Annotated in this window: 45 protein-coding genes and 1 pseudogene; 40 read left to right on the top strand and 6 right to left on the bottom strand. The window is 46.2% G+C overall.

Annotated elements, in window-relative coordinates:
* The first annotated feature begins 204 nt into the window (after window positions 1-204).
* The 4 genes from H7T88_RS26240 (at window position 205) to H7T88_RS26225 (ending at window position 3,671) form a co-directional block, all read left to right on the top strand.
* Window positions 205-1,338: an NADH-dependent flavin oxidoreductase gene (locus H7T88_RS26240; RefSeq protein WP_154985831.1), complete on the top strand. Its 1,134-nt coding sequence runs from the start codon at window positions 205-207 to the stop codon at window positions 1,336-1,338.
* A gap of 169 nt (window positions 1,339-1,507) precedes the next feature.
* Complete coding sequence (gene rhaR, locus H7T88_RS26235) at window positions 1,508-2,275, top strand: rhamnose catabolism operon transcriptional regulator RhaR (protein ID WP_221791254.1); 768 nt, start codon at window positions 1,508-1,510, stop codon at window positions 2,273-2,275.
* Between the two features lie 282 nt (window positions 2,276-2,557).
* Complete coding sequence (locus H7T88_RS26230) at window positions 2,558-3,016, top strand: OsmC family protein (protein WP_154958833.1); 459 nt, start codon at window positions 2,558-2,560, stop codon at window positions 3,014-3,016.
* Between the two features lie 58 nt (window positions 3,017-3,074).
* A complete protein-coding gene (locus tag H7T88_RS26225) occupies window positions 3,075-3,671 on the top strand; it encodes a DUF2062 domain-containing protein (RefSeq protein ID WP_090920818.1) in 597 nt (198 codons plus the stop codon).
* Here the strand turns inward: H7T88_RS26225 and H7T88_RS26220 are convergent.
* Entirely contained in the window at window positions 3,649-4,578 is a 930-nt protein-coding gene (locus H7T88_RS26220; RefSeq protein ID WP_154886230.1) for an AEC family transporter, read from the bottom strand. The two genes, H7T88_RS26225 and H7T88_RS26220, sit on opposite strands and share 23 nt — an antisense overlap.
* A gap of 222 nt (window positions 4,579-4,800) precedes the next feature.
* Between H7T88_RS26220 and H7T88_RS26215 the strand changes: the two genes are divergently transcribed.
* The 12 genes from H7T88_RS26215 to H7T88_RS26160 all read left to right on the top strand — a co-directional run bounded on the left by H7T88_RS26215 (window position 4,801) and on the right by H7T88_RS26160 (window position 19,977).
* Entirely contained in the window at window positions 4,801-5,883 is a 1,083-nt protein-coding gene (locus H7T88_RS26215; protein ID WP_154886229.1) for a lactonase family protein, read from the top strand.
* 633 nt (window positions 5,884-6,516) lie between these two features.
* Window positions 6,517-7,149 carry a 3-hexulose-6-phosphate synthase gene (hxlA, locus tag H7T88_RS26210; protein ID WP_090920812.1) on the top strand — a complete coding sequence of 211 codons (633 nt, stop codon included), beginning with the start codon at window positions 6,517-6,519 and terminating at the stop codon, window positions 7,147-7,149.
* Window positions 7,150-7,153: 4 nt separating this feature from the next.
* Window positions 7,154-7,717: a 6-phospho-3-hexuloisomerase gene (gene hxlB, locus H7T88_RS26205; protein WP_221791245.1), complete on the top strand. Its 564-nt coding sequence runs from the start codon at window positions 7,154-7,156 to the stop codon at window positions 7,715-7,717.
* Between the two features lie 182 nt (window positions 7,718-7,899).
* Entirely contained in the window at window positions 7,900-8,274 is a 375-nt protein-coding gene (locus tag H7T88_RS26200; RefSeq protein WP_123066688.1) for a winged helix-turn-helix transcriptional regulator, read from the top strand.
* 220 nt (window positions 8,275-8,494) lie between these two features.
* The gene (pepF, locus tag H7T88_RS26195; protein ID WP_221791243.1) at window positions 8,495-10,297 is read left to right on the top strand and encodes an oligoendopeptidase F; all 1,803 of its coding nucleotides are present in this window, start codon (window positions 8,495-8,497) and stop codon (window positions 10,295-10,297) included.
* A 123-nt stretch (window positions 10,298-10,420) separates the two neighbouring features.
* A complete protein-coding gene (locus tag H7T88_RS26190) occupies window positions 10,421-10,912 on the top strand; it encodes a DUF2500 domain-containing protein (RefSeq protein ID WP_260511157.1) in 492 nt (163 codons plus the stop codon).
* Between the two features lie 254 nt (window positions 10,913-11,166).
* Complete coding sequence (locus H7T88_RS26185) at window positions 11,167-12,663, top strand: rhamnulokinase (protein WP_221791241.1); 1,497 nt, start codon at window positions 11,167-11,169, stop codon at window positions 12,661-12,663.
* Between the two features lie 2 nt (window positions 12,664-12,665).
* A complete protein-coding gene (gene rhaR, locus H7T88_RS26180) occupies window positions 12,666-13,427 on the top strand; it encodes a rhamnose catabolism operon transcriptional regulator RhaR (protein WP_221791250.1) in 762 nt (253 codons plus the stop codon).
* A 50-nt stretch (window positions 13,428-13,477) separates the two neighbouring features.
* The gene (locus H7T88_RS26175) at window positions 13,478-14,206 is read left to right on the top strand and encodes a (Fe-S)-binding protein (RefSeq protein WP_090920801.1); all 729 of its coding nucleotides are present in this window, start codon (window positions 13,478-13,480) and stop codon (window positions 14,204-14,206) included.
* Window positions 14,203-15,723, top strand: coding sequence for a LutB/LldF family L-lactate oxidation iron-sulfur protein (locus H7T88_RS26170; RefSeq protein ID WP_154958825.1), 1,521 nt, complete (start codon window positions 14,203-14,205; stop codon window positions 15,721-15,723). Before H7T88_RS26175 ends, H7T88_RS26170 begins: the two co-directional genes overlap by 4 nt.
* On the top strand, window positions 15,713-16,438 hold the full coding sequence (locus H7T88_RS26165; RefSeq protein WP_221791240.1) for a LutC/YkgG family protein: 726 nt from the start codon (window positions 15,713-15,715) through the stop codon (window positions 16,436-16,438). The genes H7T88_RS26170 and H7T88_RS26165 overlap by 11 nt, the downstream gene beginning before the upstream one ends.
* A 365-nt stretch (window positions 16,439-16,803) precedes the next feature.
* A complete protein-coding gene (locus H7T88_RS26160; protein WP_221791239.1) occupies window positions 16,804-19,977 on the top strand; it encodes a bifunctional cytochrome P450/NADPH--P450 reductase in 3,174 nt (1,057 codons plus the stop codon).
* A 171-nt stretch (window positions 19,978-20,148) separates the two neighbouring features.
* Here the strand turns inward: H7T88_RS26160 and H7T88_RS26155 are convergent, their stop codons facing one another.
* Together H7T88_RS26155 and H7T88_RS26150 are read right to left on the bottom strand one after the other, a co-directional pair.
* Window positions 20,149-20,574 (bottom strand): hypothetical protein, encoded by a 426-nt coding sequence (locus tag H7T88_RS26155; RefSeq protein ID WP_221791238.1) that lies wholly within the window; start codon window positions 20,572-20,574, stop codon window positions 20,149-20,151.
* A 209-nt stretch (window positions 20,575-20,783) separates the two neighbouring features.
* A complete protein-coding gene (locus tag H7T88_RS26150) occupies window positions 20,784-22,073 on the bottom strand; it encodes a Gfo/Idh/MocA family oxidoreductase (RefSeq protein WP_090920758.1) in 1,290 nt (429 codons plus the stop codon).
* 125 nt (window positions 22,074-22,198) lie between these two features.
* Between H7T88_RS26150 and H7T88_RS26145 the strand changes: the two genes are divergently transcribed.
* The 18 genes and pseudogenes from H7T88_RS26145 (at window position 22,199) to infC (ending at window position 41,131) form a co-directional block, all read left to right on the top strand.
* Complete coding sequence (locus H7T88_RS26145; RefSeq protein WP_221791236.1) at window positions 22,199-23,095, top strand: AraC family transcriptional regulator; 897 nt, start codon at window positions 22,199-22,201, stop codon at window positions 23,093-23,095.
* A 67-nt stretch (window positions 23,096-23,162) separates the two neighbouring features.
* A complete protein-coding gene (locus H7T88_RS26140; RefSeq protein ID WP_221791233.1) occupies window positions 23,163-23,621 on the top strand; it encodes a RidA family protein in 459 nt (152 codons plus the stop codon).
* Window positions 23,622-24,122 (top strand): annotated as a pseudogene (locus H7T88_RS26135) (GNAT family N-acetyltransferase); the annotation flags it as partial. It abuts the gene before it with no gap.
* 33 nt (window positions 24,123-24,155) lie between these two features.
* Window positions 24,156-24,989 carry a phosphotransferase family protein gene (locus H7T88_RS26130; RefSeq protein WP_221791231.1) on the top strand — a complete coding sequence of 278 codons (834 nt, stop codon included), beginning with the start codon at window positions 24,156-24,158 and terminating at the stop codon, window positions 24,987-24,989.
* Window positions 24,990-25,011: 22 nt separating this feature from the next.
* A complete protein-coding gene (locus H7T88_RS26125) occupies window positions 25,012-27,171 on the top strand; it encodes a class I SAM-dependent methyltransferase (RefSeq protein ID WP_221791247.1) in 2,160 nt (719 codons plus the stop codon).
* The gene (locus tag H7T88_RS26120) at window positions 27,168-27,746 is read left to right on the top strand and encodes a histidine phosphatase family protein (protein WP_221791229.1); all 579 of its coding nucleotides are present in this window, start codon (window positions 27,168-27,170) and stop codon (window positions 27,744-27,746) included. Before H7T88_RS26125 ends, H7T88_RS26120 begins: the two co-directional genes overlap by 4 nt.
* Window positions 27,747-27,751: 5 nt before the next feature.
* A complete protein-coding gene (locus H7T88_RS26115) occupies window positions 27,752-28,441 on the top strand; it encodes a 3'-5' exonuclease (RefSeq protein ID WP_221791227.1) in 690 nt (229 codons plus the stop codon).
* On the top strand, window positions 28,438-28,797 hold the full coding sequence (locus H7T88_RS26110; protein WP_221791225.1) for an immunity protein PIM1 family protein: 360 nt from the start codon (window positions 28,438-28,440) through the stop codon (window positions 28,795-28,797). Before H7T88_RS26115 ends, H7T88_RS26110 begins: the two co-directional genes overlap by 4 nt.
* Window positions 28,798-28,827: 30 nt before the next feature.
* Entirely contained in the window at window positions 28,828-29,265 is a 438-nt protein-coding gene (locus tag H7T88_RS26105) for an Imm8 family immunity protein (protein ID WP_221791223.1), read from the top strand.
* Window positions 29,266-29,487: 222 nt separating this feature from the next.
* Window positions 29,488-30,474 carry an ABC transporter substrate-binding protein gene (locus H7T88_RS26100; protein WP_090920731.1) on the top strand — a complete coding sequence of 329 codons (987 nt, stop codon included), beginning with the start codon at window positions 29,488-29,490 and terminating at the stop codon, window positions 30,472-30,474.
* Window positions 30,475-30,868: 394 nt separating this feature from the next.
* Entirely contained in the window at window positions 30,869-32,254 is a 1,386-nt protein-coding gene (locus H7T88_RS26095) for an AraC family transcriptional regulator (RefSeq protein ID WP_221791221.1), read from the top strand.
* Window positions 32,255-32,486: 232 nt separating this feature from the next.
* Complete coding sequence (locus H7T88_RS26090) at window positions 32,487-34,646, top strand: putative PEP-binding protein (protein ID WP_221791219.1); 2,160 nt, start codon at window positions 32,487-32,489, stop codon at window positions 34,644-34,646.
* 102 nt (window positions 34,647-34,748) lie between these two features.
* Complete coding sequence (locus tag H7T88_RS26085; RefSeq protein ID WP_154886202.1) at window positions 34,749-36,692, top strand: LTA synthase family protein; 1,944 nt, start codon at window positions 34,749-34,751, stop codon at window positions 36,690-36,692.
* A 279-nt stretch (window positions 36,693-36,971) separates the two neighbouring features.
* Window positions 36,972-37,979, top strand: coding sequence for an LLM class flavin-dependent oxidoreductase (locus tag H7T88_RS26080; RefSeq protein ID WP_221791217.1), 1,008 nt, complete (start codon window positions 36,972-36,974; stop codon window positions 37,977-37,979).
* A 141-nt stretch (window positions 37,980-38,120) separates the two neighbouring features.
* Window positions 38,121-38,867 carry a metallophosphoesterase family protein gene (locus H7T88_RS26075; RefSeq protein WP_221791215.1) on the top strand — a complete coding sequence of 249 codons (747 nt, stop codon included), beginning with the start codon at window positions 38,121-38,123 and terminating at the stop codon, window positions 38,865-38,867.
* Between the two features lie 117 nt (window positions 38,868-38,984).
* Complete coding sequence (locus tag H7T88_RS26070) at window positions 38,985-39,308, top strand: (2Fe-2S) ferredoxin domain-containing protein (RefSeq protein WP_154886199.1); 324 nt, start codon at window positions 38,985-38,987, stop codon at window positions 39,306-39,308.
* Window positions 39,309-39,517: 209 nt separating this feature from the next.
* The gene (locus tag H7T88_RS26065; protein ID WP_154886198.1) at window positions 39,518-40,450 is read left to right on the top strand and encodes a manganese-dependent inorganic pyrophosphatase; all 933 of its coding nucleotides are present in this window, start codon (window positions 39,518-39,520) and stop codon (window positions 40,448-40,450) included.
* Window positions 40,451-40,639: 189 nt separating this feature from the next.
* Window positions 40,640-41,131 carry a translation initiation factor IF-3 gene (gene infC / locus H7T88_RS26060; protein WP_154959012.1) on the top strand — a complete coding sequence of 164 codons (492 nt, stop codon included), beginning with the start codon at window positions 40,640-40,642 and terminating at the stop codon, window positions 41,129-41,131.
* Window positions 41,132-41,247: 116 nt separating this feature from the next.
* Here the strand turns inward: infC and tgl are convergent, their stop codons facing one another.
* Window positions 41,248-42,072 carry a spore coat transglutaminase TGL gene (gene tgl / locus H7T88_RS26055; RefSeq protein ID WP_221791213.1) on the bottom strand — a complete coding sequence of 275 codons (825 nt, stop codon included), beginning with the start codon at window positions 42,070-42,072 and terminating at the stop codon, window positions 41,248-41,250.
* A gap of 202 nt (window positions 42,073-42,274) precedes the next feature.
* Between tgl and H7T88_RS26050 the strand changes: the two genes are divergently transcribed.
* Window positions 42,275-45,034, top strand: a complete 2,760-nt coding sequence (locus tag H7T88_RS26050) for a PAS domain-containing hybrid sensor histidine kinase/response regulator (protein WP_221791211.1) — start codon at window positions 42,275-42,277, stop codon at window positions 45,032-45,034.
* A 109-nt stretch (window positions 45,035-45,143) separates the two neighbouring features.
* Here the strand turns inward: H7T88_RS26050 and H7T88_RS26045 are convergent, their stop codons facing one another.
* Window positions 45,144-45,356, bottom strand: a complete 213-nt coding sequence (locus tag H7T88_RS26045) for a cation:proton antiporter regulatory subunit (protein WP_090920691.1) — start codon at window positions 45,354-45,356, stop codon at window positions 45,144-45,146.
* 120 nt (window positions 45,357-45,476) lie between these two features.
* On the bottom strand, window positions 45,477-46,232 hold the full coding sequence (locus H7T88_RS26040; protein WP_221791209.1) for a hypothetical protein: 756 nt from the start codon (window positions 46,230-46,232) through the stop codon (window positions 45,477-45,479).
* 592 nt (window positions 46,233-46,824) lie between these two features.
* On the opposite strand from H7T88_RS26040, the gene H7T88_RS26035 reads away from it, so the two are divergent.
* From H7T88_RS26035 to H7T88_RS26015, 5 genes are all read left to right on the top strand, one after another.
* Window positions 46,825-48,519, top strand: a complete 1,695-nt coding sequence (locus H7T88_RS26035) for a M3 family oligoendopeptidase (RefSeq protein ID WP_221791207.1) — start codon at window positions 46,825-46,827, stop codon at window positions 48,517-48,519.
* A gap of 206 nt (window positions 48,520-48,725) precedes the next feature.
* A complete protein-coding gene (locus tag H7T88_RS26030) occupies window positions 48,726-49,877 on the top strand; it encodes an iron-containing alcohol dehydrogenase (protein WP_090920686.1) in 1,152 nt (383 codons plus the stop codon).
* 123 nt (window positions 49,878-50,000) lie between these two features.
* Entirely contained in the window at window positions 50,001-51,335 is a 1,335-nt protein-coding gene (locus H7T88_RS26025; RefSeq protein WP_221791205.1) for a glycoside hydrolase family 32 protein, read from the top strand.
* An 8-nt stretch (window positions 51,336-51,343) separates the two neighbouring features.
* The gene (locus H7T88_RS29220) at window positions 51,344-51,457 is read left to right on the top strand and encodes a hypothetical protein (RefSeq protein WP_221791203.1); all 114 of its coding nucleotides are present in this window, start codon (window positions 51,344-51,346) and stop codon (window positions 51,455-51,457) included.
* Between the two features lie 135 nt (window positions 51,458-51,592).
* Window positions 51,593-52,531 (top strand): tyrosine-type recombinase/integrase, encoded by a 939-nt coding sequence (locus H7T88_RS26015; protein ID WP_090920680.1) that lies wholly within the window; start codon window positions 51,593-51,595, stop codon window positions 52,529-52,531.
* Window positions 52,532-52,566: the final 35 nt, after the last annotated feature.

The raw sequence follows: 52,566 nt of genomic DNA, 5'->3' as shown, positions 1-52,566 counted from the left end.
TTTAAGTGTCCATCTTATAGGGTACATTTTACTGAGGACACTCTGTCCTTTTTTAGTTGTGTCATCGTTTCCGTTGTAGGCTGACAAGGAATGGAAAAAGAAAAGTTGCAATTGAATTGAAACGTAACTATAATAATTACAGTAGTTGAATGTATATATCCATATATCTATTTAAAGAGATATAATATCAGGAGGGAACCACGAATGAATCCAAAGTATTCGAAAATGTTTGAACAAGTTTCACTGCCAAGCAGCGGCATTACACTGAAAAACCGGATCGTGCTTGCTCCTATGACTCATATGTCCTCTAATTCAGATGGTACGGTATCTGATGCTGAGCTTGCATATTATGCACGTCGCACAGGTGGGGCTGGCATGTCGGTTACAGCGGTAACACATGTTACGCCTAACGGTATCGGCTTCCCTGCACAATTTGGTTCTTATGATGACAGCTTTGTGCCTGGACTGAAACGTCTGGCTGAAACGATTAAACAACAAGGTTCTGTTGCTGTACTGCAAATGTTCCATGCAGGTCGTCTGACTCCGGAACAAGCCGTTCCTGCGGGCCAAGTGGTTGCACCTAGTGCAGTCGCAAGTGAACGCCCAGGTTCACCGGAACCAAGAGAAATGACGGATGAAGAGATTACTTCTGTCATTCGTGATTTCGGTGAAGCGACTCGCCGTGCTATTGAAGCCGGTTTTGACGGTATTGAGATTCATGGTGCGAATGGTTATCTGATTCAGCAGTTTTTCTCTCCACATTCCAACCGGCGCGAAGATCGCTGGGGCGGCAGTGTAGAGAAACGTTTGGCGTTCCCATTAGCCGTTGTCGATGAGGTACAGCGTGTCGTTGCTGAGCATACTAAACTTCCGTTTATTGTAGGTTACCGTTTCTCGCCGGAAGAGCCAGAAACGCCAGGACTAACAATGGAGGATACGTATGCACTGGTTGATGCTTTGAAAGATAAAAATCTCGACTATTTGCATGTTTCCTTGAATGAGTTCTGGTCGAAGCCAAGACGTGGTGAAGAGGATACACGTGCCAGAATTGAATTTATCCTGGATCGTGTTGGCGGTAAAGTACCTGTAATTGGTGTTGGATCGATTCATACCGCCGATGAAGCAGCAGAAGCGCTGGAAACCGGCGTACCGTTGCTTGCGATTGGACGTGAGCTGATCATCGAGCCAGACTGGGTCGAGAAGATTGAAAGCGGACGTGAAGAGGATATTGAGACCATTCTGACGAAATCCGATCAAGAGCGTTTGGTGATTCCTGATGGATTGTGGAATGCAATTATCCACACACCGGGTTGGTTCCCTATGGCAGAGGATAAATAATTTATCGGAATGACTGGATGGAGGAGGCGAAAGCCTCCTCTTTTTGCATATGCATGAATGTTTATGGACGTCAATTCTTGTAGATGTGTGAAATTCTCCTTCCAACCGCTCTATGGTATGATGGGGTAACAGGATTAACTGGTATATTAACGGTTTGGAGTGAATGAAGATGCTCGTTGCGGAACGTTATGAAAAAATTGTGGAATGGGTGGATGCGCATGGAAGCATGCGTGTCACTGAGCTTAGTGAGCGCTGTGGAGTGACCGAAGAAACGATTCGCCGTGATCTGGACAAGCTGGAACAGGCGGGCAGGCTCAGACGCTCGCATGGTGGAGCGGTTAGTGTGAAATACAAGGATGAATCGCAAACCGAGATTCCGTATCCCGAGCGTGCTGTTGCCCATGCCGATGAGAAGCGCCGCATTGCAAGTGAAGCGGTGAAACTGGTGGAACCCGGTGACCGGATTGCTTTGGATGCAAGTACTACCGCGTGGTATATGGCAGCTGGACTGCCCAATATTCCGCTGACGGTATTAACCAATTCAATTAAAGTTGCCGCGGAGCTAAGCGCGAAAGAACAGATTCGTGTCATTGCTACAGGCGGACAGCTTGCTTCCAAATCTTTGTCCTTTGTCGGGCCGCTCGCAGAGCGCTCGCTGGATGCGTATCATGTGGATAAAGTGTTTTTGTCTTGCAAAGGCGTACATCTGACCAAGGGCATCAGCGAGTCGAATGAACTACAGGCTTTGGTGAAGCAGAAAATGATTCATATTGCTGACGAGGTTATTTTGCTAGCCGATTCGAGCAAATTTAACATTCAAGCTTTTACAAGGGTAGCTGGCATGGAGAGTGTTGGGAAGGTCATCACCGACCAGGGTGTGCAGGAGGAGCATGTGAACGCGCTGAATGAGCTTCAAATCCCGTGTATACGTGTGTGAGCGTAATGAACGTCAGAATATTAAAATGAATATTTATAAGTTAGACTCTTTATTTACACTTTAACGGTGAGGACAGAAAAAAACTGAAAAAGCGGAGCTAAAAGCTTTCTGAAAAGAAAGCTAACATCGGAAGCATACGCTTCGCCGTTATCACCGGATTTTTCCCTTTGGAAAAGTGAATCCAAAAAATCCGGGGATAACAGCGATTGGAGGTTTATTCTGTCATTGGAGTGTCGGCGTAAAAGTATTTAGTTCGACTTATCATAGAAAGGATCGATGACAATGAAACATCCGTTTCACTTAAAGGCGGTATGGAATGGCGGACGTAACAGTGAGGGCACGATTGATGCAGGAGGTTTGAAAACCGTCATTTCGATCCCGCAGGAGATGGGCGGCCCTGGTACAGGAACGAACCCGGACGAGATGCTACTGGGGGCAGCGGCAACCTGTTACCTGATTACCCTTGCTGCGATGCTGGAGCGTTCAGATATTACACCTGACGAGCTGACGCTGGAATCGGAGGCAACGGTGGATGTGACCAATAACGTCTTTACGTATGAACGTATCGTACATCGACCGCGAATCGTGCTGCCACAAGATGCATCCGAATCGGATCTGAGTAAGGCCGAGAAGCTGGCGCATAAGGCCGAAGCATCCTGTATGATCTCTCGCGCAGTAGCTGGCAATGTGAGGATGGAAACCTGTCCGGTGATTGTAACCACTGGAGCTGACGCAGTGTGATATAATTGGTGGGTAGACGACATGATTCGTCATTTGTGCAAATAAGGAGAAATTCAGGATGAAAAACCAGAAGCGCAAACCTAATCGAATGGCACGTTTGACTCGTGCAATGAAACTGAATTTTCTCAAACTTTTACGTGCTCCTGGTGGTGCTCATAAGGTATCTACCGGATTTGCTATAGGATTCGGTCTCGAACTGATCGTAATCTCGACTGCATCCCTGATTTATCTTGTGTTTTATCCGATCGTTCGTTTGTCTGGCGGCTCCATGCCAGCGGCCATTGTAGGCAACGTTGTGGGCAAGCTGACATTTCTGCCGATTATTCTTATGCCACTTGCGAAACAGATAGGTTCATGGATTTTGCCAGCGCACAGTATGGGACAGGGGCCTATGCATGAGAGCGCTTGGAGGGAACTGTTTCATGGAAACTGGTCAGCGGTAAGTGAACTGCTGCTCGGTGGACTTGATATCCTGGCAGGTATGAGTGTGCTCGGGTTAATTTTGGGATTCATTTCGTACTTTGTCGTCAAATACTTCTATGTTAGAGCTCTTCATCGGCGGCATGAACGCCGGCTGGAGAAGCGCCGCCAAGCGGCAAACGCTTCAGGTCTTAGCACAGCGTCTGTACTGATCAGGAAGACATCACAATCATAATTGGCAGGAAGACCATGGAAACAGCGGTAGTCCACAGAATACAGCGGGATACAAATTGCGGAGATGCACCGAACTGTTCAGCCAAAATAACAGCGTTCACTGCGGTTGGCATCGAGGCGAGGATAAGCAACACAGGGAATAATGTTCCTTCGACTTGCAGTGCTTTCAGTATAAGCCAGGCTAAAATCGGTGCTGCAACCAGCCTGACAACAAGTCCGGCCCAAAAAGCCTTACGAACATTTGATTGCCAAGGTGCTGTATCTCCTTTGGGTCGTAACATCTGTGCGCCCAGAATCGCCAAGACAATAGGAGAATAACCGGTAGCCATCATCGAAACGCCCCCATCCAGAGCATCAGGAAGGGAAATGCCCGAGCTCCGCATGATGACTGCGATCACAGCTGCGTAGATGGTAGGCATGCGGAATACGGACAGCATCGCGTTTTTTACCGTGAATTCGGATCTTGCGGCAAAGAAGATACCTACCGTATTGACAATGATCATCTGTCCAATGACGTAGACCGAAGCCTTGTCCAGTCCAAGTTGACCAAAGGCAAGCAACACAAGCGGGAGTCCGTAGTTCACACAGTTGGTAAATGTGGAGACGAGGGTCAGTCCTGCTTTTTCAGGTGCACCCAGACCAAAGATTCTGCTTATGATCTCAGCCAGAGCCCAGAGAGCGATCAAGTTGAGGATAGAAAACCAGAAAGTGCTTGTGACATCCGTCCAGGTAATCTCTGCGTGTAGCAGGGTATGGAAGATAAGCGCAGGACTTAAAATATAGAGTGAAAATGCCGAAAGCGGCCGTGTATCCCAATCCTTGAAATGTTTTAACAATATTCCGCCAATGACGGGCAAGGATATGGGTAGGAACACATGATAGAGCGTAATGAAAAACGAGGTAAACAATCTGTTCAGTCCTTTCTAGATGAAAAACCTATCTTATCATAGCAGGAAATGCTCGACAGTTGAATGTATAGGGACATAATCCTTGTACAGATACGCATTTCATTGCGTTAAACATGGCAGGCTCCGGTAGAGTGAGCAGGGGTCCGATTGCTATTTTGATATGGCAGATTTATTATAGAAGAGGTGCAACAAGATTACATACACATAGAGGAGGAAACTGTAATGAGTGAATCAAAACGCTTGCTCGTACTAGTCGGCTCTTATGCCGAAGCGGAAAATGAGGGCATTTACGCATATGAATTAAATGAGGATACAGGCAGTCTGGCGAAGCTGGACGGCATTGCGGGCGTGAAAAACCCGACGTTTGTTAACGTGGATGCGCAAGCAAACAAGCTATATGCGATTGGTGAAACGGCGTCTGCTGAGGGCAATAAAATGTCTGAAGCGGTAGCACTGAGCGTAGATCCTGCGACGGGTAAATTGACTTTGCTCAATCGCAAAGACTCCATCTCTGCTCCGCCATGCCACATTCAGCGTGACCCTTCCGGTAAATATTTGATCCTGTCCAGCTATCACGGTGGATTGGTAGGACTTCAAGCCCTTACAGACAATGGTGAAGTTGGAGCACTTCTGGACGAGAAGAAACATGAAGGACACGGGGCACATCCTGAGCGTCAGGACAAGCCACATGTGCACTCGGCATTCTTCAGCCCGGATGGTAAATATATGATGGTACAGGATTTGGGCGCAGATAAAATTGCGATCTACTCCATTAACGCAGACACCAATGAACTGGTGCTTCACAGTGAAACGAAAACTCATCCGGGCGCAGGACCACGCCACTTGGCCTTCCATCCGAATGGTCAGTTTGCATATGTGATCAACGAAGTGGATTCGTCTGTCACATCTTACAAGTATGATGCAGCTGCGGGTACGCTCACTGAAATCTCCAATATTTCAACGCTTCCTGACGGCTATGACGGCGCTGAGAATACTACTGCTGAGATTACGGTTTCGAACGATGGCCGTTTTGTATATGGTTCCAACCGTGGACATGACAGCATCGTCGTATTTGCAGTAGATGCAGACAAAGGTCATCTGACCCTGGTAGAGCATGTCTCCGCAGAAGGACAGCACCCGCGTCATTTCGCATTGACACCGAATGGTAAACTGCTGATTGCGGCTAACCGTGATACAAACAACATGGTTACCTTTACAGTAGATCAGGAGAGCGGTCGCCTGAAATACACAGGTCACAGTACAGGTGTGTCCAAGCCGGTATGTGTGAAACCCGTATATCTGTAAGAGGTAGATGGATAAATAGATAGGAACATACAGCGCTTATGCTGCTATGAAAAATCAAGAAGAATCCTGCCTGAAAAGACAGGGTTCTTCTTTTTCTTTTTGATAAAAGACTTTATGAAAAGTGAATAACATCCATTGTAAGAAACATACATCATTGATGTTGTACAAACAAAACGCTGTTCGTAAATAGCACTGACTGTAGAATAGATAAAGATAGATGTATATCAAAAGATGATTCGTATAACAACGTCAAATATTCATTAGTTTCGTCCAAGTAACTACCTCACTTGAAAGTGCGTACTTCCTGAATGGATAGTCAGGCTCTACAATGAACTAGCAACCACCATTACGAGATGCTGGCCTCAGCAACGGATCATTGGCGGTAAAAATAAACATTTGGATCTATATAAGTTGAACTATTTTTTACACGTTAACGGAGAGGACAGAAAAAACCTGGTAAAGCGAAGCGTTCGCCTTTATCACCGGATTTTTCCCTTTGGAAAAGGGAATCAAAAAAATCTGGGGATAACAGCGATTGGAAGGTTCTTCTGTCATCGGAGTGGACTGTGTAAATCTTTATTTCAACTTATACAGCATCATTAATCAACCTCAAATACAAAGGAGACATAAAACATGAAATTACAACTCGCACTTGATTTGGTTAACATCCCGGAAGGTATCGCATTGGTTAAAGAAGTAGAACAATATATTGATATCGTTGAGATCGGCACACCGATTATTATCAATGAAGGATTGCATGCTGTAAAAGCAATGAAGGAAGCTTATCCTAACCTGCAAGTTCTTGCGGACCTGAAAATTATGGACGCTGGCGGATATGAAATCATGAAAGCAGCTGAAGCGGGTGCAGACTTGATTACCGTTCTGGGTGCAAGTAACGATATGACGATCAAAGGCGCTGTAGAAGAAGCGAAAAAGCAAAACAAAGAAGTTCTCGTGGATATGATCAACGTGCCTAACCTGGAACAACGTGCACGTGAAGTGGATGCTCTGGGCGTAGACTACATCTGTGTTCACACTGGTTATGACCTGCAAGCGGTCGGACAGAGCCCATTCGAAGACCTGCAAACGATCAAAGGTGCAGTGAAAAATGCAAAAACTGCGGTTGCTGGTGGTATCAAATTGGACACATTGCCAGAAGTTGTGAAAGCACAACCTGACTTGGTCATCGTTGGTGGCGGTATTACAGGGCAAGCAGATAAAGCAGCTGTAGCATCCGAAATGCAGCGCCTTGTTCAGCAAGGGTAAGCTGATGAGCAGCAAACAATACACCGCAGATATCCTGAAGGAACTGGAACGCACGTTAAGCCAGCTTGATGATACCGAGATGCAGGCAATGGCCGAGCAGGTGTTAGCAGCGGAACGCATTTTTGTAGCTGGCGCGGGTCGTTCAGGTCTCATGGGAAAAGCATTCGCGATGCGATTGATGCAGATGGGACTTACCGTTTATGTTTTAGGCGAGACGGTGACGCCAGGGATCAGCTCAGCAGATTTCCTGCTGTTATGCTCTGGTTCTGGAGAGACAGGCGGTCTGGTGGCTATGGCAAGAAAAGCGAATCAAGCGGGTGCACCTGTAGGCTTAATCACAATTAAGCCGGATTCCACAATTGCACAGCTGGCACAAGTGGTCGTTCGGCTGCCTGCCTCTGCAAAAGAGGATGCGGCGGGAGCCGGAGCGGATGTTACCATTCAGCCTATGGGTTCCTTGTTTGAACAATCCTTGTTGCTCAGCATGGATGCGTTGATCCTCACCATGATGGAGATGAAGGGCATGACCGGTGCAGATATGTTCAGCCGGCACGCGAATCTGGAGTAGTTCGATTGAAGTGCTCACGCGTTTAATATAGCTAAAAATGAAGTAGACCGGAGTCCTGTGCTATTGCAAGGATTGCGGTCTTTTCTGTGAAAAAGATGAGCGAACTTTGCATTCGATCCGTACTGTAGTAAAATGAAGTATTAGAGTTTGATATCGTACGAGATAAAGGGGGGCTTGGAGCCATGGCGTCCGAAGTCAAAGAACGCATTAATTTAAAAGAAATCAACTGTGAAAAGGAATTAACGCTGGCGGTGATTGGCGGCAAGTGGAAGCTGATTATATTGTGGCATTTGGGTCTGGAGGGCACCAAACGTTTCAGTGAGTTGAAACGTCTGATCCCCCATATCACGCAAAAGATGCTGACCAACCAGCTACGGGAGCTGGAGGAGGACAAACTGGTGGAACGCAAAGTGTACGCCGAAGTTCCGCCCCGAGTCGAATATTCACTAACGGATCATGGGCAGAGTCTAATGCCGGTGTTACATGCGATGTATAACTGGGGTAAAAACTACGGTGAGAATGTCATCTGGAAAGCGGATGAATTGAATATCTTATAGTACACCATTGAATATCTATAAGAATCAGAAATGAATGATCGATTAATCAAACGTCAAGTACACTGGACACTTCCGGTGCTTGACGTTTTTTTACTTTTCCAGCCGGATTGATTTCTGCAGATTTAAACCAAAAGTCTCATAATCAGGAGATGTCATGTATCGATTGGCAGAGTATGGTACGATGAGAGATATTGGAAATGCAAGGAGGATGACAATCAAAATGGATAAGATACATATACGTTCCGAGGTTTTGGAAGAAACAACCTGGGATTTGCGTGATTTATTTGCGACCGATGCGCAGTGGGAACAGGAACTTCTATCTCTACCGGATGCTGCTTCTAATATTGAAACATTCAAAGGTACCCTGGGTCAAAGTGCGGGGCAATTGCTCGCTTGTCTTGATGCTCGTGAAGCTTTGCAGGAACGAATCGGTAAAACGGCAGCGTATGCGCGCTTAAAACAATCCGAGGACAGCACGAATCCGGTGAATATCGAGAACGCGGCAAAAGCTGGTGATATTCTGTCTAACTTGTCGTCCAGTCTGTCATTTGTCAACTCCGAGATTGTTTCGCTGCCAGAAGGCACGATTGAGAAGTATTTGAGTGAACTACCGGGTCTCGAACCGTACAAGCGTAGCCTGGAGAGACTTATTGAAGAAAAAGCTCATCGACTCTCGCCTGAAACCGAGAAAGTGCTTGCTTCACTTGGTGAAGTGCTGGATTCCCCCTATCGAATCTATCAACGTGGCAAGTTGGCGGATATGACCTTTGATGAGGTATTTGATGGTGAGGATCAAGCACGTCCATTATCGTGGTCTTTTTACGAAAATAATTACGAGATGTCACCGGATACCAAGCTGCGTCGTTCCGCTTATGCCTCTTTTAGTGAAACGTTGAATCAATACAAAAATACCTTTGCTGAAGGATATGCTGCTGAGGTCAAAAAACAAGTGGTGTTATCCCGTCTACGTGGATATGAAGACGTGACGGACATGTTATTAGCTCCACAGCAAGTGAGCAAGGAAATGTACAATAATGTTCTTGATATTATTCAAAAAGAGCTAGCGCCGCATATGCGCAGATTGGCTGCGCTAAAAAAACGTGAGCTCGGACTCGACAAGCTGATGTTCTGTGATCTCAAGGCTCCGCTGGATGCCGAATTCAGTCCGGCGATTACCTATGATGAAGCGTGCACGTTGATCCGTGAGGCACTGGATGTACTGGGACCGGAATATGGGGAGATTGTTGAACGAGCCTTTAATGATCGCTGGGTAGATTACGCGGACAATGCAGGTAAATCGACTGGAGCGTTCTGTTCCTCCATCTATGGCGCGCACTCCTACATCTTAATCTCTTGGGCGAATAACATGCGCGGAGCGTTTACACTGGCACATGAAGTGGGGCATGCGGGCCATTTTATGCTAGCTGGCAAATATCAGAGGCTTACGAATACGCGGCCGTCTCTTTATTTTATAGAAGCACCTTCGACAATGAACGAAATGTTGCTGGCGGATCATCTGTTGAATCGTTCTGAAAATCCGAGAATGCGACGTTGGGTGATTTTGCAATTGCTGAATACGTACTATCATAACTTTGTTACACATCTGCTGGAAGGCGAACTACAGCGTAGGGTGTATGCACTCGCGTCGAACGATAAGCCAATTACTGCAAAGACGTTAAGTGAGCTAAAAGGTGTGATCCTTTCCGAATTCTGGGGGCCGGAACTGGTAGTGGACGAAGGTGCCAAGCTGACGTGGATGAGACAGCCGCATTATTATATGGGCTTGTATCCGTACACGTATGCAGCAGGTTTAACGGCGTCAACAGCAGCTGCACAGAAGATTAGAGAGGAAGGGCAACCCGCCGTGGAACGCTGGCTTGAAGCGCTCAAATCCGGGGGCAGTCTCGCACCGCAGGAATTGATGAAGCTTGCAGGTGTTGATATGTCCGGTCCTGAACCAATCCGCACTGCAGTGGCTTATGTCGGCAGTCTTGTGGACGAACTTGAACGTCTGTATTCCTGATTCGGCTCATATAGTATAGGGACAAGGCAGAGCGGGTTGTCTGCCAATGTATCACGATGTGAACGGGAGAAAGAAGGAAAAAAGAAAAGGTGTTATTTTGCGTGGGGAAAGGATCGATGCGTTATGGCGGTTACGGGCATATTTTCGTCAGTAGGCCATTTAAGTGTAGATGGCTTTGGTGGATTCGATGATATGAGTGGCGTGCCGGGGTTTGAAGGCAATCAGAGTGGTTTTTTTTCTGGGTTCAGCGAGCTTGGAGCAATGGGCACGATCGTTCCTATTTTGATCGGCATCGTGTTTCTGGTTGTGGCAGGCTGCATCGTATATGCCATCTTCTCAGGTGTGCGAACCTGGTCTTCCAACAATGCTGCAGCTGTACTTACCTTACATTCCAGAGTCGTTACAAAACGAACGGAGGTCAGTGGTGGAAGTGGGGATAGTAGTGCGACTACGAGTTATTACACAACCTTTGAGTTCGACAATGGGGAGCGCCTGGAATTCAATGTGGGTGGTCAAATGTACGGCATGCTGGTGGAGCAGGATCGGGGCATGTTAACCTATCAGGGGACACGTTTTAAACATTTTGAACGAGATATCCAGCCTCAATTCGGGTAATCCGTATCCGGGGTGGAGAGTGGACAGTCTTATGTGTAAAAAAATAAAGCTACGGCTCCTCCCTAAAGGGAGTGAGTCGTTTTTTGTTTGTAATGAGGAAAGCGAATTCATGGGTATTCAAACGTTTACAATGATGGTATACTCGTAAAATAAAACAAAACAGTATAAAACAAAGATAAACAAACAGTGTTTTGGCCGTTAAATAAAGATAATAGCGAATATGAAGACAATAATAACAGAAAGGCGGGAGAGCAGTGAGTGTGCTGGCTTATGATTTGGGTGCAGGAAGCGGCAGAGCGATACTCGGTCATCTGAATGATCGAGGGATCGAAACCCGTGAAATTCACCGGTTCAAAAACGAACCCGTGAAGATTGGTGACCGGATGCACTGGGATATTTTGCGGCTACATCATGAAATACTGCAGGGCTTGACGCTTATAAAACAGCAAGGTGAAGTGCCGGAGAGTTTGGGCATCGATTCTTGGGGCGTAGATTTTGGTTTGCTTGGTAGCAACGGCGAACTACTTGGTAATCCCTATCATTATCGTGACACACAGTTCAACGGTGTGATGGATACGGTTTGTCAGGAGTTAACGGCTAAGCGAGTTTTCGAGCGGACAGGGATACAGTTTCTACCATTTAATACATTGTATCAACTCACGGCACTTAAGCGGAGTGCTTCTCCATTGCTGCGCGAAGCGGAGCGTTTTCTAATGATCCCTGATTTACTAAGGTATTTTCTTACTGGAGAAGCGGTAAATGAGTTCACCAACGCTACAACAACACAGTTATACAATCCTGTACTTGGACAGTGGGATCGTGAACTTCTCGCTCATATTGGTGTTTCTGACCAATGGTTCGGGGATGTAGTCCTACCGGGGAGTACTGTTGGACAATTACGCAGCAGTATATGTAATGATATCGGACTTGCGTCGATTCCCATCCTGGCTGTAGCAGAGCATGATACCGGTTCGGCTGTGGTAGCGGTTCCAGCCACGGAAACAAGCTTTGCTTATCTAAGCTGTGGAACGTGGTCCCTTATGGGCACTGAACTGGATCAGCCCGTCATCAGTGCAGAGAGTATGGAACTGAACTTTACGAATGAAGGCGGTGCAGGTGGCACATATCGCCTGCTCAAAAACATTATGGGTCTTTGGATCTTACAGGAATGCATGCGGCAATGGGAACGGGAAGGGCAAGGGATCAGCTATGGCTCATTACTCGCGAAGGCTGAGATAGCTCCCGCGTTTGCAAGCCTTTTTGACCCGGATGATGTGTTGTTTCTGCCTGCAGGCAATATGACGGAACGCATTCGTCAATATTGCCAGAAGACAGGACAGCGTGTTCCAGAGGATCAGGGCAGTATAGCCAGGGCCATTCTGGAGAGTCTTGCTTTGAAGTATAGAAGGGTTCTGGAATGGACAGAGCAGCTGTCAGAGAAAACATTCGGCGGACTGCATATGGTGGGCGGCGGCATTCAGAATGAGTTATTATGCCAGTGGACAGCGAACTCCATCGGCAAGCCTGTATGGGCAGGGCCAGCGGAGGGAAGTGCAATCGGCAATATGGCTGTGCAATGGATCGCGAGGGGAACGTTTAAGGATATTTGGGAAGCGCGCCGGGCTATTCGCGATTCATTCCCGGTAAGCGAATATGAGCCGCAAGACAGGTCGGCTTGGGCAGAAGCCTACGAACGATTTTTGCGAATAACGGCCTTATCGCCGGGTACAGAAACCGGGAGCGAGGTGTAGGCATGCTCGCGGCAGAACGATATGACCGGATTGTAGAGCTAGTCAATATTAAGGGCAGCATGCGAGTATCTGAGCTTAGTGAACGTTGCCGGGTAACCGAGGAGACGATTCGCCGTGATCTGGATCGGTTAGAAGAGGCTGGTCGGCTGCGCCGATCACACGGCGGAGCGGTGAGTGTCAAAGAGGATCAGCCAGAGATTCCTTACCGAATACGTGAAACGACACATGCAATGGAGAAGAAACGGATTGCTGATGCGGCATTGGCGCTAATCGTGGCGGGAGATCGCATTTTGCTGGATGCCAGTACAACAGCAGGTTATATGGCGGCGAACATGCCGGATATGCCGTTAACGGTGCTGACCAACTCGATTCAAGTCGCCACCGAACTCAGCAGTCGGGACAACATCGAGGTGATTTCTACTGGAGGGCAGCTGGCTGCCCGCTCCTTATCCTTTGTTGGACCACTCGCGGAGCGTTCTCTCGAAACGTATCATGTGGACAAACTTTTTTTGTCCTGCAAGGGCGTGTATCTTGAAAGCGGTAGCATCAGTGAATCCAATGAGCTTCAAGCCAGATTAAAACAGAAGATGGTAGGTATTGCAGATCAGGTGATCCTGCTGGCTGATGCGAGCAAGTTTGGCCTGAGGGCTTTCGCTCGTGTGACCGGACTGGATGAGGTGCACACGATTATTACGGATCAACCCTTGACCGAAGAGCAGATTTCCTTGTGCAGTAACTACCAATTGCTGATTCGCACAGTGTAACGATAATCAGGCGTTGACATGAAATAATTTGTTTATTGGAGTGTGTAATGATGAAAGTCTCCTTGTTTATAACCTGTCTCAGTGATGCCATATACCCCCGAGTGGGAGAGGCAATGGTTCGATTGCTGGCCGCACATGGCATTCGGCTGGAATTTCCGCAGGTTCAGACCTGTTGTGGTCAGCCCTCGTATAACAGTGGATATTGGGATGAGACCCGGGTAGCTGCCAAGACGATATTAGAAGCGTTTGATGACAGTGATTTTGTGGTCTGTCCGTCAGGTTCATGCACATATATGATTCATCATTATCCGGAGCTGTTTGCAGATGATCCAGAATGGCTGGATAAAGCGAAACGGCTTGAGGCCAAGGCTTACGAGTTCACACAATTTCTAGTACAGGTGTTAGGAATAACAGATCTCGGTGCACATTTTCCGCATAAAGTAACCTACCACCCGTCTTGCCATGGCAGTCGTCTGCTTGGGGTGAAGGACGAACCGCTGGCCTTGCTGTCCAACGTGAAAGGGCTTGAACTCGTTCCATTACCTCATGCAGAGGATTGCTGCGGATTCGGAGGTACGTTTGCGATTAAAATGTCGGATATTTCCGGGGCGATGGTGACCGAGAAGGTGGATCATGTGAAAGAAACACAAGCCGAAGTTCTCGTTGGGCTAGACATGGCTTGTCTGATGAATATTGCGGGCAATCTGCGGCACCGAAATGAACCTGTGCGAGTGATGCATCTGGCTGAACTTTTATATGAGGGGGTGCAGACACGATGAGCCAACCTGGTGTTATGGATGAAACGGTCAAATCCCGTGCGGGTTTGGCACTGAATGATGATTTTCTCCGTAAAGCGGTCAAGTTCACAACAGAACGTTTGCGGAATGGCAAGAAAGCTGCGTCGGAAGAGCACGGCAACTGGGAAGAATGGCGGGAGCGTGGACGCCAGATTCGGTTGCATACCATCGCACATCTCGATTATTACTTGAATGAGTTCGTGAACAACGCCCGTGCGAACGGAGTGCATATTCATTTTGCAGATACTTCAGCGGAAGCGGCTTCCATTGCCCTTGATATTGCCGCCCACAAGCAAGCTACAAGTGTGGTGAAATCCAAATCCATGGTGTCCGAGGAAGTACATCTGAACCATGTGTTGGAATCGGCAGGCATAGAAGCCATTGAAACCGATCTTGGCGAATACATTATACAGCTGGCGGGTGAAGCGCCGTCCCACATCGTTATACCGGCCATTCATAAAAACAGATACCAAATTGCGGAGTTATTATCCAAGGAAGCCGGAGAGGTACTGGAACCAGATACGACGGTCCTTGCCGGATTCGTCCGCAAAAAGCTGCGCGAGAAATTTTTGGAGGCTGATATTGGTCTGACAGGTTGCAATTTTGCGATTGCGGAGACCGGTTCGATGGTTTTATTTGAAAATGAAGGCAATGCCCGTATGGTATCTACCGTGCCAAAAACACAGATTACACTTATGGGCATGGAGCGCATCATTCCGTCATGGGCAGATCTTGAAGTCATGGCAACCTTGCTGCCACGCTCTGCCACTGGACAAAAGCTCACGATGTACATGTCAGGCATTACAGGTCCTCGTCGCTCGGCAGATGCAGATGGTCCGGATGAGATGCATATCATTATCGTAGATAATGGACGATCTTTACAACTCGGAGATCCCGAGTTCCAGGAACTACTTAACTGTATTCGCTGCGGGGCATGCCTTAACGCTTGTCCGGTATATCGGCACATTGGCGGTCATGCTTACGGTGGAACCTACAGTGGACCGATTGGGGCGGTGCTGACTCCTGCATTAAACGGTAACATTGAGGAGTGGAACGATATTGCGAGCGCCTCAAGTCTGTGCGGTGCTTGTTATGAAGCTTGTCCCGTCAAGATTCCACTGCATGACATGCTTGTATATTTACGGAGACGTAAGGTGGAAGACGGACATGGAAATAAGCTGGAAACGATGGGCATGAAGGGCTTTGCGGCGGTTGCGGCAAACTCCAAACGTTTCGCTCTTGCTATTCGGCTCGGACAGATCGGACAAAAAGCAGTTGTGCGCAATAATGGTATTTCACTGAAGCTTGGCCCGCTTAAAGGCTGGAATACGTATAGAGTAGCCCCCAGTCTCGCGAAAAAGTCCTTCCGACAACAGTGGAACAGTCTGGATCAAGAGTTGAATCAGCAGCAACATACTGCTATGGATACATCTGTACGAGAGCGTATGCAACAGATTGTGCGTGATCGCGGAGAGGGAGGTTCGAAGCATGGGAAGTGAACATCAGCAATGGCTTGCATCCATGGAGGAAAAGTCAAGGCGTAGACAGGAGAAGTTCATGGACGATATCGCCACCAAGTTGAAAAGACCTAGACAGCTTCATGCACCGATCCATGCTTTTCGAGGTTCCCCGGACTTCTGGAATGAACTGGAATGGGATGAGGAACAGCGAATACAGGCGTTTACGGATAACTTTGTTAGCGTCGGTGCTCATATTGCTCGAATGTCAAATATGGAAGAAGTAGCAGGGTTTATAGGCAATAAAGCACATGAATTAAACGCTAAATATCTAATTCGCCAGAATGAGCAAGCTCTTACGGATCTGGGACTGGAAGAACAGCTTCCCAATGTACAAGTATCTGTTTGGAACAGTGCTCCGGACGTAGACTGGCGAGCCCGAGCAGCCGAAGCGGATATCGGTGTAGTCATGGCGGATTATGCCACAGCGTACACTGGCTCAGTCACTGTCCTCTCTTCCCCGGAGAAAGGACGTTCAGTCAGCCTACTGCCGACCGTGCTGATTCTGATTATTCCGCTTGAACGGCTGCATACAAGGCTTGGAGAGACACTGAACCGTTTTGACGAAGCAGGAAGAGCGCAGCTACCAGCAGGCATTCATTTTATTTCGGGTCCCAGCCGATCTTCCGATATCGAAAATGATTTAACCATCGGAGTTCATGGCCCAGGGATTGTGTATGGTTTAATTGTCGGTTAGCCAGCTGATCTCTAGCCCGCCTGAAACGTGAAGCAACTGTTAATATAGAACTGTCCTTAAGGTGGAATGTCTGCTGAGGACAGTTTTTGTTTTTAGAGAAGCGGGAATGCCGGGGTGAGAAACTGAGACTTTAGGGCAGTTGAAGATTGTAACTGGAAATGATATGGTAAAGATAGACATAGAGAAATGCCCATTTTTTTTACTCGGAATTGACCGAATTACGATTCTGGTCAGTTGGTTTTGGGTATGACATATTACACACTACACACACGTGAATAAAAGATGGATTCAACTGAAATCTGATTCAACGCACTATGCTTCAGGACTCATTATTTACATTTGGAGAGAAAGAAGGAGTGAGAGCTATGTCATCCATTTCAGTGCCTCAGCCCAAAACGTACGGTCCACTGGGCAATCTGCCCCAGTTGAATTTTGATGAGCCGACCCAGTCCTTGGTTAAGCTGGCAGGCGAGTATGGGCCTATTTTTCGCATGGATTACCCTGGACGAAGTGAGCTTTATATTTCAAGTGAGAAATATGTAGCCGAAGTGACGGATGAGTCCAAATTTGATAAAAGAGTATGGGCCCCGCTTGCGAAGGTACGTGCTTTTGCCGGAGATGGACTCTTTACCAGCTGGACGGACGAGCCGAACTGGAAAAAGGCACATAATGTGTTGCTTCCAAGTTTTAGTCAACGTGCTATGCAGGGTTATCATAACAAAATGGTGGATCTTGCCGTGCAACTTGTGCAGAAGTGGTCCAGACTTAATCCCGATGAAACGGTGAATGTGCCGGATGATATGACTCGTTTGACGTTAGACACCATTGGTTTATGTGGGTTTAACTATCGCTTTAACAGCTTCTACCGCGAAGAGCCACATCCATTCATTACAAGCATGGTACGTGCATTGGATGAATCCATGAGTTCGTTGCAACGTCTGCGTTTGCAGGACAAATTGATGATCAGTAAAAAGAAACAATTCGAACAGGATATCCGTTCCATGTTCTCGCTAGTGGATCACATCATTGCAGAGCGTAAAGCGCAGCCTCAGGAAGGGGCAGATGATCTGCTCTCTCATATGCTTAGCGGCAAGGACCCGGAGACAGGCGAAACGCTGGATGATGAAAATATCCGGTATCAGATTATTACATTTCTAATTGCAGGGCATGAAACGACGAGTGGTTTATTATCGTTTGCCGTGTACTACCTGATGAAAAACCCGGATAAGCTCGCAAAAGCTCAGGCGGAAGCAGATGCGATTCTGAAAGACCCGGTGCCAACGTACAATCAAGTTCGTCAATTGAAATATATACGTATGGTACTGAGTGAAGCACTTCGATTGTGGCCAACCGCGCCAGCATTTTCGTTATATGCAAAAGAAGATACAATGCTCGGCGGACAATACCCGCTTCAAAAAGGGGACAGTGTCAGTGTGCTCATTCCCAAGTTGCACCGTGACCGTGAGGCATGGGGGGATGATGTAGAGGAGTTTCGCCCTGAACGTTTCGAAGACCCAAGCAAAGTACCGCATAACGCGTATAAGCCGTTTGGCAACGGTCAACGCGCATGTATTGGTCAGCAGTTTGCGCTTCAGGAAGCGACGCTTGTGCTGGGCATGGTCCTGAAACATTTTGACTTCATCGATCATATGAATTATCAGTTAAAAGTCAAAGAGACATTGACACTTAAACCCGATCAATTCATCATTCGTGTACGTTCGCGTGGAGGTCAGCCTGTGATGGCTGTACCTGGTGTGGCTATACAAGAGCCTGCTAACACAGTGAAAAAGGATGAACAAGGTGCTGTAGAAGCACACGATACTCCCTTGCTTGTACTCTACGGTTCGAATCTCGGGACGGCTGAAGGGATCGCTCGCGAAATAGCGGATACCGCGATACACCAAGGTTTCCGCAGTGAAGTGGCTGCGCTGGATGATCGCGTCGGTAGGCTGCCTAAAGAAGGAGCTGTCATCATTGTCAGCGCATCGTATAATGGTCAGCCGCCAAGCAATGCCAGAACGTTTGTAGAGTGGATTCAGCATGCAGATCAGAAGGAATTCGAGGGCGTAAAATATACGGTTCTTGGGTGCGGTGATCACAACTGGGCTAGCACGTATCAGCGAATTCCACGTTTGATTGATGAACAGCTCTCCTCACGGGGAGCCAAGCGTTTATCCTCTCTGGGAGAGTCAGATGCCAGCGGGGATTTCGAGAAGCAGGTCGAGGATTGGACGGAACAGTTATGGCCTGATCTTGCACGAACGCTGGAACTGAATCTGAATACGGGATCAAAAAGTGAACACAGCTCCCTGTCGGTACAATTTGTTAGTGGCAGAGCGGTTACTCCGCTGGTTGAAACCTATGAAGCTCATGTTGCAACCGTGCTGGAGAATCGGGAGCTTCATGATGAAGGGAGCGAGCGAAGCACGAGACATCTGGAGATTAAGCTGCCGGAGGGCATCACTTATAAGGAAGGTGACCATCTTGGCGTTCTGCCGCAAAATCCACCAGAGCTTGTGGAGCGTGTGCTGCGTCGTTACGGTTTCACCGGAACAGAGCATCTGGTACTGGATGCATCGGGGAGAAGCGCGGCGCATCTGCCATTGCAACGGCCAGTGAACTTGTACGATCTGCTCAGCCACAGTGTGGAATTGCAAGAGGCCGCAACACGTGCGCAATTAAGGGAACTCGCTGCATATACGGTCTGCCCTCCACACAAGAAGGAACTTGAAGCGCTCTTGGATGAGACATCATATATGAAGGAAGTTCGTGGCAAACGGATAACCATGCTGGACTATCTGGAGAAATATGAAGCATGTGAATTGCCATTTGAACGTTTTCTTGCATTATTGCCTTCGTTGAAGGCCAGATACTATTCCATATCCAGCTCACCACGGGTACAAGCAGCGCAAGCGAGCATAACGGTAAGTGTCGTAAAGGCATCTGCCTGGAGTGGAAAAGGGATATATAAAGGCATTGCTTCCAATTATCTGGCTGATCTGAAGACTGGTGACGAGGTTGTGATGTTTGTCCGTACACCGGAATCCGGCTTCCAATTGCCTGAAAGATCAGACGTGCCGATCGTTATGGTGGGTCCGGGAACAGGGGTAGCTCCATTCCGTGGTTTCTTGCAAGCGAGACATGTGATGAAGGAACGAGGCGAGCCAGTTGGTGAAGCGCATCTGTATTTTGGCTGCCGCAATCCGGAGCATGATTATTTGTACAAAAACGAGCTGGAAATGGCAGAGCAGGAGGGGCTTGTACAGCTTCATACAGCTTTCTCCAGGATTCAAGGGGAAGACAAATGTTATGTGCAACATCGGATGAAAGAGGATGCACATCTGTTAATTCCTTTGCTGGTAAACGGGGCGCATCTATACATCTGCGGAGATGGCAGTAAAATGGCTCCTGATGTGGAAACAACGCTAAAACATGCTTATGCAGACACTCAAGGTAAGACTGTAGAAGAGGCAGAAGCCTGGCTTAATCAGCTTCAAGAACAAGGTCGTTATGCCAAGGATGTCTGGACAGGTATTTGATTCGATGGAGCGAACGTGTTCTAAGATATGAATAAATACAGCAAGCATGCGTAGCAATGTACGCATCTAGCCTCGCGGTGAGAAGCGGAGACAACCGATTCTCACCGTTTTTTTCTCATGGGCTTGTTGTTTAGTCATCTAACTGGGGTAGCTCTTTCAGCTCGTTCTGATCTATCTACGACGAATACAACCACGTTTCCGCTTCAAGGTTCGCTTGCTAGGGCGATAGATGGACTCTACGCTGGAAAGCGGAAACAGAATACGTGAAGGAACTCTGCCTTTGCCTTGTACCTCAATATAATTGAGTCCAACGCCAACCAGTCTAATATTTCGGAATGCATTGCGGGAAGGAAATGTTGTACGAATGCCAACCCGTATCCCTCGCTGTGTACGTGGAATGTTGAACACACGAATGGAATTCAGGCTAAGCGGAATAAATAATTGATGATTGATTTTGACAAAATTACGAGGGAATACCCGACGGATGCGTCCAGGCTCCAGACCGGAACGCGGGGCGTTAAGCTCAGCAAGATGTCCCTGGAATTGGGCCAACCGTTGCTGGAGTGTTTTGCCTGTACGAAGATGCTGCCAGCTCATAATTTATCCTCCGTTCATCATTTATACCTAGTATATGAACGGAGCAAGGAGGAAGGTGAATACTTGACAGCCCATGTTGATGCCGAGGTGAAAGGTACATGAGACATACTATGGGATGTGAAATAGAATGTGCAATGAAATAAAAATCAGAAAAGGCATCAGATTAGAGATACAAGGTCTCTATCTGATGCCTATTTACATGCACTTTATTAGAATTGCACCAGAGTATCCACTTTAACTGGAAGGCCTGTTGCAATCGCACGATTGGCTGCAATGCCTGTCAAAATCGAGCGGGCGCCATCCACATGATTGGCTGCACGATGGAACGGATCTTCTGACGGTGCGCCGAACAGGTCATTGAGCAGTACAGGGTCGCCTCCGCCATGGCCGCCTTCCTTTTCCTCGACTTCAACGTCATAAGGTGAGCCGAACATCGGAAGTACACGCAGTGTTTTGCCAATCAAAGCGCCTTCCTTGCTTTTGTCACCCAGGGAATTGACGTAGGATTGTTCGATAATACTCATTTCGATACGGCCTTTGGTGCCGTTGATCGCAATGCGGTAACCTTCCCACGGCTGATAAGCAACAAGGGAATACGTCAAGATTGCCTTGTTCCGATATTGGACAAGAACACCCATTGTATCTTCAATGTTGATTCCTTCACCAAATACACTCTGATCACGCTGGTATCCATCTTCAGTCTCGGCATCCAGATACATCGATTTCAGGTGATCATCAGAATCCAGATGCAGTGCAAATGGATCATCCTGTGCGAGCGGATTACCTGTAGCACGGTTGTAGAATTGGGTAACCCCGCGATCCTCGGCATTTTCTCTGCCATAGAACATCAAATCTCCAAACGCAAAGACAGTATCTGGCTGTGAGCCAATCCAAAAGTTTACGAGATCGAAGTGATGCGTCGATTTGTGAACCAGCAGACCTCCACTATTGCGCTTATCCCGGTGCCAGCGTCGGAAATAGTCCGCACCGTGACGGGTATTCAGTAGCCATTCGAAATGCACAGAAGTCACTTTGCCGATGGTATCGTTCAGAATAAGCTCGCGTATTTTCGTGTGATGCGGTGCATAACGATAGTTGAATGTCACGCGTACATTCTGTCCGGTACGTTTTACTGCATCCAGAATGTCCTGACATTTCTCTTCATTTATAGTCATCGGTTTCTCCGTAACAACGTCACAGCCGAGTTCCATTGCTCGAATGATGTATTTATGGTGAGTTCGATCCACGCTGGTCACGATAACGTAGTCGGGCTTCTCGTTCTCAATCATCTGGTCAAATTGATCTGCCAGGTATGTAGGCACCTCAGCATAGTTATATTTTTCTCGCAATAGCTTGTTCGCATAGTTCATACGTACTTGATTGATATCACAAAAGCCGACAAGTTCGGAAGTAGCGCTAAAATCCCGGGTCAAAGCACCATAGAAAAATTCAGCACGACCACCGGTTCCGACTAATACATAACGTTTTTTGTTCCCCACATATATCGCCTCCTTGAATGTAGGTTTAGAGTATAACAAAGGAGCACTTCTTTCACCGCATTTTATGCGTAACCGCTTTCAAACGCCGCATATTTTGCTATAATTGTGAAAAAGGAGAGAGTGACATGACCGAAGCCATTCGTGCAGATTATCATGATGCAACGGATTTATTACATATGGAATACGATCGCCGGATCGGATATTACTCTATGCCTAATGATCATTTTCATGACCATTATGAGTTGTATTATTTACTTTCTGGAGAGCGCATTTATTTTATCAAAGATCGTTCGTATCTGGTCAAAGCAGGTGACTTGGTATTTGTAGACCGCAATACGGTGCACAAAACACTGGAAAGTGGAATGCCGGACCACGAACGAATTGTGCTGTATCTGCAACCTGAACTGTTTGCCGCTATGGCGGTCACGAGTGAGCTCACAGAAGGGTTAACGGAGCCCTTTCGCTGGGACATACCGATTGTGAGATTCCCCGCTCAGGTCGCCAAGGTGACAGAGGAGATTGTGGCAGAAATGGTCCGAGAAATGCGTAACCCCGACGAGGGAAGTGGAATGCTGCTACGTCACCGTGCGCTGGAGCTGTTGCTACACACGTACCGTCACCGTCATCTAGCACGTATACAGTCGGATGATCAGGCCCCTGTCCTTCACCCCAAGATTCAGGTCGTTGTCCGTTATCTAAATGAAAATTATCAGAACCCGGTTACGCTGCCGGAGGTAGCAGACAAGTTTAGGATTAGTCCTCATTATCTAAGTAGGTTGTTCAAACAAACGACGGGTTTTACATTTAGCGATTATCTGAATTTACTGCGAGTGAAGGAGGCCCAGCGGTTACTACGTGAGAGTGAAGAGTCGGTGACCGATATTGCTTTGCTGGCGGGATTCGGCAATTTTTCGCATTTTGGCAAGATGTTCAAACGCTCGGTTCAGATGTCGCCAAGGACGTACAGGCAGGAGTACAATGGACGGGATGGAATTAAAAAAACACAAACAACAATAAACTGATGAGTTAACTATAGTGAGGTAGGGAAAGAATTCAACGAATGCATGACTAAAATAGAGAAGGAGCCTGATGATGAACATAATCGAAGCCAGACTACAGGAACTAGGAATCACGCTACCGCAATCCAGTTCTCCTGCGGGGAAATATGCGAATGCTGTCATTGTAAATGGCATGATGTATGTATCAGGAAAAGGACCGGCTACGGATGAGCGCGGCAAGCTTGGCGTGGAATTTACGACAGAACAGGGATATGATTTTGCCCGGAATGCAGGACTTGAGGTGCTCGCGGTTGTTCGTGACGTGCTAGGTTCGCTTGATCGGGTTAAAAGGGTAGTTAAAGTGCAAGGATTCATCAACGCTTCTGCTTCCTACCAGGAGCATCATAAGGTGCTGAATGGGTTCTCGGATCTGATGATCGACGTTTTTGGAGAAGAACAGGGAATGCATGCCCGCTCTGTTCTCGGGGCCTTTTCTGTCAGAGATCAGCTACCGCTAATTATTGATTCGATCTTTCAGGTGGAGGAGTAGGGTGATGGCGCTGATGTTAATGAAGCGATTCGGGAAAGTGTGGAAGAGCTACGGCCGTGGTTACCTTTTGCAGAGAACATTCCTACATTAGAGGACTCAGAAGCTTCTGTACGTAAAGCCAGACTACAATTTTTGGAACGCAGTGACCTCATGTTACACTTACGCGATAAAGCTACAGATGAGTTTGTGGGCAGTAGCGGTCTACACCGGATGGACTGGAATGCACGCTCTTTCGAGATTGGTTACTGGGTGCGGACCTCCCGGTCGGGCGAAGGTTTGGTTACAGAGGCTGTGCGGGGGATCGAACAGTTTGCCATAGTACATCTGCAGGCCAATCGGCTTGAAATTCGTTGTGATGCCCGAAATGTTCGCAGTGCCAGTGTAGCTAAACGGCTCGGTTACACACAAGAAGGAATATTGCGCAGGATAAAACGAGATCGCACAGATGCATGGGTAGATATGATCATTTTTTCCAAAGTCAGAGGCATTGAGTTTGATTAGCAAAAAATCACACGTACTCAGGGGGATAAGCAGATGAAGCTGATTGGACAAGGAAGAACGGCGGAGATTTACCATTATGCAGATGATCTTATTTTAAAATTATACCGGACAGGGTTCTCAGGAGAAGCGGTACAGAATGAATATCGCATGAGTCAGTGGGTATATGAAAAGGGGTTGCCCGTTCCTCGAGCTGTGAAACAGATGCATCATGCTACACGTACGGGTATTGTATTTGAGCGGTTTGAGGGAACAACATTGTTATCGCTGATGATTCAGCAACCGGAATGGCTGGAGCATCTATCCTACATCATGGCGGCAACTCATTATAAAGTGCACATGATACAGGATGAGGGTAACACATTGCCTTCTCAGAAAAAGATTCTGGAGCACGCGATGCTGCGCGTATCGCTCTTCTCCGATCTTGAACACGAACGACTGATTCACTATTTGTCCGGATTGCCTGAACAGCGGGCGATATGCCATGGTGATTATCATCCTGATAATGTAATGCTAAGCAAGGACGGAGAACAACATTGTGTCATAGACTGGATGACTGGCATGGCAGGTGATCCTGCGGGTGATGTGGCCAGGACATGGGTAATATTAAAGAGCGGCAAGCTGCCGGACGATGCGGAACCTGCGATTCTAGAAGGATTCGAGCGAGCTCGGAATTTGATATTGGAGCAGTATATAGCGCATTACGTCGCTCTTTCCGGGATCACGCGTGAGCAGATCGATGCCTGGATGTTACCTGTCGCTGCGGCACGTTTGGACGAAAGCTTGCCTTTCTCGGAAGAGGAGTATCTCCTTCAGTTTGTGCGGGACAGACTGCGCTTGCTGGATGAAACGGTTCATACAACATCATGAAAATAAAGAGGGTGGAGAATCCATGCTGCACGCGCTGGAAGTGATTCAACGTTATAAATCAGGAAAGACCCAACAACAACATTTGCAAAAAGAGCAACAAGAGCCGCAATGGTTACAATGGTTAGTCGCGGCGGAGAAGCCGCGAATTAATCTGGAGCGTATTCACTCCATTGCCGAACTTCAGAAGACGAATGCGGTATTGGATTACACCGAACGCACACTTCACATGCTGGATGGAATGCAACTTTCGTTCTGGATTCGGGAACTGCTGGAAGAGGTGCTGGCCTGGTCGGAAACCGCAAAAGGGGGTTCACTAGTACAGCGCAGAACGTGGCAACAGCAAGGAATTAACCTGTTTGTACATAATATTGGCTCGGCTCAGCTATATCATCGATATACTACAGAGCAAGAAAATGGACTGGAATCGGCAGCTTCGCCGAGACAGGAGATCATTCGTATTTTAATATCAACACATGGACTGATTGGGCAATACATACGGGGGGAAATTCCGTACGCTGAGAATACACCGTTGCGTGCTTTGATTTCTGAAGGCTGGGTTACTGGTGGTGAACTTCGTATTCTGTTAATGGCTCTGAACCAATGTATTATTGGAGCGGTTGATTCTGGTCTTTGGGAGCAGGTTCAGGATGAAGTAGAGCAAATTGTGGACTGGATTGTGTCAGGAACGGAACATACAGATTGGAGCGTGAAGGAGCGATTATCTCGCCTAAGAAGTAATTCAATCCGGCAAGGTGAGGCGATGGATGAAACGTATGCCAAGCTGAAACAACAGTTTCCTGTGGAGCAACAACTGTCTGCTCTTGCATCGCGTACATTGTGGTATGTGGAGTCAGCCATGCGGGATTTTTCGCTGAAAGAGATGGTCAAGGTGTTTTTACTTGCACTTCATAGCGAAGAGTGGGAGAAGGAAATAGAGGGGCATTCAAAGGACTCTTCATTGACCTCTATACGTCATATCAGCTTCGAACCGTTAATGAACACGATGTATTACGACTATAAGGGTGTCAAAAAGCTAAATATTTACAAGAAACGTATGATTGAAAAATATCTGGAGCAGTATTCATGGGAACAGATTACCGCTGGCGAGCAGTTGCCTTATCCGCATCTGGGGCATCGGATTGAACGGTATCCCGACCTGCCCGATACGTTATTTGTAACCTTTGAATTCTCGCCTGCGGCTGAAAAATTGATTGCTTTTTGCATTGAAGCAGAGAAATCTCCGTTGTACGAACAGGCGGTACTACTTTTATTTGATCTGTTTGGCCTGCGACGGGATGCGTATGATCGGTTCCACAACGAAGAGACGTACCTTTCGGATATGAATAGCTCGGGAGACTACAAAAAAGTGCTCCTTGACTATATGGTGGGCAAACGTGTACTTGATATCGGCCCGGGTGGCGGTGTGTTGCTGGATTTGATTGAGCAGGAGAAGCCCGAGGTTGAAGCGATCGGCATCGATATTTCGGCCAACGTAATCGAAGCGCTGGAACGCAAGAAGCAACGGGAGTCCCATCGTTGGCATGTGATGAAAGGGGATGCCCTGCAACTGGATCAGTATGTGGAACCGGGAACAGTGGATACGGTGATCTTTTCCTCTATCCTGCATGAGTTGTATTCATATATTGAGCGTGACGGACGCAGATTTAATACTGATACGGTGGCGGCTGCGTTGCAAAGTGCTTTTCAGGTGCTCTCGCCGGGCGGAAGAATCCTTATTCGGGATGGTATTATGAGTGAACCGGAGTCACAAAAACGACGAATTCGATTCATGGAGCCGGATGGGTTAAGCTGGCTGGAACGTTATGCAACTGACTTTAAAGGGCGCGGGATCAGTTACGAGCGTCTATCCGATAATGAGGTGATTATGCCAATTAATGATGCGATGGAGTTTTTGTACACGTATACCTGGGGGGAGGAAGCCTATGTACATGAAGTTCAGGAGCAGTTTGGTATATTCACACCGCAAGCCTATGAGAAATGCATACGCGACACGTTAGGGGAGCAAGTGGATATCATCATGCTACGTCATTTCCTGCAAGAAGGGTATACCGAAGCTTTGGCAGATCGGATTATTTTTATGGATGAGAAGGGTAAACCTGTCTCCTTGCCTGACAGCACCTGTCTGATTGTGATCGAGAAGAAGGGCAGAGTAGATGCATGAGCGTAGAAGCTTATACAAGCTTGTATTTTGTGCGACATGCAGAATCCAGGTTCATCGAAGGTCAAGAGCGCGAACGTGGACTGACTGAGCAAGGGGATTTGGACGCGGAAAAGGTCGCTCAGCTTTTGCATAAAGAGGACGTGGAGGTATTTTACTCCAGTCCTTATCTCAGGGCTGTACACACCATTCAGCGTCTGGCTGACTTGTGCGGAAAGTCTGTATTCATTGAGGAAGATTTACGTGAGCGTACGCTGTCTTGTTCCCACGTAAAACATGATGATTTTCATGAAGCCAAGCGGCAGCTGTATCGTGATGCCACCTTTGCTTTTCCAGGTGGAGAGTCTGGTATTCAGGCTCAGAAGAGGGCTATTAACACCATTGAAAAAATGTTAGGCGAGCACAGGGGGAAAAAGGTCGTAATCGGTACGCATGGTGATATCATGACCCTTATTTTTCAGCATTATAATCTGAGTTATGGTTTCGATTTCTGGAAGGGCACGACGATGCCGGATATCTACAGGATGGATTTGGATCAAACTGACAAGATGCTTCAGATTACACGAATGTGGGAGTGAAAGATGTGAAAATCACGTTTTTGCCGGGTACATATACGGTGGACGAGCTAAATGTGACACCGCTACAGGATAGAACATACTGCATATTTGATCTGGAAGGAACAGGTATTGATGTAGCTGTGGAGAGTGTCACTCAGTTTGGTGCAGTACGTTATAAAAGGAGCGAGGGAGCCAGTGCAACTAGTTTCTCTTCTCTGGTTCGTTCATCCAAACCAATTCCGGCAGCGGTGGAGAAACTCACTGGTATTACGAATCAAGCGATGTCACAGGCTCCACTTTTTAAAGAGGTTTACGAGCGATTCTGCAGCTTTATCGGAAATCAAGTGCTCGTGACTCATGCGGGATACGAATATGATCTGCCCATGCTGGAGCGTCATTGTCAAGAATTCGGGTTAACCATGTTTACTAACCATGTGCTGGATACCAAAGCGATGTTTACATATATTCATCCAGAGGTACCGGACGTTATTTCAACCGATTTTCTTATCGCATATTACGATCTGAACACAGAAGGCATTCACAGACATGATGCGCTGGCGGATTGTGGCATTATTGCTCGTATCTTCGAATGTGTACTTAAAGAATACGAGGAACGGGGATTAGATCATTTTATAGCAGATTCTAGTAAACACATAAAGCGGTTTGTTATACCTGAGATGTATTTGAAGAAAGAGTATAAGGGAGTGACGGAATGAGCAGAAGCGATGTAAGCAAATTATTGCAAGATTTGAAGGATGGACGCTTGCTGAACGAACACAATTTTGAAGGACTGGATGTTGATGCATATCTGGACCAACGTGATGAAGACCCTTTTGCAGATGAGTGGATGCAGGCCTATGAACACTATGCCGGCGACTCGACCGTTGCCGAAGATGAAGTGTTGCGACAGATCAGGGAGACTGCGTTTAAACGAACACTGGCCTTAACAGGTGAACCGGAGTTAGCGGGATATGTCAGCGATGATTTTGGATTGATCGGTTGTTACTTGTTACAAGGTGGCGAGCAAAATGGGTTTGTGGAACGGTTGTATGAGGGTTACGTTAAGGCGTAGGGAGATTAGGGAAATATGAGGTGCACTAATATGATCCAACCCGTACTAAAAGATATTGTCATTACAGGAAATCCTAACATCCATGGCAAATTAGAGTTCACAGAAACAGAAGATATTGGAGATGACTTTTATTTGTCAGGTACCGCTTGTATTGGAACTGAAGATGACACAGGTGCGTATAATTTTGACTTTGGAATAATAACCCCAAAAGCGCTGGAAAGAGAACTTAAAGAGAGCTCAGATATTATAACGGGTGCGAAGTGTTTTATCGTTAGTCGGCTAGATTTTGAATTGATTACTAATAAAATAAATCAAATACTTCTACAGCACGAAGGAGACACGTGGGAGGATATTGCCGTAAATCTCGCGCCTTATTTCGATTGGGAATATACCGGTTCAGTACGCTTAAATAGTGAGGAAGAGCTTCTTGAGATGATTAGAAGACATCAGGAAGAGAGTCTTAATTAAAACACTTGTAGATAAACAGCCCCTGCATTCGTTTGCAGGGGTTATTTTTTATCAAGAATGCTTCGTTTGTATAAAAAAGAGTCTTCAAATGTGTATTGTGACGACACAGCTACATCATGTACAATTCACCTACAGAGTTTTATGAGAATGATTATCATTATAGATTAAAGTATTCTGTTCTCATGATGACATCTACAGATTACACATAGGGGGAAATGCATGATGGTAAGGCTAAGCAAAGTAATTCAAGGGTGGTTGATGTTGTTATTGCTCACTGCAATGGTGATATCCGGTTGTAGCGCAAATACGGAAACGTCAGCACAACAGGGAGAAGCCAAGAATAGTACCTCTGTAGAAACGGAGGCTCCAAACAACGAGACACGTGTTGTGAAGGACGAGTTTGGAGAAGTAACGATCCCTGTCCATCCACAGCGGATTGCGGGTATCTATGTCGAGGACTATCTCAAGGCGCTGGATATTACACCGGTTGTACAGTGGTATCATCCCACTTGGGGAGTACAGGATTATTTGAAGTTAGATGCGCCAAAGTTTGATACAACAGGCAGCATCGAGGCACTTTTGCAATACAACCCGGATCTGATCATTGTGGACGGTGGGGTAGATGCAACACAATACGAACAATATAGCAAAGTAGCCCCAACCTACCGTCTGCCGGAGAGTGTTCTTCAGGACTCCAATCAGGTATTGACGACCATTGCCGATATTGTAGGGCAGCCAGAAAAAGGGGTAGCATTTGAAAAGCAATTCAAACAAAAAATCGCAGATGCGAAAGCAAAATTACAACAAACCATCGGAAATGAGACGGTTGCGGTTGTGAGGTTAAACGTAGCAGACAAAGGATTGGCGCTATTCGGGGTCAAAAATCGGTATACCGGATTTGTTTACTCTGATCTTGGACTCACTCCACATCCACTTGCACGAGATATGAAAGAGTACCAAGAGATTCTGTCCGAAGAGGCGATTCCGAGTCTGGATGCCGATCACATTATCGTGTTTCCTTCGAACGGAACCTGGGATTCCGCAGAAAATCAGGAGGCCATCCACATGTTGGACGGAAAACTGTGGCAGTCGCTTCCGGCAGTTAAAAATAAACATGTCTACATGATGGAAAGGTCTCAGTGGCAGTCCGGAGCAGTCATTGCAAATTCCATGAAGATTGATGATTTGTTGGAAAAGATGACGCCATAACTTGTGAATTGAATAGAGAAAGTTCTTCAGCGTGGCTTGAAGAGCTTTCTTTTTTCGTTTACACTAAATCTAATTGATAACAATTCTCATATAAGGAAGATGGATGCACAATGTACGCTTCAATACAGCACATCATGACCAAGCCATGGCTCTGCTCCTTACAACGTATACAATACGTAAATTATACATTGGAAACAAGCTCAACATATTCAGTTCAGCAAACGGAAACTCATTCTTTTATTATTGTGGTGCAAGGAAGGGGCGTTCTAACGTATTCTGAGGGCCAAACAAAGCTGGAACCGGGTTCCAGCTTTGTTTGGTGCGCGCAGATGTTTCTTTCTCTGTAACAGCTGATGTTGGAGAAGAAGAGGCCTTGACGTTTTATAAAATGGATATGAATTCAATGTTCGAAGACAGCTGTTCCGGTAAGTTAATGCCGATCCAAAACAATCTGGAGAAGCAGGCTATTAACCGTGAAATAAGTTTGGTTACTGACAACATGATATCCGTAATTGAGTTTACATATACCCCTTGGAGTGCTTGTGTGGAGTGTATAGAACAGTTATATCGCCAGCAACATGTTACAGTTGTGCATGACGTGTGGGATGTACAAATCCAGTTCCAACAGTGGTTCCGAGATGTCATTCGTCAAAATGATCCAGAGCTTCAACCGAATCATGATCGGACCTCCCTCCAGCAATCCGTTCAATACATTGAATCGCATTATAATCAGATACTCACAGTGGACGAGCTAGCTTCCCGAGCCGGTCTGTCCAGAACAAGTTATACGCGGCATTTCAAGAGATTGACAGGCCAGCTTCCTCTTGATTATGTGAACCGTGTTCGACTGGAGCGATCCAAACAGCTGTTACAGATAACGGATGATCGTTTGCATGATATTGCGAGTCATGTGGGATTTAACAATGAGTATTATTTTAGTCGCCGCTTCAAGCAATACTCGGGAGTCTCACCAGGCGTGTACCGTCGTCATCACCGCCAGGAGGTGCGAGTGTTTGCTCCTTACTTGGAGGATTTCCTGTTGGCGCTCGGAGTAAAGCCGATATTGCAAGGTTCGCACAGGGCCTGGGGCAAACAACGTTATTTACAGCTGGATGATGTGCCCGAATTTGACGTCAGTCAGCGGGATGCCAAGTTTCAGGCGGAGCATATACCAGAGTTCATCATGCTGGACATGGGATATAAAACATGGAACCTGGATCGATTCGAGCAGGTGGCGCCCGTGTATTATGTACATCAAGAGGGTGAAGATTGGCGTGCCATTTTGAAATCGGCGGCAGACGTGCTTGGCAGAAACAATAGAGTCCAGGACGTTATTGAGTCATATGAGGATAAAGCCATGGAGGCCAAAAGACTTCTGCAAGGACGTATGCGCAAAGAATCGGTTGCTTTTCTCCGTGTTTCGGCTTCGGGAATTACACTTTACGGTGATCAATCTGGTTATGTAGGCCCAGTCATCTATCGGGATCTCGGTCTTAACCCTCATGAATATGTGACACAGTGGACACAACATGAGCGGAGAGTCGACATTGGATTAGAGCAATTAAGTCAGCTTCGGGCTGATCATCTACTGATTACCTTTGATACTCGTGACTCTTTAAGTTTCGGAGAGGAACGGCAACTGCTGGATAGAACGGAATGGAGGCAGCTTCCTGCCGTGAAGAGTGGTAATGTTTATGAGGTAGACTTTTTGACGTGGATGAACTACGGTGTGATCTCTCATGGGAAGAAAATCGACGATATCTTGCGGTTTATAGGGTAGTATTGGTTATGCAAAAAAACAAACAAAGGCTCCTTCAGCTCATGCTGAAGGAGTTTTTGCTTTGTACGGAATCAAATTTAACAAAAAAACAGAATAACGTTCACAAAATGTTGAACCTGTAGTCTTTGAAGACGCTCCTGCAACATAACATTAGAGTGAAGGTAGCGCTGTTTTAAGGCCTAACGACGCTGCTAATTAATCACAGCCATGGACGGCAGATGGGAGAGTTGCAATGACTAAACGGGTAATGCTGTTGGGAGAAAGAGGTGCAGACTTGGAAGGACTGACGCATGGTTTGGGGGTAGCCCTCGCAGAACTGATGCAAGCAGGATGGTCTGTTCCAGCGGGAATGGTCGTTACGACGGATGGCTGTCGCGCATATTGTACCCGTCTTGGTCAACTTTCCGATGAAATCATGGAAGAGCTGGTTAGAGCCATCCGACATCTGGAGCAACAAACGGGTACATCTTTTGGAGGACCGAACCATCCGCTTCTGTTTGATGTGCGATCAGATGAGGCTGGTTCTTCTTCCGTATCAGAAGAATACGCTGTATCTTACGTAGGTCTGAATGATGAAACCGCCGAACATCTCGCTCACCAGACAGGCAATCGTTTTTATGCGCTTCAATGTTATCTCACCTTACTTCAGCAGTACGGGCACATGGTTCATGGTATTCCTTATAAAATGACATTTGTGAAGACGGCAGATTCAGAGCCATATTTTTCAGGAGAAGCGGAGCTTGAATCATTGATTAAAGAATGGAAGGATTTGATTCAGGGGGTCAGCGGAAGGCCTTTTCCACAGGATGTATTTTCTCAACTTCAAACAGCTGTTCGAGCGGTGTTCTCTTCTGCTAACAAGATGAATCATATAGCTGGTCTCCTTGAGGATCAAACAAAGGAAGAAGCAATAAAAGGAACAGCAAACGGAGCAACAAGCGGGTCAGCTGTACTTATACAGGCCATTGTACAAGGTAAAGATGTCGATTATATAGGTTCAGGGAAAGTCTACACCCGTAATCCGGCAACGGGGGAACAAGGCATGATAGGAGATTATCTGCCGTCAAGAAGCGAGTCTGGAATGGTGCATGCGCTCTCTTACTTAAAAAGAAATAATTCAAAGCGCTATACAGATCTAGAGATAATCTGTACGGAGCTAGAGAGACGCACAGGAATAGTACTAGAACTTTCCTACGTGGTGAAGTCGGACTCAGTATGCATACAACATGTGCAACCTGCGAAATTAAGTTCATTGGCTACGATCAGAAACGCAGTCCATTTCGTGCATGAGGGGCTGGTTTCAAAAGAGGAAGCTCTCCTCCGAATGAGATCAGAAGATGTAACAGCGTGTATGCAGCAGGAGCTGCCCGAACTGAAAGTTTTGCTGGAATGGGCTGATGACATAAAAGAGTTATCCATTCTCGCCAAGGTGGAATATGTATCAGAGGCTGGACATGCGCGAGCATGGGATGCAGAGGGAATCGGGTTATGTGTAACCGAGACTATGCTGTTGTCTCCGTCCAGAAAGCCTTATATGCAGAAGATGCTCTTGGCGGATACGGAAGCAGATCGCAGGTGTGGGTTGGAACGATTGCTGCCGATGCAGCAGTCAGATATGGAATGTCTTTTTGAAGTGATGGACGGACGACCGGTGAACATTCAATTATTTGATTTTCCGCTGCAAGAGTTGTTCCAGGATGTAAATGTGCTGGAGCAGGATAGTAATGCTTCGACACTGATTTTATCCCGGATTCATGAAATGCAATTGGAGGCTATTTTCAAGGCAGCGGTCAAGAGTATCCGTAAAGGGCTATGGGTTCGTCCCGAAATCATGATTCCGCATGTGGAGCATGTACAAGAGATTCAAAAAATGAGAGCATTGGTGGATCATGTAGCGGATCAGGTGCTTGGTGAAGAGCGACGCCACTGTATTTATAAGGTAGGGGCTGCAGTTACCTCACAAAACTCTGCAAGGAAAGCAGCACAAATCGCGCGTTATGCAGACTTTATCTCGTTTGATGCAGATACTCTGACACAATCTATATACGGCAGCACTCGTGAGGAAACAACTGGGCGAGAGCTAGTGGACGAGGAGACTTTCCAGAGGGAATGTAGTTCTTCTCATACCTTTGATATAGAAGGGGTAGGCCGTTTAGTGGAGATGACAGCTACGCAAGGGCGAATTCGCAAACCGCATCTGAAAACATCCATAACCGGTGAACATATACTAGATGCGGCGTCCATTTCGTTTATCCATGATATCAAGTTAGTGGCTGTATGTTGCAGACCCGAGCAGATTCCATGGGCTCGAGTTGCAGCAGCGCAGGCAGTCATTCGAGCATCACGCAACCATCAAAGCATGAAGAACGAGGATATATCCACGATTGCCTGAGTCCGCTATAACCTCAATGGAACAGTGACGCGAAAACTGTTATACTGAAATATGCGTTTTGTAAAATGAACGTAAAATTTCAGATAAGGGTTGAAAACGACCATGTTTACATCGACGAATAAAAGCAAGCAGTCAACATCACGGACCTTATTTGCCGTCTTGTTTATTTTAATGCTGCTGAAGTTATCGCTTCTGCGTTATTTCTTCTTCAATGGGTTGTCGGGCGTGGGGCTGTTCACCGATGCTCTCGCTGCGCTTACCATTGTATGCGTGCTGGATTTAATTGTACCGCTGAGCTGGAAGCGCACGGTATACGGGGCGTTTAATGTTTTGTTCTCCCTGATTTTGTTTGCAGCCACGCTATATAATGCACACTTCAGTTCGGTTCCTACGTACACCGCGTTAAGTGAACTGGGGCAGGTTGCTCAGGTCAGAGGAAGTATCGGGCCGCTGGTTCGGCCGCAACACTTTATGTTTTTTGCCGATATTATTCTGGCTATACCGTTCTGGTTGATCAGACGCAGACGTAGCAGAGGGGCTTATCGTAGCAGTTACCAGGAGAGTAGCCTGACATTTGGCAAAAATCGTAGCCGTTACTGGGGCAAACTGGGTGTTGCACTTACAGCGGCGTTCTGCATCGTTTTGTCTGGCAGCTTTATCGTCAAGGGGGAAACGATTGATAACGAGCTGGTACGTGCTGAAAATCTCGGTTTTCTGAACTATCAGGTGTCCTCGGCAATTCTGACGAGCAAGGAAAATGAAGCCATTGCCAATGGCAATATTAACGAAACGATTGCCAAGATTAATGCATTGGTGAGCAAATATCCCTACCAGAACAAAACGGATAACGGTGCACTGGTGAAGGCCAAATATTTTGGTCAAGCAAAAGGCAGTAACTTGATTGTGCTTCAATTGGAATCCTTTCAAAATTTTCCGATTAACGCTTCGCTAAATGGTCAAGAATTAACGCCAGTCTTAAATAATCTTGCGAAAGAAAGCTATTATTTCTCTCATTTCTTCCAACAGATCGGTCAAGGAAATACATCGGATGCGGAGTTTATGTCGAATACGTCCATTTATCCTACAGGAGTTGTACCGATGTCAGCCGGGTATAGTGACCGTGACCTTCCAAGCCTGCCCAAACTGCTGGCGAAAGAAGGATATGAGTCTGAGACATACCACGTCAATGATGTAACTTTTTGGAACCGCAACAAGATGTACCCCGCCCTGGGTTTCACAAGATACTTCGATAAACCGAGTTTTACGAATGATAAATTCAACGATTTTGGGCCATCGGACGAAGAATTGTATCGGGTGGGTGTGGAAAAAATGACTGCGCATCAGGCTGCCAAACAGCCGTTCTATGCTCAGTTCATCACAGCGTCAAGCCATTCGCCGTTTACTGTTCCAGCCGATCGCGCACGTATTGAAATTCCGGCGACGATTACAAACAAACTGTTACATGATTACCTGCAAGCGATCAATTATACAGACTACGCAGTAGGTCAACTGATTGACGAATTGAAGGCCAACGGTTTATGGGATAATACAACGCTTGTGCTCTACGGGGATCACTTTGGACTACCGGAGGAACCAGAGATTACACAGCAGATTCAGGAAAACTTGAATATCCCATACGATGGAAAAGTAAGCCGATTCAATATTCCGCTGATGATTCATACGCCGAAACAAACGAAAGGGCAAGTGATTGAGCAGCCGGGTGGTCAACTGGATATTCTGCCTACCGTCATGAATCTGATGGGCGTATCGCTGAAGCAGGAGAAGTTCACAGCGTTTGGGCATGACTTGCTCAATATGGATCACAATGCATTCGGTATTCGTTATTACTTGCCGACAGGTTCATTTGTGAATAATGACATCATGTTTATTCCTGGTGCAGGTTTTGACGATGGAACGGCATACTCGCTCAAAACCTATGAGCCAGTCACGAATCTGGAACCGTACCGTTCCGATTACGAACATGTGCTCAGCTTGATGAAGCTGTCTGATGAGTACGTGAAGTTATTGCCTAAACGAGCACCTTAATTTAAATGAGTTGAATAGTGCAGTGTCATATTAGTAAGGTGAATAAACAGGCCAGACAAGTAAGGTAGATAAATAAAGTAGGCCGAGATAATGTCCTATAACGCAGCCAGCTAAAAACTGGCTGTGTTTTTTTATTTTCTTTTCGACATGTCAGGGGGAAAATGAAGAGTAAAGTAATGTAAAGTTTGAAACTGTAATTTTTAATGTTACAATGGACAAGTAAGCAAGAAGGAAAGCACCTTTATTCTATCACTTCACTGACGAGAGGAATGAATATATATGAAATTGAGTGTACTGGAGCATGGACACATTAGTGAGGGTCGCTATGTACATGATGCCTTGCAGGAAGCTGTAACGTTAGCGCAACATGCTGAACAACTAGGTTATTCCCGATTTTGGATGTCCGAGCATCACGGCGGAGGTGCGTTGTCCTTTTCAAGCCCGGAAATCATGATTGGCCATGTGGCTGCCCATACGGAGCGTATTCGAGTAGGATCAGGAGGCGTTATGCTGCCGCATTACAGCGCGTATAAAGTGGCGGAAAACTTCCGTTTGCTTGAAGCTTTGCACCCTGGACGTATCGACCTTGGCATTGGGCGTGCACCAGGAGGTATGCCTATTGCTAGTAGGGCATTGAATGAGGGCAAATCATCGAATGTACAGTTTTTCCCGCAACAGATTTCGGATCTTGGTGGTTACTTCCACGAGCAGTTGCCTGAAGATCATCGTTTTGCTTCCCTTGTAGCCGGACCTTCCGTTCCAACGGTACCCGAAGTATGGCTCTTGGGGTCCAGCTCGGAAGGAGCAAGGATTGCCGCGGCGCAAGGGACTGCCTATGCATTTGCCCAGTTCTTTGGAACACCAGGCGGAGAGGAAGCGATGAAACATTATCGTCGCCACTTCAAACCGTCCATTCTAGGCGACAAACCTCACTCCATGATTGCGGTCTCCGCTTTCTGTGCGGATACAGAAGAAGAAGCCGCTGAACTGGCTCGCAGCAATGAATTATTTTTCCTGCGACTTGGACGCGGACTGGAACAGAAGTCCTTCCCTTCTCTTGAAACAGTGAATAACTACCCATATACAGCGGTGGAGCTCGAACAGATTCGTCAGCGCCGCTCATTCTCCATCATTGGCACGCCGGATCAGGTGAAGGACAAAATTATTGCGATGGCTGAACGTCACGAAGCCGATGAAGTGATTATTGCGTCTGCCATCCATTCGTTCAAAGCACGTCTGCGTTCTTTCCGTCTGATTGCAGAAGCTTTCGGTCTGAATCAGAACTAAAGCAGGATTATACCTATAGGATCGGGAATATAAGTTTGGATAAGACGGGAACCTTGCTGACTTGGCTGCAGTTGTTGATGCAACAGGCAGACAAGGTTCCGGTTTGCATTTTGGGCTCAACCGGAAAGAGAGGAGATTCACTTGCGCAGATGTGTCATCAGTGACATTCACGGTTGTTATGATGAATTCAATGCACTGTTGGAACAGGTTCATTACGACCCGTCGCAGGATGAGTTGATTTTGCTGGGGGATTATGTAGATCGAGGCCCTAATAGCAAACAGATCATTGAGCAGATTATGAAGCTAAGACAAGAGAACCAAATCGTTATTCTCAAGGGAAATCATGATGCCATGATGGTGAAGGCTCTGACCCATGATGTCGAAGAGTACGATTTACACTGGATTCGCAATGGCGGATTACAGACGCTGGCGAGTTATCTACCCGTTTCGTATGATGGTGATCAGATGGACTGGCAGGCGTATGCTCAGGATAAACAATGGATGCGCTCTCATTATGAGCATCATCTGCATTTTCTGGACGAGCTTTCGTTGTCGTATGAAATTCCGGGATACATTTTCGTACACGCGGGCATTAACCCGGATGTAGCCGACTGGAGAAACCAGTCCGAACGGGATTTTCTCTGGATTCGCGAACCTTTTTACAGCAGACCTACAGCACTTAAGGAGATTGTTGTGTTTGGACATACCCCTGTGCAATATTTGCAGGATGAGCCTGGAATCTGGATGGACCCGCGCGGAGACAAGATCGGTATAGACGGTGGATGTGCTTATGGTGCACAATTGAATTTGCTGGAGATTAACGAAGCAGGTCGTTTGCAGACATTCTTTGTGAAAAAAGGATTGAATACGTTCGATCCTGAGCTGTAGAATATCGTTATCGTTGCACAAACCTGGATAGATGTGCTAATTTATAGAGTTGTAATGTTATACTGTGCAATCATAAAAAGATACATATCCTATTGATGTGAGAGGAATGAAGCGAGTTTGGCTATCTATAATCTGGATCAACTGCAACACCATATTTTACTCTGTAACGGCGGAACATGCATGCGTAATGAAGGGGAAGAAGTCACTCAGGCGGTGCGGGACGAAATTGCGAAACAACAGGCCGGAGGATTCATTCATACAACACGTACCAAATGTAATGGCCGCTGTGATGATGGATGTGTAACGATTGTGTATCCTCAAGGGGACTGGTACGGTAAAATGACCCCGGAATCAGGCCGGGAGCTCGTGCAAGCCCTGTGTAAAGGTGACAAGCTGGACGGACATCTGATTACAAATGTAGCGAATACACCTGCAAATTAGAACAGACGTGGATACCTTTTGATGATAATAAGCCAATAGCTTCTTCTTGATTCCCGGCGTTCTCCACTTGCGAAACTGGCCTTTGTGTAATCTCTCATTAATTCGCTGTAAAGGGATTGGAATTAAGACGTATAAGCGCTATAATCAGTAAGGTATGATTCAAATAAGGATAAGATTAACTTAAACTCGAATTGACGGAGGGCTATGATATGGAAAAAGTACTAATTTTCGGCCACAAAAACCCGGATACAGACACGATCTGCTCAGCAATCGCGTATGCAGACCTGAAAAGCAAATTGGGACAGGAAGTTGAAGCCGTGCGCCTGGGCGAAGTGAATGGCGAAACGCAGTTCGCACTGGATCAATTCAAAGTTGAAGCACCGCGTATGATCAAAACAGCGGCTAACGAAGTGAATAAAGTCATTCTGGTGGATCACAATGAGCGTCAGCAAAGTGTAAGCGATATTGAAGATGTAACCGTTGTTGAAGTCATTGACCATCACCGTATTGCCAATTTTGAGACAAGTCAGCCTTTGTATTTCCGTGCGGAGCCTGTAGGCTGTACTGCAACGATTTTGAACAAAATGTACAAAGAGAACGGCATCGAAATCAGCGCGCCGATCGCGGGTCTGATGTTGTCCGCGATTATCTCGGATTCCTTGTTGTTCAAATCTCCAACTTGCACAGAGCAAGACGTAGCTGCAGCACGTGAGCTGGCTGCTATTGCCGGTGTAGATGCAGATAGCTATGGTCTGGACATGCTGAAAGCTGGCGCAGACTTGAGTCAGAAAACAATTGCTGAGCTGATCTCTCTGGATGCGAAAGAATTCGCTATGGGTACAGCGAAAGTGGAAATCGCCCAAGTGAATGCGGTTGACGTTAACGATGTACTGGTAAAACAGCCAGAGCTTGAAGCGGCGATCGAAGCGATTATCTCCAGCAAAGGACTTGACCTGTTCTTGTTTGTTGTGACGGATATCTTGAACAATGACTCCGTTGGACTGGCTTATGGTGCATCTACTCAAGCGGTTGAAAAAGCATACAATGTAACGCTGACAGACCACAAAGCATTGCTCAAAGGTGTTGTATCTCGCAAATCGCAGATCGTACCTGTTCTGACAGAAGCATTTAACTCGTTGTAATTCGGGGGACACGCCACGATATTACGAGAAAAAGTCATCGTAATGACAGGATGTTAATCTTAACGCAACGTATGCAATGTAGGTAACGTTTATAACAGCACACGAAATGTAGTCTAATATTTAAGCCTGCTCTGATCTTCAGTGATCAGGACAGGCTTTTCATGTCAAGGAGGAAGATGCATGGCTCAGATCATTAAAAATGAAAAGATCAAAGCTAACGAAGTGCAACTCACCGGTCTGAATGGAGAAGACCTGGGCGTCATGTCAACACGGGAAGCACTGGCACTGGCCAAACAGCATAAGGTAGACTTGGTGTGTTTGTCCCTGATGACCAGCCCACCTCCGTGTAAACTGATTGGTGCGGACGCTGCCCGTGAAGAAGCACAGCAGGCGAAGAAAAAGGCAGGCAAATCTCCGGATAAACGCAAAGTAAAGGAAATTCGCCTGCATCTGCAAATGGAGGATCATGACCGGGATGTGAAGCAGTCACAAGCAGAGCGTATTCTGAAAAAAGGTGACTCCGTGAAATTGGTCATCCAAGTGCATGGAGCCAAAGAGGGAGAGTCAGGCAAAGCCTGGGCAGAAGAACTGTGCAAAGCGTTGAAAGAACACGGCACTAAAACGACAGGAGTTCAGGTTAGCGGCAAGCAAGTTGTGGTTCAGCTTGATCCACCGAACTGATAACATATTGCAAGGAGCCCAATATCAAGTCAGCGCCATGGCTGCTTGTGATTGGGCTTTTTGCAATATATGGGTTATTCTATTAATGACGCGTAACTGATCTCATGATCGGACATTCAAGTACGCAAATAGCGGCTGCCGCCTACTCGAACATACATTTGTCCAGGTAATACGGGTGTGGTTATGTCCGGGTTGTTGCCGATGGCATTTTTGGCATAGCGGGATAAATAAAGGAAGTCTGGATATATGACCATATCCATTAAATAGGCCGAGGTCATGCTGCCGGGAAAACGAAAATGATTTAAGGTTCGAATAATTTCCTGACCGCTTGCAATGCCAATACCATGTCCGTAGTACCAGTTTTCCCTCAACATAATGGTGTTTTCACCCTGCCATTCAGGGGTTTTGGGTGACACGTCTGGATTTTTGAAATAAAGCACATCTCCAGGTAGAGCGAGTTCCTTGCCATTCTTTTCTGTCAAACGCAGATCACTGTCGTAATGCCAGTCAAACAGCAACAGATTACGGAATAATGAATTAAAGGCATCCTCACGGATGCTTCCAAGTACGCCTCCATAGAGTACAATAACGGTAGCGGTTGCACACTCGAACGCATATAAGCGTCCGTTTCTCCATATATCTCGGATGCCTTCTGCAGGTGTTACATCTGGCCTTAGCTCGAATCCACCCTGTGCATTTCGATTCCAAAAGGCAGGGTTACACCTGGAGTCTTCGAATGAGGCAAAGCTGACACCGCTTCGGTTCAACCCTTCGGCTGCATCAACAAGGGATTCTCTTAAGTTCCATTCAAAATGGAGATGATCCATGGATTGATACACATACCTTATGGGGCGGTTTTGCAGCTGCTGTAACCAGTACCATTCAAATGCAGACCATTCGGATGGCGACAGTTGAATCGGTTGATTCGCAACAATAATCATGTGGCAATAACCTCCGTTCTTTCATGACCTGGGTGTGCTGAAAAGCTGAAGATCTTAACGTGTCGATTGTTGCCATGTTTTTTTGCTTTTGTTTCGTTTAACTATCGTGGCATTTGGGGTACTACTCTATAAGATATAGTTATGTTCAGGTCGATCTGTTCATACGAATAACATTTACAATCTCGGTAAGGGAGGATACGTAGTGTCGAACTCCATCACACAGAGCCGGTCTCTGTTCGAACAATTATACACACACGCGCCAATCGGCATTGCTGTCGCTTCTCATGTTAATGGACTGTGGGTGCAGTTAAATCCAGCTTTTTGCGAGATGCTTGGATCAACGGAGGAAGAACTGTTGCATACTTCCGTTGTACATATGATTTATGAAGAGGACCTCAGGTACGAAGAGTTTCGCCGTAATTTCTGGGAAATGACCAACGGTGAACAGCCGATGTATGAAACAGAGGTGCGCCTGAAACGAAAAAACGGCACGTTGCTGTGGGCAACAATCAGAGCTTGCATTGTCCGGGACGAGGTAAGCGGAGAGCCATTATATTTACTAGTACAAGCTGCAGACATTACGAAGCAAAAAGAGGCGGAAGAAACGCTTCTTAATCAGCGTCAACAACTAGAAGAAAGTAGTCGTATTTCGCGCATCCTGGCTGAATCATCCATGGATCTGATTGCAATTCACGAAGCGGATGCCGAGCGCACGTTCAAATATGTATCACATGCCAGCAGAAAAATGCTCGGTTACGAGCCTGAAGAAATGATCGGACGCTCAGGAATGTTCTGTATTCATCAGGACGATATCCCGGCTGTAAAGGCTTATATCCGCCGTCAGATGATCGGGCTCACTCCAGAGCGGATTAGTTATCGTCTAGTGCACAAAGATGGTTCCCTTGTATGGGCGGATACGCTGACTCATTATGTTTGTGACGAGTCGGGAAATTTGCAAGAGATGGTTGCAGTCACACGTGATATTACAGAAAGCAAACAGCAACAATTGAATTTGCAGGAGTACAAGTCGTTGTTTGATTGTAATCCGCTTGGTGTGGCATCTCTGGATCTGGACGGGAACTTGCTGAAAGCGAATGTTGGGCAGGAGCAATTAACAGGGCATAGCAAAGAAGAACTGTTAAGCCGACCTTTTGATCATCTGATTGATCCGGTCGACTTGGAGAAGACGCGTTATCATTTTGAAAAATCGGTCAAGGGTGTAGCGCAGCGTTATGAGATTGGTCTGATTCATAAGGATGGACAACGAATCGAGACAAGTGTGATCAACGTTCCTATTTTATTAGAAGATAAAGTGGTTGGTGTCTATGGCATTACGAGTGATGTTACAGCAGCCAAACGTTACGTCGAAGAGATTGAAAATTTAAGTTATGAAAGAGCACTGATCTTGAATGGAATGTCCGAAGGTGTGATTGGGCTGGATCTGGATGGAAACGTGAATTTTGCCAATCCTGCAGCGGCGGAGATGATGAATATCTGTCCGAGTGAGATGAACGGTAAACCTTTGGAAAAAATGATGATACAGATGCAGAGCGAGGGCATTCCATATCCGACGAACGGCACACCTATTTTGCGGGCTGTGCGTGAAGGTAGGGCCTTGCCTCGTACAGAATCCGTATTTTGGCGTCAGGACGGATCGAGTTTTCTTGCAGAGTTCCAACTGAAGCCGATTATGGATCAAGGGAAAACACGTGGTGCTGTGCTGGTCTTCCGTGATATGACTTCGGTAAAAGAAATCATTCGTGCCAAGGAAGCAGCAGAGCATGCGGATCGTGCAAAATCCGAGTTTCTTGCCATTATGAGCCACGAGCTCCGTACACCGCTAAACGGGATTATGGGAATGGCACATCTTTTGATGGAAACGGAGCTGAATGAGGAGCAACAGGGATTTGCCGAGATCATGATTGATAGCGGGGAGTCGCTACTCTATATTTTGAATGAAATACTGGATTTCAGTAAAATCGAAGCAGGCAAAATGGATCTGGAACAGGGGCCAGTAGATATTCGGGACATGTTAGGCAGTGTAATAGAGCTGTTCTCCATTAAAGCCTCTGAGAAGAATATTGAGCTGTACAGTGAAATATCGGATCACATTCCGGAACGTGTATGCGGAGATGAGACAAGAATTCGTCAAATTCTGATTAATTTGGTGGGTAATGCTGTTAAATTTACTGAAAAAGGAAGCGTCACGATCGTTGCGGAGATGGATTCTTCGCAAGCATATGGTCCAGATCAGCTGATGCTTTCGTTTAAAGTTAAAGATACAGGCATTGGTATTGCATTTGATAAACAGCATCAATTATTTCAATCCTTCTCCCAGTTGGACCCAGCGATTAATCGGAAATTTGGAGGAACGGGGCTGGGACTTGCCATTAGCAAGAAATTAGTGGAGCTGATGGGCGGAGCCATTGGAGTTCAAAGTGAGATTGGGCAGGGAGCGGAATTCCAGTTTACTATTATGCTGGACAAGTGGACAGAGGAGGAAATGGTGTCAGAAGAAGGTGAGGTTGCTGTCACGGTAGAATTGCCAGAGCGTAACCGCCTTGCACGAGGCATTCGGATTTTGATTGCCGAGGATCAGGCTGTGAATAGCCATCTTCTGGAGGAAATGCTTCGCAAATTTGGCGGGGTGTGCGATGTTGTGGAGAATGGAGAACAAGCTATACATTTGCTTGCAACTACCCCTTATGATCTGATTTTCATGGATATCCAAATGCCTGTGATGGATGGGATTGAAGCGACTTGTGAGATTAGGAAAATGCATCCGGAAATCCCTGTGATCGCTGCGATAACAGCCTTTGCAGGGGAGCGAGATCGTGAAGCTTGTTTGCAATGCGGAATGCAAGACTTCATAAGCAAACCTTTCCACTCTGCAGAAATTATCCGAGTGCTGAACACATGGGTACCTTATATTCAATCCCACCAAAGGAATTGGAATGATTAACTCAAAAAACCTGTAACTCCAATGGAGTACAGGTTTTTTGAGGTGAAATTTGCTGTTTTTTTGTGCGCTTAAGTGTGCTGAAGTTACTAAACTGCTAGGAAGCTCGTACTCAGGACCATCCTCCGATTAATCCTGAGAGTGTTACACATTCATCATCTTCCAATTCTGCAATCAGCGTAAGCTCTTCATTATCTTGCGGATTTACCGAAAATAACTCACGGCGTCCATCTTCGTGTTTGATGATAACTAACTGATTACCACCTTTTGTATGAAACTGGTACTTCACCCCGATACCAGGCAGGGCGCATTCCCGGATATTCATGAAACTTGTTCACCTCTTTAGTTTTTGCTTTAATCATCGTTAACCGTTCTCACAGTACGGATGTATTCTACTATCCATAACACCGTTTGGCAAGTCACAAATCTCATTGCCCGGAAGGGGTCATGAATTTTTTAGATCTGCAATCGAATTTCGCCGTCGTCTTGTCCGTCTGCGCCGTATGAAGAACCAGATGAGCAAGGCCAGGACCAACACAAGGCCTGCGATGGCAACTAACAGGATATTCCGAATATTCGGAATCTGTACTGTCAAATCCAGCTTATTCTTTTGCAAAGGAGAAACGTTCCAGATTAGCGTTTTACCGCCATCTTCTACCAGGTCAGCATTGGAATTCTGGGCTTTAATCGGCAGAGAGAGTTTGAAGTCAAAATTCACATCTTTTAACAAAAGCCGTTTGAGAAAACCCGGAACGCTATTGATCCTATCTTTAATATCCCCATCGGGCATGGATTCCATAAGGTCAGCTTCGGCAAGGATATGCAATTGGGATGTGAAAAAGCCTGGTGTCTTGGATTGTTCGATATGAATTCCTGGCGGTAGCTTCGAGGAATCGAATCCGGTCATGTTGCTTTTTTCATAATGAGTCGTTGCTTTCAACACGTTCTGGTCCGCCTGTTTGGTCACTTCTGTTTTAAAATTATTCCGTTCCAAGGCTTCAGCTAGCAAGGGCATTAGATTGTCTTGTCCAATTTTGCCAAGGGCCGAGTCCGACACACTTAGATTCAGATCCAGATCGGCCGTTCCATCTGTATTCACAGTTACATGGGCTTCTCCATCTGCACAGGCGGACAACATGATAAGCATGAGGGCAAACATAATAGAAAGCGATAATTGACGTATAGAAATGCGAGTTGACATGTGAAGCCTGCCTTTCTGCGTAGGTCTAGTGTGGTAATGTCCATATCTATCCAATCAGAAGTATAGTATACAACGGAACGACGGGAGATGCGAACAAGATGTATAAAACGGGGTAAAAGGTGAGATTACTATGGCGCAGGATTAAAAAAGTAAAGTAAAAGTGATGTTTATCGTTGATTAAAATTAAAGATTTCGTATTTTTGTCAATGTTCGGTTAATTCAAACGGCCATTCCGCGTGTACACTAAGATAGAGATGAATATACGGGCAAGGGAGGTACATTCATGACTTATATTATTATTCTAGCTGCGATTATGGTTGTGGGTATGATTGGAATGGGCTGGTTCTATAAGATTGTTGACGAAGACAAACATTAATTGTGGAACCATCCATAGGAACAATTGAAAAAAGACAAGCCTATAAGCTTGCTTCGCGGATGCGAGGCGGGCTTATTTGATATTTTTGTAAAAGCATTTGACCGATGGACAAATATTTTTCGTAAAGTTGGGATTTTTAGGCTTCACTTTTGTATAATAAGGGATAGCTTCTCGGGTTTTTCCCGAAATTTGCCAAACAGGAAAGGGTGTACATAAATGAAGTTTAGTGAATACACGTATACACGTCCCGATCTGGAACACATCAAGACCTCTTTCGGTGAACTGCTGAAGGGATTCGAAGCGGCATCTACAGTGGAAGAGCAGAGTGAATTCATGGACAAGATCAATGCTTTGCGTAACGATTTTGAAACGCAAGCACAGCTGGTCTATATCCGTCATTCTATTGATACCAATGATGAGTTTTATAAGGCAGAGAATGAATTCCTGGATGATAGTCAGCCTGTTGTCCAAGAATACATTACCGATTTTTACCGTGCGCTGGTGAACTCCAAGTTCCGTGCAGAACTAGAGAAAAAGTGGGGACCCCAGCTGTTTCAGCTCGCTGAGCAAGCTTTGAAAACATTCAGCCCGGAGATCATTGAGGATCTTCAAAAGGAAAATAAACTTTCTACAGAATACAATCAGCTGATTGCTTCTGCCAAAATTCTATTCGAAGGTGAAGAGCGCACGCTGCCTCAGCTTCATCCGTTTGAGCTGTCTACGGATCGCTCGATGCGTGAACGTGCTTCGGAAGCCCGGTATACATTTATGGCGGAGCACGAAGCTGAATTTGACCGCATTTACGATGAACTGGTGAAGGTACGTACACAGATTGCGAAAAAACTGGGGTATCCGAGCTATGTGGAGCTTGGTTATGACCGTATGAACCGTACAGATTATAATGCGGAGATGGTCGCTAATTTCCGCGCGCAAGTCCGCGACTACATCGTACCTGTTGCGACCAAGCTCAGAGAGCGTCAGCGTAGCCGGATTGATGTCGATACGCTTTATTTTTACGATCAGGGCTTCAGTTTCAAAACGGGCAACCCAACACCCAAAGGTGATCCAGACTGGATCGTAGAGAACGGGAAACGCATGTACGCAGAACTTTCACCAGAGACCGATGTGTTCTTCCAGATGATGACTGACAACGAATTGATGGATCTGGTAAGCAAAAAAGGCAAACAGGGCGGCGGATATTGCACGTTCCTGAACGATTACAAAGTGCCGTTCATTTTCTCCAACTTCAACGGTACGTCGGGTGACATTGATGTATTGACCCATGAAGCTGGACATGCTTTCCAGGTGTATGAGAGCCGTAACTTTGCTGTGCCGGAATATAACTGGCCTACATTTGAATCCGCAGAGATTCATTCGATGAGTATGGAGTTTTTCACTTGGCCGTGGATGGAATTGTTCTTCAAGGAAGATACAGACAAGTACAAGTTCGATCATTTGTCCTCAGCCCTGTTGTTTATTCCATATGGTGTATCTGTGGATGAATTCCAGCATTTTGTCTATGCGAACCCGGATGCGACACCAGCAGAACGCAAGCAGGCTTGGCGTAACATTGAGAAGACTTATCTGCCGCATATCAACTACAAGGATAACGCATATCTGGAGCAAGGCGGATTCTGGCATAAACAAGGTCATATTTTTTCTTCACCATTCTATTACATTGACTACACGCTGGCACAAATCTGTGCGTTCCAGTTCTGGAAACGCAGTAATGAAGATATGAAATCAGCATGGGCTGATTATCTGACATTGTGCAAAGCTGGTGGTAGCCTGTCCTTCACAGGTCTGGTGGAGCTTGCTGGTTTAAAATCACCATTTGAAGACGGCTGTGTATCATCCGTCATTGGTGAGATTGAAGCTTGGCTTGATGGTGTTAACGACAAGGCATTGTAATCAAAAAAGTAATCAAACGATATGGCGACTTGGACACAGATGGTGTCTAGGTCGTCTTTTTTTATGATCAAAGAAACCATGAAATCCGGTTAGCTGTATGGGACAATGTAACATTTATCAGTTGATTGTGATTTATTTCACTATAGCTGGAAACGGATTCAGTTACAATAAAGGTAGTAAATCAGGGTTACAGGAGGCTGGTTCAGATGGCAACGCATGCATATTATGTCCCACCCGTGAATTTGATGGGTAGAGGGTGTTTGCAGGATGCAGCTCCAATGATTGGACAGATGGGTATACGTAAGGCTCTGGTCGTTACGGATCAGGAACTGGTTACGTCAGGTATTGCCGAACGTGTACTGTCTACGCTGCGGAAAGCAGGGTTAGACTATGTCGTATATGATGAGGTACAGCCCAATCCAACATGCGAGCAAGTGCATGAAGGGTTAATAGTATTCCAGAACCATGGCTGTGACGCCATTATATCGATAGGCGGAGGTTCACCGCAGGATGCTGCAAAAGCGATTGGAATCGTTGCTGCAAACGGTGGACACATCCGTCAATATGAAGGACTGCACCAATCCCGAACCAAATCGGTTCCGCTGGTAGCTGTGAATACAACAGCTGGTACATCAAGCGAGGTAACGATGAACTACGTGATTACAGATGAGGAGCGAAAAGTGAAAATGGTGATGGTAGACCGGAACTGTCTAGTTGATCTGTCGGTAAATGATCCTGAACTTATGCTGAGTAAACCTGCGAGTCTGACTGCTGCAACGGGTATGGACGCGTTAACCCATGCGGTTGAAGCAATGGTTACACCAGGCGGATTTACGGTTACAAGTGCAACGGCTGCTGCTGCGGTCAAATTGATCTTTGAATATTTGCCAAGAGCAGTGAAGGATGGGACTGATCTGGAAGCAAGGGAGTATATGACTTACGCCTGTTTCCTGGGAGGTATTGCTTTTAACAATGCGGGTCTCGGATATGTTCATGCCATGGCACATCAATTAGGCGGGGTATATGATCTACCGCATGGTGTGTGTAACGCGATGTTGCTTCCTTATGTTGAAGAGATGAATGCCAAACATGTGCCAGACAAATTCCGTCATATCGCCAAGGCGATCGGGATGGATGTAAAGGAGCGCACCGATGAGGAATGTGCAGCATACGTCATTACTGCGATTCGGAACCTGGCCAAAGAAGTGGGGATTCCTGAAAAGCTGTCCGAACTTGGGGTACAGAACCCGGATGTGGAGTTGCTTGCAAGTAATGCAATGAAAGATGCTTGTGCACCAGGTAATCCGTATCAACCGTCCAAGGATGAGGTTATGAACCTTTTCCGAAAGATAATCTAGAACAGATTGAAGAGAAGCTTTTATACTACTCATGTTTAGACTATAGAGAAATAAATAATGGTACAATGGAGTCGCTGAGATCAGCGGCTTTTTTTGACTTGACTTGATTTGACTTGATTTGACTTGAATAGATATGAATTGTGGGATACGCTTACATCTGTTGTTGAAAAAGTTAATAATGTTGGCGTTACATACTATGTTGGAGACTCCAATGTATTTAAATCGTTGATGGAGGCCGTGATGAAACAGGATCAATTACATGTAAAAGCACCTGGCAACTGGATGAATGACCCGAACGGGTTTATCTATTATCGAGGAGAGTACCACTTATTCTATCAATACTTCCCGTATGGCCTGCAGTGGGGCACCATGCATTGGGGTCATGCGACCAGCCCGGATTTGGTCACATGGACGCACCATCCTATAGCCCTATATCCAAGCAAAGGGTATGACCAAAATGGTTGTTTCTCTGGAACGGCACTCGAAATGCAAGGCCAAATGTTTTTATTTTATACCGCTGTCAAATACGATGTGCTCAATGAAGAGAACATTCATGTGATTGTGGATGATCAATTCGAGTCGAGTCAGGCTGTGATCATCTCGGAGGATGGCTATACGTTTGATAACCTGACCTCTAAGCAGCAGATCATACCTCCGATCGTCGATTCTGTTCTGGGGGATCGCACGCATACACGTGATCCAAAAGTGTGGAAGTCCCGGGATCGGTATTATATGATTTTGGGCACCAAGACGAGAGATCGACAGGGCAAGCATTTGTTTTATTCAAGTGAGGATCTGCTCCAGTGGACATATGTGAACAGCTATACCAAGTCAGGGCTGGGGTATATGTGGGAGTGCCCGGATATTTTCAGTTTGTTGGATCATTCGAGTGGAGCCCAGCAGACTGTACTGCTGATGTCCCCGGAAGGGATTCAAAGCGAACCGTTGTATACAAGTCACGCGATGTGCAGTCTGGTTTCCTTCAAAGAAGAGAGCTGCGATATCATCATTCCGGATCAATTGAATATGGTCGATTATGGTGGGGACTTGTATGCGCCTCAGACGAATCTGGATGCAGCAGGGCGCAGGGTTATGATAGCCTGGATGCGAATGCCGCTACCTGTGGAGAATCCGGGTGAGAAGCCGTGGATTGGCATGATGGCCTTACCACGAGTCATCGAGGTCGAGGGCGAACAGATATATTTCCGAGTGCATCCTGAGGTGGAGACTCATTTTAAGACCCCTATCCCTGTCGAGCAGATTAATTATGCCAAGCCATTTCAATTGAAAGTTGTGTTGCAGGAACATCAGGTTCTGGATATTGGCGGTTATCGCATATGGCTGGAAGACGGAAGAGTGCATACCGATCGGGCAGAGGTGTTTAGGGGCTTGGATCAATATGATCTTCAGTTTCAGACTCGGAGCTTCAGGGAAATTGTGAACTCAACATTTTTGTAGAGCCAAACTTGATTGAAATTTTTGTGAATCAGGGGAAGTATGTATTAAGCAATGTGGTATATGATCTGCAATCTTATGTAAGCTATACGGGTGAATTAGAGTGTAAAATGGGTAATGCGTAGGGCCGCCGGAGAAATCCGGCTTCTTTGATGCATACGTATTCAATGTGTCTATAGACATCTTCACAAATAAAGTCTAATGCGTAATAATGTAGGTCGGACTATTGGCAGCATAAGGCATGCACTTCAGGAGGCATCATGAAACTCAGCACAACTGATTTAAACCATTATTTGCGACAATATGAGATCTATTTGAGTGTAGAACGCAATCTGTCTCATAAATCCATCAGAGCATATTTATCTGATCTGAATAGACTTGTAATCTGGCTTGATTCACATGTATTACACGAAGTAACTAGAGATAATTTGCGTAAATACCTTGAACAATTAACGAGTGAACAGACGCTTAAAGACTCTACGATTAAGAGGAAATACATATGTTTTAAAGCATTCTTCAATTATCTCGTGCAGAACGGAAATCTTAAGGAATCACCCATTGATGGTTATGGAAAGAAATTCAAAACGGCAAGGCGCATTCCCAAGACACTTTCCGTCAATGAGATTGAGAAATTGTTAAATGCCCCTCAAGAGCATATGAAACAATTACACACCATTTTTCGAAAGAGGATAAACCTGCGAAATGCCGCAATTATTGAGTTGTTATACGTCATCGGGATTCGTATTGGTGAATTGGTTAGTATAGATATTGAGCATATTGATCTTGAAGAGAGAACCGTGCTCATCTTTGGGAAAGGGCGTAAGGAGCGACTCTTATATATTTCAAGTGAAGAGGTTATTCAAAAGATTAAGAGCTGGCTCCAAGTTCGTGAGAACTTCGAACCTCAAAGTGACGCTCTTTTTCTTAATAAATACGGCCATAGGCTCTCCATATATTCTATAGAGGACATTTTTTCGAAATTTAGAGATATGTCAAAAGTAAGTAAAAATTCAACTCCGCATTATCTTCGCCATAGTTTTGCTACTCATTTGCTAAATAATGGTGCAGATCTGCGATCGGTACAGGAGATTCTTGGACATACCAATGTAAGCACGACACAAATCTATACCGAAGTCTCTGTGGAACGAAAGAAGGATGTACTGTCGAGGTTTAATCCAAGAAATAACTTAAAAGTGTAGAGAAAAACCTCCAAATAACTATAAATTATTTGGAG

Source organism: Paenibacillus cucumis (ex Kampfer et al. 2016) (assembly GCF_019748695.1).
Lineage (GTDB): Bacteria > Bacillota > Bacilli > Paenibacillales > Paenibacillaceae > Paenibacillus > Paenibacillus polysaccharolyticus.
This window is presented reverse-complemented; position numbering and strand designations above follow the sequence as displayed.

Excerpts from the sequence above, each read along its gene's own strand:
- pepF (WP_221791243.1), top strand. The coding sequence starts at position 8,495 with ATGGATAAGATACATATACGTTCCGAGGTTTTGGAAGAAACAACCTGG.
- H7T88_RS26215 (WP_154886229.1), top strand. The coding sequence starts at position 4,801 with ATGAGTGAATCAAAACGCTTGCTCGTACTAGTCGGCTCTTATGCCGAA.
- H7T88_RS26200 (WP_123066688.1), top strand. The coding sequence starts at position 7,900 with ATGGCGTCCGAAGTCAAAGAACGCATTAATTTAAAAGAAATCAACTGT.
- H7T88_RS26100 (WP_090920731.1), top strand. The coding sequence starts at position 29,488 with ATGGTAAGGCTAAGCAAAGTAATTCAAGGGTGGTTGATGTTGTTATTG.
- H7T88_RS26155 (WP_221791238.1), bottom strand. The coding sequence starts at position 20,574 with ATGAGCTGGCAGCATCTTCGTACAGGCAAAACACTCCAGCAACGGTTG.
- H7T88_RS26140 (WP_221791233.1), top strand. The coding sequence starts at position 23,163 with ATGATGAACATAATCGAAGCCAGACTACAGGAACTAGGAATCACGCTA.
- H7T88_RS26240 (WP_154985831.1), top strand. The coding sequence starts at position 205 with ATGAATCCAAAGTATTCGAAAATGTTTGAACAAGTTTCACTGCCAAGC.
- H7T88_RS26090 (WP_221791219.1), top strand. The coding sequence starts at position 32,487 with ATGACTAAACGGGTAATGCTGTTGGGAGAAAGAGGTGCAGACTTGGAA.
- tgl (WP_221791213.1), bottom strand. The coding sequence starts at position 42,072 with ATGATTATTGTTGCGAATCAACCGATTCAACTGTCGCCATCCGAATGG.
- H7T88_RS26130 (WP_221791231.1), top strand. The coding sequence starts at position 24,156 with ATGAAGCTGATTGGACAAGGAAGAACGGCGGAGATTTACCATTATGCA.
- H7T88_RS26170 (WP_154958825.1), top strand. The coding sequence starts at position 14,203 with ATGAGCCAACCTGGTGTTATGGATGAAACGGTCAAATCCCGTGCGGGT.
- H7T88_RS26065 (WP_154886198.1), top strand. The coding sequence starts at position 39,518 with ATGGAAAAAGTACTAATTTTCGGCCACAAAAACCCGGATACAGACACG.
- H7T88_RS26160 (WP_221791239.1), top strand. The coding sequence starts at position 16,804 with ATGTCATCCATTTCAGTGCCTCAGCCCAAAACGTACGGTCCACTGGGC.
- H7T88_RS26095 (WP_221791221.1), top strand. The coding sequence starts at position 30,869 with ATGAATTCAATGTTCGAAGACAGCTGTTCCGGTAAGTTAATGCCGATC.
- H7T88_RS26105 (WP_221791223.1), top strand. The coding sequence starts at position 28,828 with ATGATCCAACCCGTACTAAAAGATATTGTCATTACAGGAAATCCTAAC.
- H7T88_RS26035 (WP_221791207.1), top strand. The coding sequence starts at position 46,825 with ATGAAGTTTAGTGAATACACGTATACACGTCCCGATCTGGAACACATC.
- H7T88_RS26080 (WP_221791217.1), top strand. The coding sequence starts at position 36,972 with ATGAAATTGAGTGTACTGGAGCATGGACACATTAGTGAGGGTCGCTAT.
- rhaR (WP_221791250.1), top strand. The coding sequence starts at position 12,666 with ATGCTCGCGGCAGAACGATATGACCGGATTGTAGAGCTAGTCAATATT.
- H7T88_RS26175 (WP_090920801.1), top strand. The coding sequence starts at position 13,478 with ATGAAAGTCTCCTTGTTTATAACCTGTCTCAGTGATGCCATATACCCC.
- H7T88_RS26030 (WP_090920686.1), top strand. The coding sequence starts at position 48,726 with ATGGCAACGCATGCATATTATGTCCCACCCGTGAATTTGATGGGTAGA.
- H7T88_RS26225 (WP_090920818.1), top strand. The coding sequence starts at position 3,075 with ATGAAAAACCAGAAGCGCAAACCTAATCGAATGGCACGTTTGACTCGT.
- H7T88_RS26165 (WP_221791240.1), top strand. The coding sequence starts at position 15,713 with ATGGGAAGTGAACATCAGCAATGGCTTGCATCCATGGAGGAAAAGTCA.
- H7T88_RS26125 (WP_221791247.1), top strand. The coding sequence starts at position 25,012 with ATGCTGCACGCGCTGGAAGTGATTCAACGTTATAAATCAGGAAAGACC.
- hxlA (WP_090920812.1), top strand. The coding sequence starts at position 6,517 with ATGAAATTACAACTCGCACTTGATTTGGTTAACATCCCGGAAGGTATC.
- H7T88_RS26110 (WP_221791225.1), top strand. The coding sequence starts at position 28,438 with ATGAGCAGAAGCGATGTAAGCAAATTATTGCAAGATTTGAAGGATGGA.
- hxlB (WP_221791245.1), top strand. The coding sequence starts at position 7,154 with ATGAGCAGCAAACAATACACCGCAGATATCCTGAAGGAACTGGAACGC.
- H7T88_RS26145 (WP_221791236.1), top strand. The coding sequence starts at position 22,199 with ATGACCGAAGCCATTCGTGCAGATTATCATGATGCAACGGATTTATTA.
- H7T88_RS26040 (WP_221791209.1), bottom strand. The coding sequence starts at position 46,232 with ATGTCAACTCGCATTTCTATACGTCAATTATCGCTTTCTATTATGTTT.
- H7T88_RS26120 (WP_221791229.1), top strand. The coding sequence starts at position 27,168 with ATGAGCGTAGAAGCTTATACAAGCTTGTATTTTGTGCGACATGCAGAA.
- H7T88_RS26045 (WP_090920691.1), bottom strand. The coding sequence starts at position 45,356 with ATGAATATCCGGGAATGCGCCCTGCCTGGTATCGGGGTGAAGTACCAG.
- H7T88_RS26015 (WP_090920680.1), top strand. The coding sequence starts at position 51,593 with ATGAAACTCAGCACAACTGATTTAAACCATTATTTGCGACAATATGAG.
- H7T88_RS26230 (WP_154958833.1), top strand. The coding sequence starts at position 2,558 with ATGAAACATCCGTTTCACTTAAAGGCGGTATGGAATGGCGGACGTAAC.
- rhaR (WP_221791254.1), top strand. The coding sequence starts at position 1,508 with ATGCTCGTTGCGGAACGTTATGAAAAAATTGTGGAATGGGTGGATGCG.
- H7T88_RS26190 (WP_260511157.1), top strand. The coding sequence starts at position 10,421 with ATGGCGGTTACGGGCATATTTTCGTCAGTAGGCCATTTAAGTGTAGAT.
- H7T88_RS26085 (WP_154886202.1), top strand. The coding sequence starts at position 34,749 with ATGTTTACATCGACGAATAAAAGCAAGCAGTCAACATCACGGACCTTA.